This window comes from Pseudomonas sp. GV047, from assembly GCF_003058245.1.
GTDB lineage: Bacteria > Pseudomonadota > Gammaproteobacteria > Pseudomonadales > Pseudomonadaceae > Aquipseudomonas > Aquipseudomonas marginalis.
Genome location: NZ_QCWA01000008.1, coordinates 1 through 56491, shown reverse-complemented (window position 1 = coordinate 56491; position 56491 = coordinate 1). Strand labels below are relative to the sequence as shown.

Here is a 56491-nt window from a genome sequence, read left to right as displayed (position 1 = left end):
TGAGCAGCGACACCCAGCTGGGCTTGAACTTCGCCTACATGCTCACCAGCCATGTCGGTATCGAACTGCTGGCGGCCACGCCGTTCGAGCATGACGTGAAGATCAAGGGCACCGCCCTCGGCGCCGCCAACGGCAAGCTCGGTACGCTGAAACACCTGCCGCCGACCCTGAGCGTCGTGTACTACCCGCTGGACAATAAATCCCCATTCCAGCCGTATGTAGGCGCCGGTATCAACTACACCTGGATCTACGACGAACACGTCGGCAGCCGCGCCTCCGAAGCCGGCTTCAGCAACTTCAAGGCCGAGAACTCCTGGGGTTGGGCTGCGCAGATCGGCGCGGACTACATGATCAACGACAAGTGGATGATCAACGCCCAGGCCCGCTACATCGACATCAGCACCAAGGCCACCGTGGAAAACAACGCCGTGGCGCCTGGCACCCGGGCCAAGGTCAATGTGGACGTGGACCCGATGGTTTACATGGTGGGTATAGGCTACAAGTTCTAAGCAACACTGCATAACCAATGTGGGAGGGGGGTTGCTGTGGTGAGGGACAAGTCCCCATCACCACAGCACCCCCCCTCCCACATTTTGCTTTGTGTCGTGTCAGCTATGGCGGTAGAACCGGTCCAGCAACGCCGGTAACCCCGCTCGCCACGCCCGCGGCTTGATGCCGAAGGTGTGGAGGATTTTCTTGCAGGCCAGCACCGCATGCTGCGGTTCGTCTGCCGCATCCGGCCGTGCCGCGTGGGCCTGGGCGGTGGGCGCTTCAATGGCCAGCGCATGGTAGCTGCGCGCTTCGGTGAGGATCGCCTGGCCCAGCGCCAGCGGCGTGGTCGCCTCATGCCCGGCGTAGTGGTATGTGCCCCACAGTGGCGCCGCGCAATCGAGTTGCTTGAGCACCGAGATGATCACCCGCGCGGCATCGTCCACCGGCGTCGGGTTGCCGCGACGGTCGTCGGCCATCAGCAATTCATCCGGTTTCTCGGCCCGGGCCAGGAAGCGCCCGAGGGTGCCGTCGACGCTGTCATCCAGCAGCCAGCCAAAACGCAACAGCACATGTTGCGGACACGTCGCACGCACGCTCTGTTCGATCCGCCATAACGCCTGGCCACGCAGGCCCAGGGGCACCGGCTCGTCCTTTTCGCTGTAGGCGGTGGCACGGGAGCCATCGAACACGCGGTAGCTGGACGGTTGCAGCAGGGTAATGTTGTGGTGCTGGCACAGTTCGGCCAGGCGCTCGATGGCGAACTCCTGGGCGGCCAGGCGGGTTTCGCTGACGGCTTCGGCCTGGAACCAGTCGAAATAGTAGGCGAGGTTGATCAACGCATCGGGACGGGTGTCGTCGAGCAATTGGGTGAGGCTTGCGGCATCCCAGCCGTCTTGGGGCGGTTTGGGTGCGAGGAAACCAATGTCTTCCTCTGCACCGAGGCGAATCAGCGCCTGCCCGAGGGCATTCCCGCCGCCCAGTAACATAAGGCGCATTCGCATAGATTGAGCAGGCCCGGTCTGTTTGGAACGATGGTTATGGTCGGCAAGCCCGTGAGGCGTGCCGTAGGTTTATTCCAGAATCGTTGCATTTTGCGGGTTTGTAGCGCAACCGTCACGGATAAAGTGCGGGGTTGCAACTTGTTGGAGCGGGCCGCATAACTTAGGCATGAACCTTCCTGAATCAACCGACACGGTATTGAACGGCTTCCACCCCGCCGTCAGCACCTGGTTCCGCCACACCTTCCCTTCGGTGACCAGCGCCCAGGCCCAGGCGTGGCCGCTGATCCGCCAGCGCCGCTCGACGCTGATCGCAGCGCCCACCGGCTCCGGCAAGACGCTGACGGCGTTCCTCGCGGTGCTCGATGACCTGGTTCACCAGGGCCTGGCCAACGGCGGGCAACTGCCGGACGAGACGCTGGTGGTGTATGTGTCGCCGCTCAAGGCGCTGTCCAATGACATCCAGATCAACCTGCAAACCCCGCTGGCCGGGATCACCGAGCATTTGCAGCGCCTGGGCCTGCCGCCGCTGGTGATCCGCACCGCCGTGCGCACCGGCGACACCCCGCAGAAAGACCGCGCACAAATGCGCAAGCGCCCGCCGCATATCCTCGTGACCACACCGGAATCGCTCTACGTGCTGCTGGGCTCGGACTCCGGCCGGCAGATGCTGGCCAGCGCGCGCACGGTGATCGTCGATGAAATCCACGCCATCGCCGCCAGCAAACGCGGCAGCCACCTGGCCCTGAGCCTGGAGCGCCTGCAAGGCTTGTGCGCCGAGCCGCTGACCCGCATCGGTCTGTCGGCCACGCAAAAACCCATTGAAGCCGTGTCGCGCTTTCTGGTGGGCACTGAGCGAACGTGCGACATCGTCGACATCGGCCATGCCCGCCCCCGCGACCTGGATATCGAAGTTCCGCCGGTGCCGCTGTCGGCGGTGATGGCCAACGATGTCTGGGAGCTGGTCTACGACCGCCTCGCCGCCCTTGCCCGTGAGCACCGCACCACGCTGATCTTCGTCAACACCCGGCGCCTGGCCGAACGCCTGGCTCGGCACCTGAGCGAGCGCCTGGGCAAGAGCGCCGTGGCCGCCCACCACGGCAGCCTGGCCAAGGAAATGCGCCTGGATGCCGAGCAACGGCTCAAGGCCGGCGAGTTGCAAGTGCTGATCGCCACCGCGTCACTGGAGCTGGGGATTGATATCGGCGATGTCGATTTGGTGTGCCAGATCGGTTCGCCGGGCTCCATCAACGGCTTTCTGCAACGGGTGGGCCGCTCCGGGCATCAGGTCGGCGGCACGCCCAAGGGGCGCCTGTTCGCCACCACCCGCGACGATCTGATCGAATGCGCCGCCCTGCTCGATTGTGTGCGGCGGGGAGAACTGGACACCTTGCAGATCCCGGTGGCGCCCCTGGACGTGCTGGCCCAGCAGATCATCGCCGAGGTCAGTGCCCAGGAGTGGCCGGAGCAGGTCCTGCTCGACCTGATCCACCGCGCCGCGCCCTACGCCACCCTGGATGAACGCCACTACCAGGCGCTGTTGCAGATGCTCGCCGACGGCTACAACGGGCGCCAGGGTATCCGCAGCGCGTACCTGCACCGCGATGCCCTGACCCGCACCCTGCGCGGCCGCCGTGGCGCCAGGCTGACCGCCGTGACCAGCGGCGGCACCATCCCCGACAACGCCGACTACAGTGTGTTGCTCGAACCCCAGAGCCTGAACATCGGCAGCGTCAACGAAGACTTCGCGGTGGAAAGCATCGCCGGGGATATCTTCCAGCTCGGTAATACGTCCTACAGGATCTTGCGAGTCGAAGCCGGCAAAGTGCGGGTCGAAGACGCCCATGGCCAGCCGCCGACCATTCCGTTCTGGCTCGGCGAAGCGCCAGGGCGCAGCAATGAGTTATCCGCCGCGGTCGCGCGTTTGCAGGGGCAACTCGACACCCTGCTCAGCGCCAGCCCCGGCGACCTGCAACCGGCGCAAGAGTGGCTCACCGGCACCCTTGGCCTGAACCGCGCCAGCGCCGAACAGATCCTCGACTACCTGGCCCGCGCGCGCCTGGCCCTCGGCGCGTTGCCGTCCCGGGACACGTTGATCATGGAGCGGTTTTTCGACGAATCCGGCGGCACCCAGTTGATCATCCACACGCCGTTCGGCAGCCGCATCAACCGGGCCTGGGGCCTGGCCTTGCGCAAGCGTTTTTGCCGCACCTTCAATTTCGAATTGCAGGCGGCAGCCAGCGAAAATGCGATCGTGCTGTCGCTATCCACCAGCCACAGTTTCGAGCTGGATGAGGTGTGGCGTTACCTCAACAGCCACAGTGCTGAACACCTGCTGATCCAGGCGGTGCTGGATGCGCCGCTGTTCGGCGTGCGCTGGCGCTGGAACGCCGGCGTGGCCCTGGCGCTGCCGCGCTTTACCGGCGGACGCAAAGTGGCGCCGCAGCTGCAGCGTATGAAGAGCGAAGACCTGATCGCCAGTGTGTTCCCCGACCAGATCGCCTGCCTGGAAAACCTCGCCGGCGAACGCGAAGTGCCCGAGCACCCGCTGGTGGAACAAACCCTCGATGACTGCCTGCACGAAGCCATGGACAGCGACGCCTGGCTTGCCTTGCTGCGGCGCATGGAGCGCGGCGAAGTGCGCTTGATCAGCCGCGACCTGCCGGCGCCCTCGCCCATGGCCGCCGAAATCCTCAGCGCGCGCCCCTACACCTTTCTCGACGATGCACCGCTGGAAGAACGCCGCACCCAGGCCGTGCTCAACCGCCGTTGGAGCGACCCGCAGAGCACCGACGACCTCGGCGCACTGGATGCGGACGCCATCGCCGGCGTGCGCGAAGAGGCCTGGCCGGCGCCCCATGGCGTGGATGAAATGCATGAGGCGCTGATGAGCCTGGCGTGCATCGCCAGTCACGAAGTCACGGTGCCATGGGCCGAGTGGCTGAACGCCTTGGCCAAGGCTGGCCGCGCCTTTCAATTGTCCAATGGCCTGTGGGTCGCGGTGGAGCGCCTGGGGTGTTTGCAGGCGATCTACCCCAACAATTTGCCGTTGCTCCCCGGCTTCGATGAGCCCTGGACCTTTGACGACGCGCTGGTGGAACTGCTGCGTGCGCGCCTGGGTGGCTTCGGCCCGCAGAGCATTATCGAGATCGCCGCGCCACTGGCCCTGCCGCTGGCCGACGTTACCCGGGCGCTGGCCCGCCTGGAGCAGGAAGGCTACGTGCTGCGCGGTCGCTTCAGCCCCGGCGCACTCGAGGAACAATGGTGCGAACGGCATCTGCTCGCCCGCATTCATCGCTACACGGTCAAGCGCCTGCGCCGGGAAATCGAGCCGGTGGCGCTGCAGGATTTCATGCGCTTCCTGTTCGATTGGCAGCACCTATCCGACAGCACGCGGGGCCAGGGCAGCGCGATGCTGCCGCAGATTGTCGGCCAGTTCGAAGGCTACGCCGCCGCCACGTCGGCCTGGGACAGTGACCTGCTCAGTGCACGGCTCAAGGATTACTCATCGACCTGGCTCGACGAGCTGTGCCGCAGCGGCAGGCTGGTGTGGACGCGCTTGAGCAACAAGTCCGGCGCCATCGCCCTGCGCAGTACGCCGGTGGTGCTGTTGCCGCGCAGCCAGGTGGCATTGTGGAGCGGGCTCACCGAACCCACCGACAGCACGACGCTGTCGCCCAAGGCGCAGAAAGTCCACCTGGCCTTGCGCGAACACGGCGCGCTGTTTTTCGATGAGCTGGTGCACGAAGCCCATCTGCTGCGCAGCGAACTGGAAACCGCCTTGCAGGAACTGGTCGGCGCCGGCCTGGTGAATGCCGACAGCTTTGCCGGGTTGCGCGCACTGACCACCCCGGCCAGCAAGCGCCAGGCGCGCAGCAGTCGGCGCGGGCGTGGGGCGTTTATCGGCGGCATGGACGATGCCGGGCGCTGGGCGCTGATTCGCCGCCCCTCGACCGCCGCCGGCCCGCACTCGGCCGAAACCCTGGAACATGTGGCGATGACCTTGCTGCGCCGTTATGGCGTGGTGTTCTGGCGCTTGCTGGAGCGCGAGGCGGATTGGTTGCCGAGTTGGCGCGAACTGCTACGCACATTCCATCGGCTGGAAGCCCGGGGTGAGATTCGCGGTGGGCGGTTTGTCAGCGGGCTGGCGGGTGAGCAGTTTGCGTTGCCGGAGGCGATCCCGTTGCTGCGCGAGGTGCGGCGCCGCCCCCATGACGGGAGTTTGATCGCCGTGTGCGGGGCTGACCCGCTGAACCTGGTGGGCACATTGTTACCGGGCAGCAAGGTGCCGGCGGTGAGTGGGAATCGGGTTGTGTATCGGGATGGGTTGCCGGCGGCGGTGATGGTCGCCGGCAAGCAGCAGGTGTTGCTGGAGGTGGATCAGCAGGCGGTGCAGGAGAAGTTGATCAGGCATTGAAGTTGAGGGCCTCATTGAGGCCTGGGCTGCTCCGTCAACACCACCGACGCCGGCACCTCTTCATCCGGCTCATCCACCTGGGATGTACGCTTGGGCAACAAAACCTGCTGTGGATAAGTCTGCGCGAAGTGCACCGCATCACAGTTATCCACAAGCTTTTTCAAACGCTGGTTGAACGCACGGCTCACCGCGTATTGCCCACCCGACACAGTACGAAACTGCGCCGTGAGCACCACGCCATTGAGGTCCATCTTGTCGACGCCAAACACCTCCAGCGGCCCTTGCAGGTTGTACTTGAGGAACACATCGTCGCGGATAGACTGCCCGGCCTCGCGGATCAGCTCCACGGCCTTGTCCACATCGGTGTCGTAGGTGAACTGCACCGAGAAGAACGCATAGGCAAATTGCCGCGACTGGTTGGTGACCGCCTTGATCTGCCCGAACGGCACCGAATGCACGAACCCCTTGCCATCGCGCAGGCGCAGGGTGCGGATGGTCAGGCCTTCGACGGTGCCGGCGTGGCCGGAATCAAGCACCACCCAGTCGCCGATGGACAAGGTGTCTTCGATGATGATGAACAGGCCGGTGATCACGTCCTGCACCAATTGCTGGGAGCCGAAACCAATCGCCAGGCCGACCACACCGGCCCCCGCCAGCAACGGCGCGACGTTGATGCCGAGGTTGGCCATGGTGGTGATTGCGCAGATCACCACCAGGATGATTTTGATCGCATTGCGCAGCAGCGGCAGGATGGTCTTCACCCTTGTGCTGGGCTGGCGATTGGAGCGTTTGTTCACCGGCGGTTTCAGCGCTTCCTGGATCGCCGTGTCGAGTACGACCCAGAACAGCCAGGTCATCAACAGGATCAGGCCGATGCTGCTGAGGGAGTCGCTGATCGCACGGCCTACCGAGTTGCGCTGGGCAAATTCGAACAGCGATACGCCCCAGATGCGCCCGAGGATTTCGATAAAGGCGATGGCCATGACGATACGCAGGATCGCGTGCAAGAGGCTGAGAAAACGCTCCTTGTAGGCACTGCTGCGCTGGATCGCCACTTGGCTGCGGGACTTGAACAGGTGTTGCAGCACCGTGCTCAGGAATACCGTGCCGATCAACAGAATCGTGGTGAACAGCGCGCAGCGCAGGGCTTTCTGGTTGTCGTCGCCGGCGCCGATCAGGTTGATCGCCGAGACCAGCACCATCAACAGGATGGGCCAGTACCAAAGGCCGGAAAATACCCGCAGCGACTGCTGCAACGCCGGGTGTTTCAGGCGCTGGGCCAGCGGTCGATTACGGATCAGGTGGGCCACCGGGCGGCGCAGGCGCACCACCAGCACGCCAAAGATCACCGCCGCGAACAGGCCGGTAAACACCGCGATACTGCTGGTGATATTGCCGCCGAGCTGGCGGGCGATCTGTGGACTGGTCAGGGCGTCGCTGAGGGCCGCGAGGAAGCCGATCAGGAACAGCGGCTTGGGGCAGTAGTCGCGAATGATCTGCACCGCCGGCCGCTTATGGCCGACGTTGAACATCACAATCACGCACAGCAGCATCGACGTGGAGAAGATGCCGCTGCTGGTCGCATAGGCAAAGCACAGCGCCAGGGCGCGACCTATGGACGTGGGCAGGAAGTGACTGACATAGAGCGTCAGCGGCAGGCAGATCAACGCCGGGATCGTGTAGGGCACCACATAACCCAGTACGCCTTGCAGGCGCCCGCGGCGTTCGACGAACGGGCGCCGGTTCAAGCGCCGCACGATAAAGCGCCCCAGCAACGTCAACAGCGCGAAGGCGCCAATCCACACACTGGACAGCAGCAGGAAGTCGCCGGCCACGCTCCACGGCGAACGCTCCGACGTCTGGTCAACCAACCGGCCGACTTCATCCGCCGCGCGATCCGCGCGCAAGCGCCAGGCATCAACGAGGTTCTGATTGAGGTCGAGCTTGTTCTGCACATCATCGATGCTGGAACTGATGGCACCGAGCAATCCACCCTCCACCAGCAACTCCGGCTTTGCCGGCGCCTCGGGCTCCGGCGCGGTGGCCGCGGCGTACAGTGCGCCGCTGCCGCAGAACAGCAGCGCGCCGAGCAGTAATGCAGTCTTTAGATTCAGCAAAACACCGGGCTCCTTCAGAAGGGTCTGTAAGGAACTGACGGATTTGAGCACTGATCGTTCCCCTGCCTATTGCCGGACACCGATCCAAATGGGTTTATGCCGCCTGTAGGACGGCGGAAACTTTCGGCCAAAAATCGCAGTCAGCCATAAACGGGGGTCAGGCCCCTCACTCTTTCACAGGAGCAATCATGGCTGCGATCCCCGACTGGGTGCCCATCACCCCTAGCGTCGCCATCACTCGCTTCACGGTGCTGACGGTCAATATCCACAAGGGCTTCACCGCCTTGAATCGACGTTTCATCCTGCCCGAGCTGCGCGAAGCGGTGCGCAGTGTGGGCGCTGATATGGTGTTCCTGCAGGAAATCCACGGCACCCACGAGCGCCATCCCCAGCGCTACAGCGACTGGCCGAACATGCCGCAGTACGAGTTCCTCGCCGACAGCATCTGGCCGCAGTTCGCCTACGGGCGCAACGCGGTCTACCCCCATGGCGACCATGGCAATGCGTTGCTGTCGAAATTCCAGATCGTGCGCTACGACAACCTCGATATCTCCCAAAGCGGCCATGAAAACCGTGGCCTGTTGCATTGCGTGCTGCGCTTGCCTGGCACCGGACAGGAAGTGCATGCGATCTGCATCCACCTGGGCCTGCGCGAGGTGCATCGCCAGCAGCAATTGCGCTTGTTGGAGCAGCGTATCAGCGAGATCCCGGCGGATGCGCCGTTGGTGGTAGCCGGCGATTTCAATGACTGGCGCCAACGCGCCGACCTCAGCCGAAGCGGCCTGCAGGAAGTCTTCATGCAGGCCCACGGCAAACCCGCACGCACCTTTCCGGCGCGCCTGCCGCTGCTGGCGCTGGACCGCATCTATGTGCGCAATCTAAAGATTCATAACCCCAAGGTGCTGACCACCCGCCCCTGGTCCCATCTGTCAGACCACGTGCCCCTGTCGGTGGAGATTGAACTATGAACATTGCCGTTGAGCACATTGCTACCGACCAGCCGCCGGATGAAGCCAAGGCCCGCGACCTCGATTACGGCTGGCAGCCTGACAACCGGCTCGCGTTGCTGGAGAACGGCGAGGCGTACTTTCCCAAAGTGTTCGACGCCTTGCGCGGGGCGCAGCGGGAAATCCTGCTGGAGACCTTTATCCTCTTCGAAGACAAGGTCGGCCATGAGCTGCAACGCATCTTGATCGACGCGGCGCAGCGTGGGGTCAAGGTGGTGGTCAGCCTGGATGGCTTTGGCTGCGGCGAACTGAGCCGCGCTTTTCTCGGCGAATTGGCCCAGGCCGGGGTGGCCGTGCAGATGTTTGACCCGGCGTCCAAGACCCTGGGTATTCGCACCAACTGGTTTCGCCGCCTGCACCGCAAGATCGTGGTGGTGGATGCCGCCGTGGCGTTTATCGGCGGGATCAATTTTTCTGCCGATCACCTGGGGGATTTCGGCCCCGAGGCCAAGCAGGATTACGCGGTGCAGGTGATAGGCCCGGCGGTGGCCGACCTGCATCATTTCGCCCTCGCCCAAAGCGGTCGCCAGGTGCGCACGCGGCGCGGTTGGCGACGGCGCCAGCAACGGCCATCGCCTTGGCCGACCGATACAGGCGACGGCCTGGTGCGCCTGATTTACCGCGACAATCTGCAACACCGCGACGACATTGAAGAGGCCTACATCCATGCCTTGAGCAAAGCCCGGGAACGCGCGGTGATTGCCAATGCCTACTTCTTCCCCGGTTACCGCCTGCTGCGCGAGATCCGCAATGCGGCGCGCCGTGGCGTGAAGGTGCAATTGATCATGCAGGGCCAGCCCGATGTGCTGCTGGCCAAGCTGGCCGCGCGCATGCTCTACGACTACTTGCTCAAGGATGGCGTGGTGATTCATGAATATTGCCAGCGCCCGCTGCACGGCAAGGTGGCGCTGGTGGATGACGAGTGGAGCACCGTGGGTTCGAGCAACCTCGACCCGTTGAGCCTGTCGCTGAACCTGGAGGCCAACGTGCTGATTCGTGACCGGGCGTTCAATCAGCAACTGTACGAACGCCTGGACGCACTCGCCAAGGAGCATTGCCAGACCATGCCGGAAAACCGCAAGCCGCGCCTGTGGCTATGGCGACTGACCGTCGGTTTCCTGGTGTTCCATGTGATGCGCCACTTCCCCGCGCTGACCGGCTGGTTGCCGGCGCACAAGCCACGGTTGAAACCCTTCGAGGCTCGCACCCATGACATCTGAAGCCAGCGATTCACGCTTCAAGCGCTGGAAGAAACCGCTGACCGTGGCGTTCTTCCTGTTGCTGATCGTGCTGTTCACCCTGCTCGCAAGGCGTATCGACTGGAGCGAAGTGTTCCAGACCCTGGGCGATTTCAAGCTGCGCACCCTGCTGATCGCGGGCACGCTGACGTTGTGCAGCTTTATCGTCTACGCCTGCTTCGACTTGATCGGCCGCACCTACATTCGCCAACCGCTGCGCTGGAAGCAGATCCTGCCGGTCGGGATCATCAGCTATGCGTTCAATCTGAACCTGAGTGCCTGGGTCGGCGGAATCGCCATGCGCTATCGGCTGTATTCGCGGCTGGGGGTGAGCACCGGCAATATCGCCAAGATTCTCGGGCTGAGCCTGGCCACCAATTGGTTCGGCTATATGGCATTGGCCGGGGTGGTGTTCAGCAGCGGCCTGGTGACCATGCCGCCGGGCTGGAAGCTCAGCAGCGGCGCCCTGCAGGGCGTGGGTGTGCTGTTGGTGCTGGCCAGCCTGGGCTATCTGGCGGCGTGCCAATTCTCGACAAAGCGTGCATGGTCGATTCGCGGCATCGAGATCAACCTGCCGTCGCTGCGCATGGCGTGCCTGCAGTTGGCATTGGGCGCGTTGAACTGGTCGCTGATGGCCGCGGTGATTTTCACCTTGTTGCCCGCCAAGCTGGACTACCCGCTGGTGCTGGGCGTGCTGTTGATCAGCGCGATCGCCGGTGTCATCACCCATATCCCCGCCGGGCTCGGGGTACTGGAAGCGGTGTTTATCGCACTGCTGCAACATGAAGCGTCGCGCGGCAGTTTGCTGGCCGGGCTGATCGCCTATCGGGCCATCTACTTTATCCTGCCGCTGCTGATCGCCCTGGTGATGTACCTCGGTGTCGAGGCCAAAGCCAAGGCGCTACGGGTGAAGAAAACACCGGCATGACCGCGTTACTGGGACTGGATGATGCTCAACCGTTCCCCCACCACCATCTCGGTGATCCAGTCCACCAGGATCGAGGTATAGGCCTGTTGTGACACTGGATCGCTCAGGGAGTGGTCGGCACCATCGATGATGCGGTGCGTCAGGGAGTGCGTGTGCTGGCACGCCGCGCGGTAGCTCATGATGGTGGCGTGGGGCACATGGTCGTCGGTTTCCGATTCGACAATCAGCACATCACCGGTAAATTGCGCGCAGGCATGCAGCGCGCGGTTGGTTTCGGCGTGCACCAGGGTGCTGCGGTAATCCATCAGGTCGGCCTTATCGAGGTCACGCTTGGGCTTGAGCCATTCCTGGTCGCGGTACAGCGCCGGCACGCGCAGCGCCAGCCAGCGCACCGGGCGCAATGAGGTGAGAATCGCCGCCAGGTAGCCGCCATAGCTGGTGCCCACCACCGCCACCGCCGAGGTGTCGATGGCCGGGTGCGAGAGCAGTCGGTCGTAGGCCGCCAGCAGATCGCGCAGGTTGTCTTCACGGGTCACGCGGGACAACGGGATACCTGTGCCCGCGTGGCCACGCAGATCGAACGTCAGGCACACGCATCCCAGGCCGGCGATACCTTTGGCGCGCTCCAGGTCGCGCTCCTGGCTACCGCCCCAGCCGTGCACGAATAACACCCCCGGCACCTTCGATTTGGGGCTGAGGAACGTGCCGCTCATCTGTTCGTCGTCGATGTCGATCGCAATGCTTTCGCTTCTAGCCGTCATAAGATTTAACCGTCACGTACTTGAGAAGAAAGTCGCTGTTTTCCGCCGGGCCTCGGTACACCTCGATAGCATCTGCGGGCAGTGCCTGGTCCACGTAGGTTTCTACCGAAGACACCTGAATGGCCTTGAGGCCCGGGTGGTTGATAAAGCTCTGCAGCGCCGCGACTTCCGCGCTGCTGGCGCCACCCATGCGCCAGGATTGTTCAAGCACACCACTGCGCCGCTGGCCGTCGCTGTCCAGACCCTGGGCGATGTCGTAGTTGCGCCGGGACGCGTAGAAACCTGGGTAAGCTTCGTCAGCGGCCGCGTCGAAGACCTGGGCTTGCTCGATGGCTTGGCGCACGTCGCCGGGCAGCTCGAGCTTGAGCAAATCGTCATAACCGCCAGGCACCACCAGCAGGTTGGAGCCACCGTAGACCTCCTCGCCCTGTCCGTCCTGGGTCAGGTATTGCTCGCCGCAGTAGCTGATGACGTGATCGCCGATAAAACTCTGGCCCACACTATGGGTGACCACATCGTGCAGGTCTTGTTCCAGCACGACGCCTTCGCTGAACATCCGGGCCGCTTCGGGGCGCGCCAGCACGGCCTCGAACTCATCCAGGCTGTGGATAACCTCTTGGCCGCGCCCGGCGCAGGCATGCACCGGCTTCAGGCGGATCGGCCCGCTGTAGAGCAGGCGTTTGGCGGCTTCCCGTGCATCGTTGAGCGCAAATACGCTCAGGCCGTCCAGCACAACGTCGCGCACGCGCTCGCAGAACAAGGGCGACCAGCCTTCGGGAGCTGCGGCGTCCGGGCCCAGCAGGCCGTGACTGATGGCTTTGGTGCCGATGAAATCATGCTCCACATAACCGCCCCACAGGTCTTCGGGACCCTTGATATCAAGGGCCAGCACCTGTGCAGGGCCAATCAGTGTTTGCGTGGGAAGCAGGTAGCGTTCACGGCCGGCGTGTTTGCGTGGATCGTAATCACCGCCGTACTTGAGCCCAAGGATTTGCGCCAGCCACCGCGCAAGGGCTCGGTTGGTTTCGACTTCATGCCGGGGAGCGCCCTCTCGCGTGGAGTGAGCAACTACCCATTTCTTGCGTTGAGTCGGGGTCATGCATCCCCCTTGGCCATCCCGCCATGTGTGTGGGTGGAAGGTTGCAGGGATCAGGCCAACGCAGGTTCAAAAGTGATGGCTTTGAAATCAATCGCTTGCGCAAAAAGCGATAGCAGTTGGCCTGTATTATTCTGCACGACACCACCCTGACCGTGGGGCGTTCTGCACGATTCACACGCCAAAACGGCTGCGGTAATCACTGGGTGCCAAACCGGTGATCTTCTTGAAGGTGGCGCGAAACGCACCAGGGTCCTGATACCCCACGGTCCAGGCGATGTGGTCGATGGTGGCGGTGGTGAACTCCAGCATTTGCCGCGCTTTGCCGACGCGCAAATGCTGGCAGTATTCGGTGGGTTTCAATCCCGTGGCACTGCGAAAACGCCGTAGGAACGTGCGCTCTTCCAGCCCCGCCTCTTGCGCCATGGCGGCCACGGACACATCCACCGCGCCACTGGCTTGCAACCAATGCTGGACCTTGAGGATGGCCACATCGCCATGGCTGAGGATCGGCGCAAAGTTGCTGCCGCACTGGCTGGCACTGTCGCTGTGCTCGATCACCAGGAAACGCGCGGTAGCGGCGGCGACGCTGGGGCCCATCAGGCGGTCGACCAGGCGCAGGCCCAGCTCGGACCAGGCCATCAGCCCGGCGGTGGTGATCAGGTCGCCGTCATCGACGATCGGTTTATCCGCCTCAAGGCGTACGGCCGGATAACGGGTCGCGAAGGATTTGGCTGAGGACCAATGGGTGGTGGCGCTGCGCCCGTCCAACAGACCGCTGCGCGCCAGCAGGATCGAACCGATGCACACGCCACCGAGCACGGTGCCCGCAGCGTGTTGCTGGCGAATCCACTCGAGCAGTGCAGGCGGCGCCTGGTCTTCGGTGAACTCGCCGATTGAAGGCGGCACCAGCACCGCCATCATCGGTTGCTCAGGCCCTGGGTGGCTGTCGAATACCCGCGTGGGTATACCATCGCCATCCACCAGCCAGTGGCTCACGCGCAGCAACGGCAGCTGTGCGGATTGATGCTCGGCGGCGATCCGGTTGGCGACACCAAACAGATCGGTCAGCCCATGCACCGCTGCCAACTGCGCACCGTGGTAGATCAACACGCCCAGCTCAACAACCGCCATTGTCAGTTTTCCCCCTGTTATTGTCGGTGCAGCCAATCCCCCGCCCCGGCGCCAGCTAACATACTGGCCCCATCAACCCATCACGAGGCAATACCCATGGCCAAACAAGCGCTCATCCTAATCGATATCCAGAACGACTACTTCCCTCAAGGCAAGTGGCCGCTCGATGGCGTGGAAGCCGCCGCGGACAAGGCTGCGCAGGTGCTCCAGGCGTTTCGCCAGAACGGGGAGGCAGTGATTCATGTGCGCCATGAGTTCACGTCCGAGGATGCACCGTTTTTCACGCCGAACTCTGAGGGCGCCTATTTGCACCCCAAGGTGCTGAACGAGGGCAGCGAGCCGGTGGTGCTTAAACATTTCGTGAATGCGTTCCGCGAAACCCCTCTACGCGCCCTTCTGGAACAGCGCAGCATCACCGAACTGGTGGTGGTCGGCAGCATGAGCCATATGTGCATCGATGCGGTGGTGCGGGCCGCAGCGGACCTGGGCTACAAGGTCACGGTGATTCATGACGCGTGCGCCACCCGCGACCTGGAATTCAACGGGCAGGTGATTCCGGCGGCGCAGGTGCATGGCGCGTATATGGCGTCGTTGGCATTTGGCTACGCGGGCGTAGTGTCGGCGGATGAGTATTTGAAGGCGCAAGCAGCAGCGGCGTAAGCGCTGCTTGCTTCTGTGCCGTCAGCGGGTCGCGATAATAAACAGGCGCGGGAAAGGCAGTAATACGGTGCCATCGCCTAGCGCTGGATAAGCCTGTGTAATCCGCGCCTGGTATTCCTGTAGGAAAGCGGCTTTTTCGCTATCGGTCAGTGGCGCGAGAAAGGGTCGCAAGCCCGAGCCCTTGAACCACTCCACCACCGCCGCGTGATCCGCCAACGGGTGCTGGTAAGTGGTGCGCCATACGTCCACGGTGCTGCAGTGTTTGCTCAGCAACTCGTAGTAGTAGCTCGCCGAGTGGCGCTCATTGTGTTGGAACGCGCCGATCTTTGCCGCCCATGGGCCATCTGCCGCCACTTCGCGCGCCAGCCGGTGGGCGGGTTCATTGAGGTTGTCCGGGGTTTGTACGGCGAGCGTGCCGCCAGGCGTCAACTGGTCGACCAGATGCGGATAGAGCGTGGCGTGGTTTGGCAGCCATTGCAGCGAGGCGTTGGCAAGGATCACGTCGAATGGCTGCGACGGACTCCAGGCACCGATGTCCGCCAGCTCAAAGTTCAGCGCGGGCAGGCGCTTGCGGGCGTCGACCAGCATATCCTCGGAACTGTCCAGGCCCGTCACCTGCGCCTGCGGGAAACGCTCGGCCAATACCTGGGTGGAGTTGCCGGGGCCGCAACCCAGGTCCACCGCTGTGTGCACCGCGGTATTCGGAATGGCCGCGACCAGGTCACGGACCGGACGAGTGCGTTGTTGTTCAAACATCGTGTATTGCTTGGCAGACCAGGTCATCGCGGCTCTCCTTGTTCTGTGGAAGTGGGTTACAGCCTAAATCGAGTGGCCCCTGAGGACAAATGTTGGGGCCGGCGATCGTCCATCCCATGATTTAATCCGTTGCGGGTGCAGCTTCATGCATCACGAAATTACAAAAAAGCCCCGAGAGCAGGGCTCACGGGGCTTTTTGGGAAAGCTATACGGATTGCGCCGAGCGATATCCTAGAACGGAATATCGTCATCAAAGCTGTCGAAATCCGGAGCTGGCTGCGGAGCGGCCTGTTGCGGCGCTGGACGCGACTCACGCTGTGGCTGCTGGCTTGGCTGCGGACGCGACTGCTGTGGACGCGGTGCCGAGTTGGACATGCCACCCTGGCCCTGTTGGTCGCCCTGTGGACGACCGCCCAGCAGTTGCATGGTGCCTTGCATGTCGACCACGATTTCAGTGGTGTAACGCTTGATGCCGTCTTTTTCCCACTCGCGGGTTTGCAGCTTGCCTTCGATGTAGACCTGCGAACCTTTGCGCAGGTATTCACCGGCGATCTCTGCGACCTTGCCGAACATCGACACACGGTGCCATTCGGTTTTCTCGACCTTCTGGCCGGTCTGCTTGTCGGTCCACTGTTCGCTGGTCGCCAGACTCAGGTTGGTCACGGCGTTACCGTTAGGCAAGTAGCGAACTTCGGGATCCTGGCCGCATGTACCGACCAATATGACTTTGTTAACCCCACGGGCCATAACGTTCTCCTATGCTGGGCGCGCTGTCGGCACTGGGTTGACCAGTTGCTCGAGCGTCGCGCGATCCAATAATTCGGTGTCCAATTTGATGTAAATGGCCGCCTCTTCCGCGACCACGACAGCATCCGTTACCCCTACGACAGCCTTCAGGCGCTCTACCAGACCGCTTTCACGGATCGCCTCAGGCGATAGCGGCAAACGCAGGCTTGTGACGTAGGGAGGTTCGCGCATGGTAACAGCAAAGGCCAACCAAAGTGCAGCCAGCCCGGCGCATCCAAGGAACACAACCGACAAACCGCCATGCTGGAACATCCAGCCGCCCATGATGCCGCCCAACGCCGAACCCAGGAACTGGCTGGTGGAATACACCCCCATCGCCGTGCCCTTGCCGCCGGCCGGTGAAACTTTACTGATCAGCGAAGGCAACGAAGCCTCCAGCAGGTTGAACGCGGTGAAGAACACCACCGTACCGATAACCAGCGCCCGTAGGCTGTCGCCGAACTGCCAGAAGAATAGTTCAGTGAGCATCAATGTCGCGACGGCGCCGAGCAAAACTCGTTTCATTTTGCGTTTCTTCTCGCCATAGATAATGAACGGGATCATGGCGAAGAACGAAATCAGCAGTGCCGTGAGGTAGACCCACCAGTGCTGTTCCTTGGGCAGCCCGGCTTTTTCCACCAGCGCCAGGGGCAAGGCGACGAAGCTGCACATCAGCATTGCGTGTAATACGAAGATACCTAAATCCAGGCGCAACAGATCGGGGTGCTTGAGCGTCGGCAACAGGGCCTTGCGTGCGACGCCCGACTCACGGTGCTGCAACGTGCCAGTGGAGCGCGGCACCATGAAGGCCACGATCACGATCCCGAACAACGCCATGCCGCCGGTGGCAAGGAACAAGCCATGCAAGCCAAAGGCACGCGTCAGCAACGGGCCCACGACCATGGCCACGGCGAACGACAGACCGATGGTCATGCCGATCATGGCCATGGCCTTGGTGCGGTGTTGCTCACGCGTCAGGTCGGACAGCAGCGCCATGACGGCAGCAGAAATCGCCCCGGCACCTTGCAGGATGCGTCCGGCGATCACGCCCCAGATCGAATCGGATTGTGCCGCGAGCACGCTGCCGAGGGCGAAGACAATCAGCCCGAGGTAAATCACCGGACGCCGGCCAATCCGGTCGGAAATGATTCCGAACGGAATCTGAAAAATCGCCTGGGTCAGGCCATAGGCGCCAATCGCCAGGCCGATCAGCGCGGGGGTCGCGCCTGCCAGATCCATTCCATAGGTCGCCAGCACCGGCAACACCATGAACATGCCAAGCATACGGAACGCGAACACCAGGGCCAGACCGCTTGCTGCTCGGGTCTCGCCGCTACTCATGCGTTCGCTGTGGGGATCGTGCATGGAAAAACCTCGTGTGAACCGGCGGCGATTCTACCAGTCCCATCGATTGAGAGGGTATATGCGGCGCTTTGCCGCGCAGCTTTCATGTAAGGCTGCACCCGGCACTTTGACAGTGTATATTCATCCAGTCTTTAGCCGTATACTCCTGCATTATTTACGCCCGCCGTGCGAGGCCATCTTGGACAAGATCCTGATTCGTGGGGCTAGAACCCACAACCTGAAGAACATCGACCTGACCCTGCCCCGGGACAAACTGATCGTCATCACCGGCTTGTCCGGCTCCGGCAAATCGTCCCTGGCGTTCGACACGCTGTATGCCGAAGGTCAGCGTCGCTATGTGGAATCGCTGTCGGCCTATGCCCGGCAGTTCCTGTCGATGATGGAAAAGCCGGACGTCGACACCATTGAAGGCCTGTCGCCGGCGATTTCCATTGAGCAGAAGTCGACCTCCCACAACCCGCGTTCCACCGTGGGCACCATCACCGAAATCTACGACTACCTGCGCCTGCTGTACGCGCGGGTAGGCATCCCGCGCTGCCCGGACCACGACATTCCGCTGGAGGCCCAGACCGTCAGCCAGATGGTCGACCTGGTGCTGGCCCAACCGGAAGGTGCCAAGCTGATGCTGCTGGCGCCGGTGATTCGCGAGCGCAAGGGCGAACACCTCTCTGTATTCGAAGAGCTGCGTGCTCAAGGTTTCGTACGTGCGCGTATCAACGGCAAGCTGTATGAGCTGGACGAAGCGCCGAAACTCGACAAGCAGAAGAAGCACTCGATTGATGTCGTGGTCGATCGCTTCAAGGTGCGGTCCGACCTGCAGCAGCGTCTGGCGGAATCGTTCGAGACCGCGTTGAAGCTGGCGGATGGCATTGCCCTGGTGGCGCCGATGGATGACGAGCCGGGTGAAGAGATCATCTTCTCCGCGCGCTTTGCCTGCCCGATCTGTGGCCACGCCATCAGCGAGCTGGAGCCCAAGCTGTTCTCCTTCAACAACCCGGCCGGTGCCTGCCCGACCTGCGATGGCCTGGGCGTGAAGCAATTCTTCGACATCAAGCGCCTGGTCAACGGCGACCTGACATTGGCGGAGGGCGCGATACGCGGCTGGGACAGGCGTAACGTCTACTACTTCCAGATGCTCGGGTCGTTGGCGGCCCATTACAAGTTCAGCCTTGAAGTACCTTTCAACCAACTGCCAGCAGACCAGCAGAAAGTCATCCTTAATGGCAGCGGCTCGCAGAACGTCGACTTCAAGTACTTGAACGACCGTGGCGACATCGTCAAGCGCTCCCACCCGTTCGAAGGCATCGTGCCGAACCTGGAGCGGCGCTACCGCGAGACTGAATCGGCGAGTGTGCGCGAGGAGCTGGCAAAATTCCTCAGCACCCAACCTTGCCCGGATTGCCGGGGCACTCGCCTGCGCCGTGAGGCGCGGCATGTATGGGTGGGTGAGAAGACGTTGCCGGCGGTGACCAACCTGCCGATCGGCGATGCCTGTGAATACTTTGGTGTACTGAAGCTCACCGGACGCCGTGGGGAAATTGCCGACAAGATCCTCAAGGAGATCCGCGAGCGCTTGCAGTTCCTGGTTAACGTTGGCCTGGACTATCTGTCGCTGGATCGCAGCGCGGATACGTTGTCCGGTGGTGAAGCGCAGCGAATTCGCCTGGCCAGCCAGATTGGTGCCGGCCTGGTGGGGGTGTTGTACATCCTCGATGAGCCTTCGATTGGCCTGCACCAGCGGGATAACGATCGCCTGCTGGGCACGCTGAAGCACCTGCGGGATATCGGCAATACGGTGATCGTGGTCGAGCACGATGAAGACGCGATTCGCCTGGCGGACTATGTGGTGGATATTGGCCCAGGCGCCGGCGTGCATGGAGGACATATTGTCGCCGAGGGCACGCCTGCGGAGGTAATGGCACATCCCGACTCGTTGACCGGCAAGTACCTGTCCGGCCGCGTGAAGATCGCAGTGCCAGCCAAGCGTACACCGCGCAACAAGAAGATGGCATTGCACCTCAAGGGCGCGCGTGGCAACAACTTGCGCAATGTTGACCTGGAAATACCACTGGGCCTGCTGACCTGCGTGACCGGTGTTTCCGGCTCAGGCAAGTCGACGCTGATCAACAACACGCTGTTCCCCTTGAGTGCCACCGCCTTGAACGGCGCCACCACCCTGGAAGCCGCCGCGCACGACAGCATCAAGGGCCTGGAACACCTGGACAAGGTGGTCGATATCGACCAAAGCCCGATTGGCCGCACACCGCGCTCCAACCCGGCGACCTACACCGGGCTGTTCACGCCTATTCGTGAGCTGTTTGCTGGCGTGCCGGAATCCCGTTCACGGGGCTACGGGCCAGGCCGGTTCTCTTTCAACGTCAAGGGCGGTCGCTGTGAAGCGTGCCAGGGCGATGGCCTGATCAAGGTGGAGATGCATTTCCTCCCGGACATCTACGTGCCGTGCGATGTGTGCAAGAGCAAGCGTTACAACCGCGAAACCCTGGAAATCAAGTACAAGGGCAAGAGCATCCACGAAACCCTGGAGATGACCATCGAAGAAGCGCGGGTGTTCTTTGATGCGGTTCCGGCGCTTGCGCGCAAGCTGCAGACGCTGATGGATGTGGGCCTGTCGTATATCAAGCTGGGGCAGTCGGCGACCACACTGTCCGGTGGTGAAGCGCAGCGGGTGAAGCTGTCTCGCGAGCTGTCCAAACGCGATACGGGCAAGACCTTGTATATCCTGGACGAACCGACAACCGGCCTGCACTTTGCTGATATTCAGCAATTGCTGGATGTGTTGCACCGCTTGCGTGATCACGGCAACACCGTGGTGGTGATTGAGCACAACCTGGATGTGATCAAGACGGCCGACTGGCTGGTGGATCTAGGGCCGGAAGGCGGATCCAAGGGCGGCCAGATCATTGCGGTGGGTACGCCGGAGCAGGTCTCCGAGATGCCACAATCGCATACGGGTTACTACTTGAAACCATTGCTGGCGCGCGACCGGGCCTGATTTATCAGGCTCAATAAAAAGCCCCTGTCACTGCTGAGGTGACAGGGGCTTTTTTGTAGGAAATCAGAACTGCGATTGCAGGTAGTTTTCCAGGCCAATCAGCTTGATCAAGCCCAACTGCTTTTCCAGCCAGTAGGTGTGATCTTCTTCGGTATCGTTCAACTGCACGCGCAGGATTTCCCGCGTGACGAAGTCGCTGTGCTGTTCGCAGAGCTCGATGCCCTTGCAGAGAGCGGCACGCACCTTGTATTCAAGACGAAGATCGGCTGCAAGCATGTCAGGTACGCTGGTACCCACATCCAGATCGTCGGGACGCATACGTGGCGTACCTTCGAGCATCAGGATACGACGCATCAGTGCATCGGCGTGCTGTGCCTCTTCTTCCATTTCGTGGTTGATACGCTCGTAGAGTTCGGTAAAACCCCAGTCTTCGTACATGCGCGAGTGGATGAAATATTGATCACGAGCTGCCAGTTCGCCCGTCAGCAACGTGTTGAGGTAATCGATTACGTCGGGGTGACCTTGCATCGCCCTACATCTCCCTGCTTGAAAGTCTGTAGTTTGAACCATGCTGACTCGGAGGTCACGGGACTAACGGCAGAAAAGTGAAGATTTCCGCAGAAAAGTAGCTGAAATAACGCAAAAACCGCCCAAATGAGGGCGGTTCTGCTTATCGTTTAGAGTCAGTTAAGCGATACACCCAGTGCCTTTGCGATTGCGTCTCCATAAGCAGGATCTGCCTTATAGAAGTGCTGCAGTTGACGCTGGACCACATCACTGGAGACACCGCTCATTGCGCCGGCGATGTTATTGGTGAGCAGTGCTTTCTGCTCATCATTCATCAGGCGGAACAGCGCACCTGCGTGGCTGTAGTAGTCGGTATCTTCACGGTGATCGTAACGATCAGCCGCACCGCTCAAGGGCAATGCAGGCTCGGCGTACTGTGGCGCTTGCTTCGGAGCTTCGGCGTAGCTGTTCGGTTCGTAGTTCGGAGTCGCACCACCATTGCTGCCAAATGCCATCGAGCCATCACGCTGGTAGCTGTTGACCGGGCTGCGCGGAGCATTCACCGGCAATTGCTGGTGGTTGGTACCCACACGGTAGCGGTGAGCATCTGCGTAAGCGAAAACCCGACCTTGGAGCATACGGTCTGGCGACAGGCCAACGCCTGGAACCATGTTGCTTGGGCCAAATGCAGCCTGCTCTACTTCAGCGAAGTAGTTCTGCGGATTGCGGTTAAGTTCCAGCTCAGCCACTTCAATCAACGGGAATTCTTTCTGCGACCAGGTTTTGGTCACATCAAACGGATTCTCGTAATGGGCGTTCGCCTGGGCCTCGGTCATGATCTGGATGCAGACCCGCCATTTCGGGAAGTCACCGCGCTCGATCGCACCAAACAGATCACGCTGGGCGTAATCAGGATCAGTACCGGCCAGGCGGGCCGCCTCAGCCGGCGCCAGGTTCTTGATGCCTTGCTTGGTTTTGTAGTGCCACTTCACCCAGTGCCGCTCACCGCGGGCGTTAATCAAGCTGTAGGTGTGGCTGCCAAAGCCGTGCATATGACGGTAGCCATCGGGAATACCACGATCCGAAAACAGAATGGTGACCTGGTGCAGCGCCTCTGGAGAGTGCGACCAGAAGTCCCACATCATTTGCGCGCTTTTCAGGTTGCTTTGCGGTAACCGCTTCTGAGTGTGGATGAAATCGGGGAATTTCAGCGGATCGCGTATGAAGAACACCGGTGTGTTGTTACCCACGATGTCCCAATTACCTTCTTCGGTGTAGAACTTCAAGGCAAAACCACGGGGATCGCGCTCGGTGTCTGCGGAACCACGCTCACCGCCCACAGTAGAGAAACGCAGGAACGTTGGAGTTTGCTTACCAACGGACTCGAACAATTTGGCGCTGGTGTACTGGGTGATGTCCCGGGTGACCGTAAAAGTACCGTAGGCACCCGACCCTTTGGCGTGTACACGACGCTCAGGGATGTTTTCACGGTTGAAATGGGCAAGTTTCTCGATCAGGTGAAAATCGTCAAGAAGCAGCGGGCCGCGGGGGCCGGCTGAACGGGAATTCTGGTTATCCGCAACGGGAGCGCCGCTGGCGGTGGTAAGGATTTTATTCTGGCTCATGCTCAATTTTCCTCAGGTCGGACTTGGAACTGCCGGATAATCGGCTTGGAGGGAGTATTGACCATCAACATGACACCTACAAATTCATTAAATCGTAAGCTTCAATAGAGAATAACTAACAATACCCCCGCGCACATAGTGCTGAGCGCTGTCTGAGGAAGCTTGTACACATCGCGCTTTTGTTACGCGCACAAAAAACCGGGCACTAGGCCCGGTTCTTCGTTACAGCTTGTCGTCTTACTCGGCGCTTACAGCTTCGCCGGCAGTAGCACGATCAACCAACTCGACGTACGCCATAGGCGCGTTGTCGCCAGCGCGGAAACCGCACTTGAGGATGCGCAGGTAGCCACCCTCACGGGTAGCGTAACGCTTGCCCAGGTCGTTGAAGAGCTTACCAACGATAGCTTTCGAACGAGTACGGTCGAAAGCCAGACGGCGGTTAGCCAGGCTGTCTGTCTTGGCCAAAGTGATCAGCGGCTCAGCAACGCGACGCAGTTCTTTAGCTTTCGGCAGTGTAGTTTTGATCAGCTCGTGCTCGAACAGCGACACCGCCATGTTTTGAAACATGGCCTTGCGGTGCGAGCTGGTACGGCTCAGGTGACGACCACTTTTACGATGACGCATGGTTCATTCCTTACCAAACTCACGTTCGGTGATTACGACGATCAGGCAGTCGCCTTGTCGTCCTTCTTAAGACTTGCAGGCGGCCAGTTGTCGAGGCGCATGCCGAGGGACAGACCGCGGGAGGCCAGAACGTCCTTGATTTCAGTCAAGGATTTCTTGCCCAGGTTCGGAGTCTTCAACAGTTCTACTTCGGTACGCTGAATCAGGTCGCCGATGTAGTAAATGTTTTCCGCCTTAAGGCAGTTAGCCGAACGTACAGTCAGTTCCAGATCGTCAACCGGGCGAAGCAGGATCGGATCGATCTCGTCTTCCTGCTCGATTACCACTGGTTCGCTGTCACCTTTGAGGTCGACGAACGCAGCCAACTGCTGTTGCAGAATGGTTGCAGCGCGGCGGATAGCCTCTTCAGGATCCAGAGTACCGTTGGTTTCCAGATCAATAACCAGCTTGTCCAGGTTAGTACGCTGCTCGACACGGGCGTTTTCCACCACGTATGCGATACGGCGAACCGGGCTGAACGAAGAGTCAAGCTGCAAGCGACCAATGCTGCGGCTTTCGTCTTCATCGCTCTGACGCGAGTCGGCCGGTTCATAACCACGACCACGAGCTACGGTGAGCTTCATGTTCAGGGCGCCGTTAGACGCCAGGTTAGCGATTACGTGATCGGGGTTAACGATCTCGACATCATGATCCAGCTGAATATCGGCAGCGGTAACCACCCCCGAACCCTTCTTCGACAAGGTCAGCGTAACTTCGTCACGGCCGTGCAGCTTGATAGCCAGACCTTTAAGGTTCAACAGGATTTCAATTACGTCTTCCTGTACACCTTCGATGGCGCTGTACTCGTGGAGCACACCGTCAATCTCGGCCTCGACTACTGCACAGCCGGGCATTGAGGACAACAGGATGCGTCGCAGCGCGTTGCCCAGGGTGTGGCCAAAACCACGCTCGAGAGGCTCGAGAGTGATCTTGGCGCGGGTTGGACTGACAACCTGCACATCAATGTGGCGGGGTGTCAGGAACTCATTTACCGAAATCTGCATGGATGCACCTATTTTCTAGCCCTTACTTGGAGTAGAGCTCGACAATCAGGCTTTCGTTGATGTCGGCGGACAGATCACTGCGAGCAGGAACGTTCTTGAAAACGCCCGACTTCTTCTCAGTGTCTACTTCTACCCATTCTACGCGGCCACGTTGGGCACACAGATCGAGAGCTTGGACAATGCGAAGTTGGTTTTTTGCTTTCTCGCGAACTGCGACCACGTCACCAGCACGAACCTGGTAGGACGGAACGTTTACGGTCTGACCGTTAACGCTGATCGACTTGTGCGATACCAGCTGACGGGATTCGGCACGAGTCGAACCAAAGCCCATACGGTATACAACGTTGTCCAGACGGCATTCGAGCAGTTGCAGCAGGTTTTCACCGGTTGCACCTTTCTTGCCAGCAGCTTCTTTGTAGTAGCCGCTGAACTGACGCTCGAGAACGCCGTAGATACGACGGACCTTCTGCTTTTCACGCAGTTGGGTGCCGTAATCGGACTGGCGACCGCGGCGTTGGCCGTGGATACCAGGTGCTGCTTCAATGTTGCACTTCGATTCGATCGCGCGCACGCCGCTCTTCAGGAAGAGATCGGTGCCTTCGCGACGAGCGAGTTTGCATTTTGGACCAATGTAACGAGCCATTCTTTACAATCTCCTGGATTACACGCGGCGCTTCTTCGGCGGACGGCACCCGTTGTGCGGGATTGGCGTCACGTCGGTGATGCTGGCGATCTTATAGCCACAGCCGTTCAAAGCACGGACAGCAGACTCACGACCTGGACCTGGACCCTTGACGTTAACGTCGAGGTTTTTCAGGCCATATTCCAGCGCAGCTTGACCAGCACGTTCAGCAGCTACTTGAGCAGCAAACGGCGTGGACTTGCGGGAACCGCGGAAACCCGAACCACCGGAGGTAGCCCAAGAAAGCGCGTTACCTTGACGGTCGGTGATGGTCACGATGGTGTTGTTAAAAGATGCATGGATGTGGGCGATGCCATCAACCACTGTCTTTTTAACTTTTTTACGAGGACGAGCAGCAGGTTTTGCCATGATAATTTTCCTGTCGATTCGCTGGGGCGATTACTTGCGGATCGGCTTACGCGGACCTTTACGGGTACGCGCGTTAGTCTTGGTACGCTGACCGCGCACTGGAAGACCACGACGATGACGCAGACCGCGATAGCAACCGAGGTCCATCAAACGCTTGATTTTCATGTTGATTTCGCGACGCAGGTCACCTTCAGTGGTGAACTTCGCCACTTCGCCACGCAGCAATTCAATCTGCTCGTCGCTCAGATCCTTGATCTTAGCGGCTGGGTTTACCCCAGCAACCGCGCAAATTTTCTGCGCAGTAGTGCGACCAACACCATAGATGTAGGTCAGCGAGATAACAGTGTGCTTGTTATCTGGAATGTTAACGCCTGCAATACGGGCCATTCAGTGGGACTCCAATTGACAGCTACCTACGCCCCGGAAGCCAAGAAATAGGGCGCGAGATAATATCGCTGTAATAACAAATAATCAACCCGGCAGCGCACTAGCTGCCGGGCTTCAAGCGGATCACACTCAGCCTTGGCGCTGTTTGTGACGCGGTTCCGCGCTGCAAATTACTCGAACAACACCTTCGCGGCGAATAATCTTGCAGTTACGGCACAGCTTTTTCACCGATGCACGAACTTTCATCACCAACTCCTCGAACCTTATGGGTACTCAGCGCAACATGCCGCTGCCGTAACCCTTCAGGTTGGCTTTCTTCATCAGGGATTCGTACTGGTGCGAAACGAGGTGCGATTGTACTTGGGACATGAAGTCCATCACAACCACGACCACGATCAGCAACGAGGTCCCGCCAAGGTAGAACGGAACGTTTGCTGCAACCACCAGGAACTGGGGCAACAAGCACACGGCCGTCATATATAGAGCACCGAACAGGGTCAAACGAGTCAGAACGCCATCAATGTAGCGTGCCGACTGCTCACCTGGACGAATACCCGGAATAAAGGCACCGGACTTCTTCAGGTTTTCCGCTACGTCTTTCGGATTGAACATCAACGCCGTATAGAAGAAGCAGAAGAAAATAATCCCTGCACTAAACAGCAGAATATTCAACGGCTGACCAGGAGCGATCGACTGAGAGAGGTCCTGCAGCCAGCCCATATTTTCAGACTGACCAAACCAGGTACCCAACGAAGCCGGAAACAGCAAAATGCTGCTCGCGAAAATTGCCGGAATAACACCGGCCATATTCACTTTCAGCGGCAAGTGGCTGGTCTGCGCAGCAAAAACCTTACGGCCCTGCTGACGCTTGGCGTAGTGAACAGCAATACGACGCTGGCCACGCTCAATGAACACCACAAAACCGATAATCGCTACTGCCAGCAAACCGATGGCAACCAGGGCGAAGATATTGATATCACCCTGACGTGCAGACTCGAAAGACTGCCCGATTGCTCTCGGAAGACCGGCGACGATACCTGCGAAAATCAACATCGAGATACCGTTACCAACACCACGCTCAGTAATCTGCTCACCCAGCCACATCATGAACATCGCACCAGCCACAAACGTGGATACCGCGACGAAATGGAAGCCAAAGTCACCAGTGAACGCAACACCCTGCCCAGCCAGGCCAACGGACATGCCGATAGCTTGGACCAGGGCGAGGATGACAGTGCCGTAGCGGGTGTACTGGCTAATCTTGCGACGGCCAGCTTCACCTTCCTTCTTCAACTGCTCCAGCTGCGGGCTGACGGCGGTCATCAGTTGCATGATGATCGATGCCGAGATGTACGGCATGATCCCCAGTGCAAAAATGCTCATCCGTTCCAGCGCACCGCCAGAAAACATGTTGAACAAGCTAAGAATGGTCCCCTCATTCTGTCGAAACAGGTCTGCGAGTCGGTCCGGGTTGATACCTGGAACCGGGATGTGTGCGCCTATTCGGTAGACGATAATCGCCAGGAACAGAAAACGCAGACGAGCCCAAAGTTCAGACATACCGCCTTTGCCGAGCGCTGAGAGAGCACCTTGCTTAGCCATTTATTCCTCGAACTTGCCGCCAGCTGCTTCGATAGCCGAACGCGCACCTTTGGTGGCGCCGATTCCCTTGCCGATAGTGACAGCGCGAGTCACTTCACCGGACAGCATGATTTTCACACGCTGTACGTTGACGTTGATCACGTTGGCATCTTTCAGGGTCTGCACAGTAACGATGTCGCCTTCCACTTTAGCCAGCTCGGACAGACGCACTTCTGCGCGGTCCATGGCCTTCAGGGAAACGAAGCCGAACTTAGGCAGGCGACGATGCAGCGGCTGTTGACCGCCTTCAAAGCCTGGAGCAATGGTGCCACCGGAGCGGGAGGTTTGACCTTTGTGGCCACGGCCACCAGTCTTACCCAAACCGCTACCGATACCACGGCCCGGACGATGCTTTTCGCGACGGGAACCCGGCGCTGGACTCAGATCATTGAGTTTCATCGATTAACCCTCGACACGCAGCATGTAGTAAGCCTTGTTGATCATCCCGCGATTCTCGGGAGTATCCTGGACTTCTACAGTGTGACCGATGCGACGCAGACCCAAACCCTTAACGCACAATTTGTGGTTAGGGATGCGGCCGGTCATGCTTTTGATCAGCGTTACTTTAACGGTAGCCATGATCAGAAGATCTCCTTGACGCTTTTGCCACGCTTGGCGGCAATGGATTCAGGAGATTGCATAGCTTTCAAACCCTTGAAAGTGGCGTGAACCACGTTTACCGGGTTAGTCGAGCCATAGCACTTGGCCAGAACGTTCTGAACGCCAGCAACCTCGAGGACAGCACGCATAGCGCCGCCAGCGATGATACCGGTACCTTCAGAAGCAGGCTGCATGTACACCTTCGAAGCGCCGTGAGCGGACTTCATTGCGTACTGCAGCGTGGTGCCGTTCAGATCAACTTGGATCATGTTGCGACGAGCAGCTTCCATTGCCTTCTGGATCGCAGCAGGCACTTCACGTGACTTGCCACGGCCGAAGCCAACGCGCCCTTTACCATCACCCACCACGGTCAACGCGGTGAAAGTGAAGATACGGCCGCCTTTAACGGTTTTGGCTACGCGGTTAACTTGAACCAGCTTCTCAATGTAGCCTTCGTCGCGCTTTTGGTCGTTATTTGACATAACTTAGAACTCCAGCCCAGCTTCACGAGCAGCATCAGCCAGCGCTTTAACGCGGCCGTGGTACTTGAAGCCAGAGCGGTCGAAAGCCACTTGCGAGACGCCAGCGGCCTTAGCACGCGTAGCGACCAGCTGGCCAACCTTTGTGGCCGCGTCGATGTTGCCAGTGGCACCATCACGCAGTTCTTTATCCAAAGTCGAGGCGCTGGCCAGGACTTTGTTGCCGTCGGCCGAGATGACCTGGGCGTAGATGTGCTGCGACGAGCGGAACACGCAGAGACGCACGACTTCGAGTTCGTGCATTTTCAGGCGTGCTTTGCGAGCGCGACGCAGTCGAGTAACTTTTTTGTCGGTCATTTGCTATGCCCTACTTCTTCTTGGCTTCTTTACGACGGACGACTTCGTCCGCGTAGCGCACACCTTTGCCTTTGTACGGCTCTGGTGGACGGAAGTCGCGGATCTCAGCAGCCACTTGACCTACCAGTTGCTTATCGATGCCCTTGATCAGGATATCGGTCTGGCTAGGAGTCTCAGCGGTGATGCCTTCCGGCAGTTCGTAATCCACTGGGTGCGAGAAGCCAAGGGCCAGGTTCAAAACCGTGCCTTTTGCTTGCGCTTTGTAACCAACACCGACCAGCTGGAGCTTACGCTCGAAGCCTTGGCTTACGCCTTGGACCATGTTGTTTACCAACGCACGCGTGGTACCAGCCATTGCGCGAGTTTGTTGATCGCCATTGCGAGCAGCGAAACGCAGCTCACCAGCTTCTTCAACGATCTCAACGGACGAATGGATATTCAGTTCAAGAGTGCCCTTGGCACCCTTCACCGAAAGCTGTTGGCCTGCGAATTTGACTTCGACACCGGCTGGCAGCTTAACGGGGTTCTTAGCGACGCGAGACATGCTTATCCCCCCTTAGAACACAGTGCAAAGAACTTCGCCGCCGACACCGGCAGCGCGCGCAGCACGATCCGTCATCACACCTTTGTTGGTGGAGACGATAGACACGCCCAGACCGCCACGAACTTTCGGCAGATCTTCAGCGGACTTGTACTGACGCAGGCCTGGACGGCTAACGCGCTTCACTTCCTCGATGACCGAACGGCCTTCGAAGTACTTCAGCTCGATGGACAGCAGTGGTTTGATTTCGCTGCTGATCTGATAACCCGCAATGTAGCCTTCGTCTTTCAGGACTTTGGCAACAGCAACCTTCAACTTGGAAGACGGCATGCTTACGACGGACTTTTCAGCCATCTGGGCATTACGGATACGAGTTAGCATGTCCGCTAACGGGTCCTGCATACTCATGGGCTAGACGCTCCTAATACAAAAAAATTAGCCTTGCGGCTACATATGTCGCTGAGAACTTCCGGGTAAAAAACACGGGCTCAGGCGAGCCGCGTATTTTAGACACACTCCGGAAATGAAACAAGCCCCAAAAGGGGCTTGTTCCAGATTCAAGGTCACCGGCGGTCAGTATCTTTCGATTCAGACCACCTGGACGCTGAAAGTACTTACCAGCTGGCTTTAACCAGACCTGGTACGTCACCACGCATTGCCGCTTCACGCAGTTTGTTACGGCCGAGGCCGAACTTGCGGTAAACGCCGTGTGGACGACCGGTCAGGCGGCAGCGGTTACGCATGCGCGAAGCGCTTGCGTCACGTGGCTGCTTCTGCAGGGCAACTGTAGCTTCCCAACGCGCTTCTGGACTTGCGTTCAGATCAACGATGATTGCTTTCAGTGCTGCACGCTTCTTGGCGTACTTGGCAACCGTGAGCTGACGCTTCAGCTCGCGGTTTTTCATGCTCATCTTGGCCATGGTCCTACTCCAATCAGTTGCGGAACGGGAATTTGAAAGCACGCAACAGGGCGCGACCTTCATCATCGTTCTTGGCAGTGGTGGTCAGGGTGATGTCCAGACCGCGGAGAGCATCGATCTTGTCGTAGTCGATTTCCGGGAAGATGATCTGCTCTTTCACGCCCATGCTGTAGTTACCACGACCATCGAAGGACTTGGCATTCAGGCCGCGGAAGTCGCGAACCCGAGGCAGGGAGATCGACAGCAGACGATCCAGGAATTCGTACATACGCTCACGGCGCAGAGTCACTTTGACGCCGATCGGCCAACCTTCACGGACTTTAAAGCCAGCGATGGATTTGCGAGCGTAGGTCACAACGACTTTCTGGCCGGTGATCTTTTCCAGGTCAGCAACAGCGTGCTCGATGACTTTTTTGTCACCGATCGCTTCGCCCAGACCCATGTTCAGGGTGATTTTGGTAACGCGCGGAACTTCCATCACGTTCCCAAGCTTAAGTTCTTCCTTAAGCTTAGGGGCGATTTCCTTCCGGTAAATCTCTTGTAGTCGTGCCATGGTCTAATCTACCTAGCAGTGTTCAAGCATCAACCGCTTTTTGGGTCGACTTGAAGACACGAATTTTCTTACCGTCTTCTACTTTGAAACCAACGCGGTCAGCCTTGTTGGTTTCGCCGTTGAAGATGGCGACGTTAGAAGCGTCCAGCGGAGCTTCTTTCTCGACGATACCGCCCTGCACGCCCGACATCGGGTTAGGCTTGGTATGACGCTTGACCAGGTTCAGACCACCGATAACCAGACGGTTATTAGCGAGAACCTTAAGCACCTTACCGCGCTTACCTTTGTCTTTGCCGGCGATCACGATGATCTCGTCGTCACGACGAATCTTTTGCATGTCGGATCTCCTTACAGCACTTCTGGGGCGAGCGAGACGATCTTCATGAACTTCTCAGTACGAAGTTCACGGGTCACTGGCCCAAAGATACGGGTGCCGATCGGCTCTTGCTTGTTGTTCAGAAGAACAGCAGCGTTGCCATCAAAGCGGATAATGGAGCCATCTGCACGACGTACGCCGTGACGAGTGCGGACTACAACAGCAGTCATCACTTGGCCTTTTTTCACTTTACCGCGAGGAATTGCTTCCTTGACGGTAACCTTGATGATGTCACCGATACCAGCGTAACGACGATGGGAGCCACCCAGCACCTTGATGCACATAACACGGCGAGCGCCGCTGTTATCGGCCACATCGAGCATGGATTGAGTCTGAATCATATAATTTCTCCGACCCCTAGTCCTTAGACTTCCACAGCGCGTTCGAGAACATCAACCAATGCCCAAGACTTGGTCTTGGCCAGCGGACGAGTTTCACGAATAGTGACTTTGTCGCCGATGTGGCACTGATTGGTTTCGTCGTGCGCGTGCAGCTTAGTCGAACGCTTAACATATTTACCGTAGATCGGGTGCTTAACGCGACGCTCGATCAAAACGGTGATGGTTTTGTCCATCTTGTCGCTGACAACACGGCCAGTCAGCGTACGGACAGTCTTTTCGGCTTCAGCCATGATCACTTACCTGCCTGCTGGTTGAGCACAGTCTTCACGCGAGCGATGTCACGCTTAACTTGCGAGAGCAGATGAGACTGCCCCAACTGGCCAGTTGCTTTCTGCATACGCAGATTGAACTGGTCGCGCAGCAGGCCGAGCAGTTGCTCGTTCAGCTGCTGTGCGGATTTTTCACGAAGTTCATTCGCTTTCATCACATCACCGTCCGTTTAACAAAGGCGGTGGCGAGCGGCAGCTTTGCAGCAGCCAGGGCAAAAGCCTCACGCGCCAGCTCTTCAGTTACACCCTCGATTTCATACAGGACTTTGCCTGGCTGAATCTGGGCTACCCAGTATTCCACGTTACCCTTACCTTTACCCATCCGAACCTCGAGAGGCTTTTTGGAGATCGGCTTGTCCGGGAATACACGGATCCAGATCTTGCCGCCACGTTTAACGTGACGGGTCAGTGCACGACGCGCTGACTCGATCTGACGAGCGGTGAGACGACCACGAGCTACAGACTTCAGCGCGAACTCGCCGAAGCTGACTTTGCTACCGCGCTGAGCCAGACCACGGTTGTGGCCTGTCATCTGCTTGCGGAACTTCGTACGCTTTGGTTGCAACATTTGGCGTACCCCTTACTTAGCAGCTTTTTTACGAGGCGCTGGTGCTTGTGGTTTCAGTTCTTCTTGGCGACCACCAATTACTTCGCCTTTGAAGATCCAAACCTTTACACCGATCACACCGTAAGTGGTGTGAGCTTCGTAGTTGGCATAGTCGATGTCGGCACGCAGGGTGTGCAGTGGCACACGACCTTCGCGATACCATTCAGTACGTGCGATTTCAGCACCGCCGAGACGACCGCTCACTTGGATTTTGATGCCTTTGGCACCAATGCGCATGGCGTTCTGTACGGCGCGCTTCATAGCGCGACGGAACATTACGCGACGCTCCAGCTGCTGAGCTACGCTCTGCGCAACCAGCATACCGTCGAGCTCCGGCTTGCGGATCTCTTCGATATTGATGTGCACAGGCACACCCATTTGCTTGGTCAGGTCCTGACGCAGTTTCTCAACATCTTCACCTTTCTTCCCGATAACGATACCTGGACGAGCGGTGTGGATGGTGATACGTGCAGTTTGCGCCGGACGATGGATATCGATACGGCTTACGGACGCGCTTTTTAGTTTGTCTTGGAGATACTCACGCACCTTCAGATCAGCGAACAAATAGTCCGCATAAGTCCGACCGTCTGCGTACCAGACGGAGGTGTGCTCCTTGACGATTCCCAGGCGAATGCCAATGGGATGTACTTTCTGACCCATCTCTTCGACTCCGTTACTTGTCAGCAACCTTGACAGTGATATGGCAAGACCGCTTGACGATGCGATCAGCACGGCCTTTGGCACGCGGCATGATGCGCTTCAGCGAACGCCCTTCGTTGACGAAAACGGTGCTGACCTTCAGGTCATCAACGTCTGCGCCTTCGTTATGCTCGGCGTTGGCTACGGCCGACTCCAGCACTTTCTTCATGATCTCGGCGGCTTTCTTACTGCTGAAAGCCAACAGGTTGAGCGCTTCGCCCACCTTCTTCCCGCGGATCTGGTCGGCGACCAAGCGGGCTTTCTGGGCGGAGATTCGAGCGCCCGACAACTTAGCGGCTACTTCCATTTCCTTACCCCTTAACGCTTGGCTTTCTTGTCTGCCACGTGCCCACGATAAGTGCGGGTACCGGCAAACTCGCCTAGTTTGTGGCCGACCATGTCTTCGTTAACGAGAACTGGGACGTGCAGACGACCGTTGTGTACAGCGATGGTCAGACCGACCATTTGTGGCAGGATCATCGAACGACGCGACCAGGTCTTAACTGGTTTGCGATCGTTCTTTTCCGCCGCCACTTCGATCTTCTTCAGTAGGTGAAGATCAATAAAAGGACCTTTTTTCAGAGAACGTGGCACTGTCGTATCCCTCTATTTACTTGCGACGACGGACGATCATTTTGTCGGTACGCTTATTACCACGAGTCTTCGCGCCCTTAGTCGGGAAGCCCCATGGCGATACCGGATGACGACCACCAGAGGTACGACCTTCACCACCACCGTGTGGGTGGTCAACCGGGTTCATGGCAACACCACGAACGGTTGGGCGAACGCCACGCCAGCGTTTGGCACCAGCTTTACCCAGCGAACGCAGGCTGTGCTCGGAGTTCGAGACTTCACCCAGGGTCGCGCGGCATTCAGCCAGCACTTTACGCATCTCACCAGAACGCAGACGCAGGGTCACGTAGACACCTTCACGAGCGATCAGCTGAGCCGAAGCACCAGCGGAACGAGCGATTTGCGCGCCTTTACCTGGCTTCAATTCGATGCCGTGTACGGTGCTACCAACTGGAATATTACGCAGTTGCAGAGCGTTGCCCGGCTTGATCGGTGCCAAGGCACCTGCGATCAGCTGGTCGCCAGCACTCACACCTTTAGGCGCGATGATGTAGCGACGCTCGCCATCTGCGTACAGCAGCAGAGCGATGTGAGCAGTACGGTTTGGATCGTATTCGATACGCTCGACAGTGGCAGCGATGCCATCTTTGTCGTTGCGACGGAAATCGACCAGACGATAATGCTGCTTATGGCCACCACCAATGTGACGAGTGGTAATACGACCATTGTTGTTACGACCACCAGTCTTCGATTTCTTCTCGAGCAGCGGTGCGTGAGGAGCGCCTTTATGCAGCTCCTGGTTGACCACCTTGACCACAAAACGGCGGCCAGGGGAAGTCGGTTTGCATTTAACGATTGCCATGATGCACCCCTTCCTTACTCAGCACTGCTGCTGAAATCGAGATCTTGGCCTGGCTGAAGGGAGATAACTGCCTTCTTCCAGTCATTACGCTTGCCCAGACCGCGAGCAGTGCGCTTGCTCTTACCCAGAACATTCAGGGTAGTAACACGCTCAACTTTCACGCTGAACAGGCTTTCGACGGCCTTCTTGATTTCCAGCTTGGTTGCGTCAGTTGCAACCTTGAAAACGAACTGGCCTTTCTTGTCAGCCAGAACCGTAGCCTTTTCGGAAACGTGCGGGCCAAGCAGAACTTTAAATACGCGTTCCTGGTTCATCCCAGCAGCTCCTCGAATTTCTTCACGGCCGACACGGTGATCAACACCTTGTCGTATGCGATCAGACTAACTGGATCGGAACCTTGCACGTCACGCACATCAACGTGTGGCAGGTTACGAGCAGCCAGGTACAGGTTCTGATCAACAGCTTCAGACACGATCAAAACGTCGGTCAGGCTCATGTTGTTCAGTTTGCCCAGCAGATCTTTGGTTTTTGGACTTTCAACAGCGAAGTCCTGAACCACGACCAGGCGATCAGTACGCACGAGTTCAGCAAGGATGGAGCGCAGTGCTGCGCGATACATCTTCTTGTTGAGCTTCTGAGAGTGATCCTGCGGACGAGCTGCGAAAGTGGTACCGCCGCCACGCCAGATTGGGCTACGGATAGTACCGGCACGAGCACGGCCAGTACCTTTCTGACGCCAAGGGCGCTTACCGCCACCACGAACGTCGGAACGGGTCTTTTGCTGCTTGCTACCTTGACGGCCGCCGGCCATGTAGGCCACGACTGCTTGGTGAACCAGCGTCTCGTTGAATTCGCCGCCAAATGTCAGTTCGGAAACTTCGATCGCTTGAGCGTCATTTACATTTAATTGCATGTCAGCTTCCCCTTAACCGCGAGCCTTGGCCGCTGGACGTACAACCAGGTTGCCGCCAGTAGCGCCAGGAACAGCACCCTTGACCAACAACAGATTGCGTTCAGCGTCGACGCGCACTACTTCGAGGGACTGCACGGTCACGCGCTCAGCGCCCATATGACCGGACATTTTTTTGCCCTTGAATACACGACCAGGAGTCTGGCACTGGCCAATAGAGCCCGGGACGCGGTGGGAAACGGAGTTACCGTGAGTGTTGTCTTGACCACGGAAATTCCAACGCTTGATCGTACCCTGGAAGCCTTTACCCTTGGACTGACCGGTTACATCAACCAGTTGACCAGCGGCGAAGATTTCAGCGTTGATCAGATCGCCAGCCTGGTAGTCGCCTTCTTCAAGACGGAACTCCATGACAGTACGACCAGCTGCAACGTTTGCTTTAGCGAAGTGACCTGCTTGAGCAGCAGTCACACGCGAAGCGCGACGCTCGCCGACAGTGACTTGCACTGCACGATAGCCATCGGTTTCTTCAGTTTTGAACTGGGTGACGCGATTCGGCTCGATCTCAATGACCGTAACCGGAATGGAGACACCTTCTTCGGTGAAAATACGGGTCATACCGCATTTACGACCGACTACACCAATAGTCATGTTGTAAACCTCATGAGTGTACGGGGCTTTCACCCGCTATGGCCGCCCATTTCAGAGCGTTACACGACTAAGACCCAAGTCTTAGCCGAGGCTGATCTGTACTTCCACACCGGCCGCCAGATCGAGCTTCATAAGAGCATCAACGGTTTTATCCGTTGGCTGGACGATGTCCAGTACGCGCTTATGAGTACGGATCTCGTACTGGTCACGCGCGTCTTTGTTGACGTGCGGGGAGACCAGAACGGTGAACCGCTCTTTACGGGTAGGCAGTGGAATTGGACCACGCACTTGAGCACCAGTACGTTTCGCGGTTTCCACGATTTCCTGGGTGGATTGGTCGATCAGGCGATGGTCAAAAGCCTTCAACCTGATACGGATTTGCTGATTTTGCATTGGATTTCAGACTCCGGCTGCTATTCCCAGCGAGCGCAATACGCCCGTTAAAAGGAGGCGCAATTCTATAGACGCCCTAGATAGGTGTCAACCCAATAAAAAAGCCCCCGCTGAGCGGGGGCTTTTCAAAGCATCGAAACTATCTCAGAAGAGACGCTTACTCGATGATTTTAGCTACAACACCAGCACCAACGGTACGGCCGCCTTCACGGATAGCGAAGCGCAGACCGTCTTCCATTGCGATGGTCTTGATCAGGGTAACTTCCATTTGGATGTTATCGCCTGGCATTACCATTTCAACGCCTTCTGGCAGCTGGCAGTTACCAGTCACGTCAGTAGTACGGAAGTAGAACTGTGGACGGTAGCCTTTGAAGAACGGAGTGTGACGACCGCCTTCTTCCTTGCTCAGAACGTAAACTTCTGCGGTGAACTTGGTGTGCGGCTTAACCGAACCTGGCTTAACCAGAACCTGGCCACGCTCAACGTCGTCACGCTTGGTACCACGCAGCAGAACGCCGCAGTTCTCGCCAGCACGACCTTCGTCGAGCAGCTTGCGGAACATTTCAACACCAGTGCAGACAGTGTTGGTAGTGTCACGCAGACCAACGATTTCCAGCGCATCTTGAACGCGAACGATACCGCGCTCGATACGACCAGTCACAACAGTACCACGACCGGAGATCGAGAATACGTCTTCGATTGGCATCAGGAACGGCTTGTCGGTCAGACGAACTGGTTCTGGGATGTAGCTGTCCAGGGTTTCAACCAGTTTACGAACGGCAGTGGTGCCCATTTCGTTATCGTCTTTGCCTTCCAGCGCCATACGAGCAGAACCGATGATGATCGGAGTGTCGTCGCCTGGGAAGTCGTAAGTGCTCAGCAGATCGCGCACTTCCATCTCAACCAGTTCCAGCAGCTCAGCGTCGTCTACCAGGTCAGCCTTGTTCAGGAAAACCACGATGTACGGAACGCCTACCTGACGGGACAGCAGGATGTGCTCACGGGTTTGTGGCATCGGACCATCAGCGGCCGAGCAAACCAGGATCGCGCCGTCCATCTGGGCAGCACCAGTGATCATGTTCTTCACATAGTCAGCGTGACCTGGGCAGTCAACGTGAGCGTAGTGACGGATCTTCGAGTTGTACTCGACGTGCGCGGTGTTGATGGTGATACCACGAGCTTTTTCTTCTGGAGCGCTGTCGATTTTATCGAAATCAACGACTGCAGAACCGAAAACCTCGGAGCAGACGCGAGTCAGAGCTGCGGTCAGAGTGGTTTTACCGTGGTCAACGTGACCGATAGTGCCAACGTTGACGTGCGGTAGGGAACGATCAAATTTTTCTTTAGCCACGACAATTAACTCCTTGCCTAAAGGACTGAATCAGCCTTGTTTTTTGGATACAGTTTCAGCGATGTGCGCCGGAGCTGTGTTGTATTTTTTGAATTCCATAGAGTAGCTTGCGCGACCCTGGGACATGGAGCGAACGTCGGTCGCATAACCGAACATCTCACCCAACGGAACCTCGGCGCGAATCACTTTGCCGGAAACCGTGTCTTCCATACCCAAGATCATGCCGCGACGACGGTTAAGGTCGCCCATGACATCACCCATATAGTCTTCAGGTGTAACAACTTCTACCGCCATGATTGGCTCAAGCAACTCACCACCGCCCTTCTGGGCCAGTTGCTTGGTTGCCATGGAAGCAGCCACCTTAAACGCCATCTCGTTGGAGTCGACGTCGTGGTAAGAACCGTCAAAAACGGTTGCTTTCAGGCCGATCAGCGGATAGCCGGCAACAACACCGTTCTTCATCTGCTCTTCGATACCCTTCTGGATAGCAGGGATGTATTCCTTAGGAACAACACCACCCACTACTTCGTTCACGAATTGCAGACCTTCCTGACCTTCGTCAGCAGGAGCAAAACGGATCCAGCAGTGACCGAACTGACCACGACCGCCGGACTGACGAACGAACTTGCCTTCGATTTCACAGTTTTTCGTGATGCGCTCACGATAGGAAACCTGAGGCTTACCGATGTTGGCTTCGACGTTGAACTCACGGCGCATCCGGTCAACCAGGATGTCCAGGTGCAACTCGCCCATGCCAGAGATGATCGTTTGACCAGTCTCTTCATCAGTTTTGACGCGGAAAGATGGATCTTCCTGAGCAAGCTTGCCCAGAGCGATACCCATTTTTTCCTGGTCATCCTTGGTCTTAGGCTCTACGGCAACCGAAATAACCGGCTCCGGGAAGTCCATGCGAACCAGGATGATTGGCTTGGCAGCGTCGCACAAAGTCTCACCAGTGGTGACGTCCTTCATGCCGATCAAGGCCGCGATGTCACCAGCGCGCACTTCCTTGATCTCTTCACGGGCGTTTGCGTGCATTTGCACCATACGACCCACACGCTCTTTCTTGCCTTTGACCGAGTTGATCACGCCGTCGCCGGAGGCCAACACGCCCGAGTAAACGCGGACGAAGGTCAGAGTACCCACGAATGGGTCGGTAGCGATCTTGAACGCCAGAGCCGAGAACGGCTCGCTGTCGTCAGCATGACGCTCCATCTCTTCTTCCTCATTATCAGGGTTGGTACCCTTGATAGCAGGAATGTCGGTAGGAGCAGGCAGGTAGTCGATCACGGCGTCGAGAACCAGGGGAACACCCTTGTTCTTGAAGGAAGAACCGCAAACAGCCAAGACGATCTCACCAGCGATAGTACGCTGACGCAGAGCGGCCTTGATTTCCACGTTGGTGAGTTCTTCACCTTCGAGGTACTTGTTCATCAGCTCTTCGCTGGCTTCGGCGGCAGCCTCAACCATGTTGTTGCGCCACTCGTCAGCCAGTTCCTGCAATTCTGCAGGGATAGGCTTGCGAACAGGAACCATACCCTTGTCAGCGTCATTCCAGTAGACCGCTTCCATGTTGATCAGATCGATCTGACCCTGGAAGTTGTCTTCGGAACCGATAGCCAATTGGATTGGCACCGGAGTGTGACCCAGACGCTGCTTGATCTGACCGATCACGCGCAGGAAGTTGGCACCAGCACGGTCCATCTTGTTTACATAAACAAGACGTGGAACGCCGTATTTGTTGGCTTGACGCCATACGGTTTCCGACTGAGGCTCGACACCCGAGGTACCGCAGAACACAACGACAGCGCCGTCGAGTACGCGCAGGGAACGTTCAACTTCAATAGTGAAGTCTACGTGGCCTGGGGTATCGATAACGTTGAAGCGGTGCTCATCTTTGTACTGCTTCTCGGAACCTTTCCAGAAGGCGGTAATAGCAGCAGAAGTAATGGTAATACCACGCTCCTGCTCCTGAACCATCCAGTCTGTGGTCGCGGCGCCATCATGCACCTCGCCCATTTTGTGACTTTTGCCGGTGTAAAACAGTACGCGCTCGGTGGTGGTGGTTTTACCAGCATCCACGTGAGCAACGATACCGATGTTACGGTAGCGGCTAATCGGAGTAGTACGAGCCATAAAGCCCTCGCAAAATTAGTGAAGCTAAGATTAGAAGCGGTAGTGCGAGAAAGCTTTGTTAGCTTCAGCCATACGGTGCACGTCTTCACGCTTCTTAACAGCAGCACCTTTACCTTCAGCAGCGTCCAACAGTTCGCCGGCCAAACGCAGAGCCATAGACTTCTCGCCGCGCTTACGGGCGAAGTCTACCAACCAGCGCATTGCCAGAGCGTTACGACGGGACGGACGAACTTCGACCGGAACCTGGTAAGTAGCACCGCCTACACGGCGCGACTTCACTTCGACCAGCGGAGCGATGGCGTCGAGAGCTTTCTCGAAGATTTCCAGGGGGTCGCTGTTCTTGCGTTCTTTAACCTTTTCCAGCGCGCCATAAACGATACGCTCGGCAACGGCTTTCTTGCCGCTTTCCATCACGTGGTTCATGAACTTGGCCAGAATTTGGCTTCCGTATTTTGGATCGTCAAGCACTTCGCGCTTGGCTGCTACGCGTCTTCTTGGCATGGATAAGCCCTCAAACGGTCTTCAGGTTCGCTCGGAATCGGTGCCCTTTCGGGACGCCTCCGACCTTACTCTTATCGACTCAGAAAATAAGATGATTCAGTTTTACAAAAAGCCGCTACTACTTAGGCTTCTTGGTACCGTACTTCGAACGACCCTGGTTACGACCTTTAACGCCGGAAGTATCCAAGGAGCCGCGTACGGTGTGATAACGAACACCTGGCAAGTCTTTTACACGACCGCCGCGGATCAGTACCACGCTGTGCTCTTGCAGGTTGTGGCCTTCACCGCCGATGTACGAGGAAACCTCGAAACCGTTGGTCAGGCGCACACGGCATACTTTACGCAGTGCCGAGTTAGGTTTTTTCGGCGTGGTGGTATACACACGGGTGCATACGCCACGACGTTGCGGGCAGTTCTGCAGCGCAGGCACGTCGGATTTCTCGACGATACGCTTACGCGGCTGACGTACCAGCTGGTTGATAGTTGCCATCTACTAGCTCCACTGTTGTCTTGCGACGCTATTGTCTTGCAAGAAAAGCAAAATGGCAGGAACGAATTCCCGCCAAATTTAGGGGTACAAGAGTCTAAAGAGGATCTTGCCCCCAGTCAAGGCAAGGCCCCGACCTCCCCTCCCGTCGAACCCGGGCAAAACTGCCTTGATCCGACGAATGGGGCTGCCAGGGCCCAGACTTATTTACCGCAGAACTCAGTTACCGCTTGAGTTCAGTGCTTCGGTCAGTGCAGCTTCCACTTCACTGGCGCTTACGCGCAACGGCTTGTCAGCATCACGGCGACGCTTACGCTCGCTGTGGTAAGCCAAACCGGTACCAGCCGGGATCAGACGACCCACGACCACGTTCTCTTTCAGGCCGCGCAGGTAATCGCGCTTGCCGGTTACCGCTGCTTCGGTCAGTACGCGAGTGGTCTCCTGGAAGGAGGCCGCCGAGATGAACGACTCAGTGGACAACGACGCCTTGGTGATACCCAGCAGTACGCGAGTGAACTTGGAAACGAATTTCTCGTCGCCAGCCAGACGCTCGTTTTCCACCAGCACGTGAGTCAGTTCCATCTGGTCGCCCTTGATGAAACTGGAATCGCCGGATTCAGCGATCTCAACTTTACGCAGCATCTGACGCAGGATGGTCTCGATGTGTTTATCGTTGATCTTCACGCCTTGCAGGCGGTAAACGTCCTGGATCTCGTTGACGATGTACTTGGCCAGCGCACTCACACCCAGCAGACGCAGGATGTCGTGTGGATCGCTCGGGCCGTCGGAGATCACTTCGCCGCGGTTTACCTGTTCGCCTTCGAAAACGTTCAGGTGACGCCACTTTGGAATCAGCTCTTCGTACGGATCGGTACCGTCGTTCGGGGTAATGACCAGACGGCGCTTGCCCTTGGTTTCTTTACCGAACGCGATGGTGCCGCTGACTTCAGCCAGGATCGACGCTTCTTTCGGACGACGAGCTTCGAACAAGTCGGCAACACGCGGCAAACCACCGGTGATGTCACGGGTCTTCGAAGTTTCTTGCGGGATACGCGCGATAACATCACCGATCGCGATCTTCGCACCATCCGCTACACCGACCAGGGCGTTGGCTGGCAGGAAGTACTGAGCGATTACGTCAGTGCCTGGCAGCAACAGATCCTTGCCGTTGTCGTCGACCATCTTCACAGCAGGACGGATGTCCTTACCGGCAGCTGGACGATCTTTCGCGTCGAGTACTTCAATGTTGGTCATACCGGTCAATTCGTCAGTCTGACGCTTGATCGTGATGCCTTCTTCCATGCCCACGTAGGTCACGGTACCTTTCATTTCGGTAACGATTGGGTGAGTGTGCGGATCCCACTTGGCCACGATTGCGCCAGCGTCGACCTTGTCACCCTCTTTAACCGAAATCACAGCACCGTACGGCAGCTTGTAGCGCTCACGCTCACGACCGTAGTCATCAGCGATTGCCAGCTCACCGGAACGGGACACAGCAACCAGGTGACCATCCACTCGCTCAACGTGCTTCAGGTTGTGCAGGCGAACAGTACCGCCATTCTTCACCTGAACGCTGTCGGCTGCGGAGGTCCGGCTTGCCGCACCACCGATGTGGAACGTACGCATGGTCAGCTGGGTACCCGGCTCACCGATGGACTGGGCGGCAATAACGCCGACCGCTTCACCGATGTTCACCTGGTGGCCACGAGCCAAGTCACGACCGTAGCACTTGGCGCAAATGCCGTAGCGGGTTTCGCAGCTGATCGGCGAGCGAACGATCACTTCGTCGATGCTGTTGAGTTCGATGAACTCGACCCACTTCTCGTCAACCAGAGTGCCGGCAGGAACGATAACTTCCTCGGTACCTGGCTTGAATACGTCACGGGCAATAACACGACCCAGTACGCGCTCACCCAGCGGCTCTACAACGTCACCGCCTTCAATGTGCGGAGTCATCAGCAGGCCGTGCTCGGTGCCGCAGTCGATCTCGGTGACAACCAGATCTTGCGCAACGTCTACCAGACGACGCGTCAGGTAACCGGAGTTAGCGGTTTTCAACGCGGTATCCGCCAGACCTTTCCGAGCACCGTGAGTAGAGATGAAGTACTGGAGTACGCTCAAACCTTCACGGAAGTTCGCAGTAATCGGCGTTTCGATGATGGAGCCGTCCGGCTTGGCCATCAGGCCACGCATACCGGCGAGCTGACGGATCTGCGCAGCAGAACCCCGTGCGCCCGAGTCGGCCATCATGTACATCGAGTTGAAGGACTCTTGGTCAACTTCTTCGCCGTGACGGTCGATGACCTTCTCTTTCGAGAGGTTGGCCATCATCGCCTTGGACACTTCGTCGTTGGCCTTGGACCAAAGGTCGATCACTTTGTTGTACTTCTCGCCCTGTGTTACCAGGCCCGAGGCGTACTGGCTTTCGATCTCTTTCACTTCATCAGTAGCTGCACTGATGATGCGGGCTTTTTCATCAGGGATAACGAAGTCGTTAACACCGATGGAAACGCCGGAAATGGTCGAATAGGCAAAACCGGTGTACATCAACTGGTCAGCGAAGATGACGGTCTCTTTCAGACCAACCACGCGATAGCATTGGTTGATCAGCTTGGAGATCGCCTTTTTCTTCATCGGCAGGTTGACGACGTCGTACGACAGGCCTTTTGGCACAACCTGGTACAACAGCGCACGGCCTACGGTGGTGTCGACAATACGGGTGCCGCTCACGCTGCCGCCATCACGGTCGTTGACCGTTTCGTTGATGCGCACCTTGACCTTGGCGTGCAGTGCGGCTTCGCCGGCACGGAACACACGGTCAACTTCCTGCAGGTCAGCGAACACACGACCTTCGCCTTTGGCGTTGATCGCCTCACGGGTCATGTAGTACAGACCCAATACAACGTCCTGCGACGGAACGATGATTGGCTCACCGTTGGCTGGCGACAGAATGTTGTTGGTCGACATCATCAACGCACGCGCTTCCAACTGGGCTTCCAGTGTCAGCGGTACGTGCACGGCCATTTGGTCGCCGTCGAAGTCGGCGTTGTACGCAGCACAGACCAGAGGGTGCAGCTGGATAGCCTTACCTTCGATCAGTACCGGTTCAAACGCCTGGATACCCAGACGGTGAAGGGTCGGTGCACGGTTGAGGAGAACCGGGTGTTCGCGAATCACTTCAGCGAGAACGTCCCAAACCTCTGGCAGCTCGCGCTCGACCATTTTCTTGGCCGCTTTGATGGTGGTCGCGAGACCGCGCATTTCCAGCTTGCCGAAGATGAATGGCTTGAACAGTTCAAGTGCCATCTTCTTAGGCAGACCGCACTGGTGCAGACGCAGGGTCGGGCCTACGGTAATTACCGAACGACCAGAGTAGTCAACACGCTTACCGAGCAAGTTCTGACGGAAACGACCTTGCTTACCCTTGATCATGTCAGCCAAGGATTTCAGAGGACGCTTGTTGGAACCGGTGATAGCGCGGCCACGACGACCGTTGTCGAGCAGGGCATCGACAGCTTCCTGCAACATACGCTTTTCGTTGCGCACGATGATGTCCGGAGCGGACAGATCGAGCAAGCGCTTCAAGCGGTTGTTACGGTTGATCACACGGCGGTACAGGTCGTTGAGGTCGGAAGTCGCGAAACGACCACCATCCAACGGCACCAGCGGACGCAGATCTGGCGGCAGAACCGGCAAAACGGTCAGCACCATCCACTCTGGCAGGTTGCCGGAACCCTGGAAGGCTTCCATCAACTTCAGACGCTTGGACAGCTTCTTGATCTTGGTTTCGGAGTTGGTTTGCGGAATTTCTTCGCGCAGACGACCAATCTCGTGCTCCAGGTCGATAGCGTGCAGCAGTTCGCGGACAGCTTCGGCACCCATGCGGGCATCGAAATCATCACCGAACTCTTCCAACGCCTCGAAGTACTGCTCGTCGTTCAGCAGCTGACCTTTTTCAAGGGTAGTCATGCCTGGATCGATAACGACATAGCTCTCGAAGTAGAGAACGCGTTCGATATCACGCAGGGTCATGTCCATCAGCAAGCCGATACGGGACGGCAGCGATTTCAGGAACCAGATATGGGCAACCGGCGAAGCCAGCTCGATGTGCGCCATGCGCTCACGACGAACCTTGGCCAGCGCAACTTCAACGCCACACTTCTCGCAGATCACACCACGGTGCTTCAAGCGCTTGTACTTACCGCACAGGCACTCGTAATCCTTTACCGGGCCAAAGATCTTGGCGCAGAACAGGCCGTCACGCTCAGGTTTGAACGTACGGTAGTTGATGGTTTCCGGCTTTTTAACTTCACCGAACGACCACGAACGGATCATCTCAGGCGATGCCAATCCAATACGGATGGCGTCGAACTCTTCGACTTGACCCTGGTTTTTCAGCAAATTCAGTAGGTCTTTCAAGGCCTTTCCTCCTGGCGGAGCAGAGAGCGGGCTAAACAGCCCCGCTCTCGATTCGCGTCACGTGTTATTCGGTTTCCAGATCGATATCGATGCCGAGGGAACGAATTTCTTTGATCAACACGTTGAAGGACTCGGGCATGCCCGGCTCCATACGGTGATCGCCATCCACGATGTTTTTGTACATCTTGGTACGACCGTTCACATCGTCCGACTTCACTGTGAGCATTTCTTGCAGAGTGTAAGCAGCACCGTATGCTTCCAGTGCCCAGACCTCCATCTCCCCGAAACGCTGACCACCGAACTGAGCCTTACCACCCAGCGGCTGCTGGGTAACCAGGCTGTACGAACCGGTAGAACGAGCGTGCATCTTGTCGTCTACCAAGTGGTTCAGCTTCAGCATGTACATGTAGCCAACAGTAACCGGGCGCTCGAACTTGTTGCCGGTACGGCCGTCGAACAGCTGCATCTGGCCGCTTTCTGGCAGGTCTGCCAGTTTCAGCATGGCCTTGATTTCGCTTTCCTTGGCACCGTCGAACACCGGGGTAGCCATTGGAACGCCACCGCGCAGGTTCTTCGCCAGATCCAGGATTTCCTGGTCGGAGAAGGTATCCAGCTCTTCCTTACGACCGCCGATCTCGTTGTAGATCTCGTGCAGGAACTTACGCAGGTCAGCAACCTTGCGCTGCTCTTCGATCATACGATTGATCTTCTCGCCCAGACCTTTGGCCGCGAGGCCAAGGTGGGTTTCAAGGATCTGACCAACGTTCATACGCGAAGGTACGCCCAACGGGTTGAGGACGACGTCGACCGGGGTGCCATTGGCATCGTGCGGCATGTCTTCAACCGGCATGATCACGGAGACCACACCTTTGTTACCGTGACGACCGGCCATCTTGTCGCCCGGCTGGATGCGGCGACGGATTGCCAGGTAAACCTTGACGATTTTCAGCACGCCTGGAGCCAGGTCATCGCCCTGCTGCAGTTTGCGCTTCTTGTCTTCGAACTTGTCGTCCAGCAGACGGCGACGATCAACGATATAGGCCTGGGCCTTCTCGAGCTGCTCATTAAGAGCATCTTCAGCCATGCGCAGTTTGAACCACTGGCCGTGCTCAAGACCGTCGAGGATTTCGTCGGTGATGTCCTGACCTTTCTTCAGACCTGCGCCGCCTTCAGCCTTGTGGCCTACCAGGGCGGAACGCAGACGTTCGAAGGTCGCGCCTTCAACGATACGGAACTCTTCGTTGAGGTCCTTGCGGATCTCGTCGAGCTGGGTCTTCTCGATGGACAGTGCACGAGCATCACGCTCGACGCCGTCACGGGTGAAGACCTGTACGTCGATGACAGTACCCTTGGTACCGGTAGGTACACGCAGGGAGGTGTCTTTAACGTCGCTGGCTTTTTCACCGAAGATGGCACGCAGCAGCTTCTCTTCCGGAGTCAGTTGGGTCTCGCCTTTCGGAGTGACCTTACCAACCAGGATGTCGCCCGCACCCACCTCAGCACCTACGTAAACGATACCGGCTTCGTCCAGCTTGTTCAGTGCAGCTTCACCCACGTTCGGGATGTCTGCAGTGATTTCCTCTGGCCCAAGCTTGGTGTCACGCGCCACACAGGTCAGTTCCTGAATGTGGATCGTGGTGAAGCGATCTTCTTGAACCACACGCTCGGACAGGCAGATGGAGTCTTCGAAGTTGAAGCCGTTCCATGCCATGAACGCGATGCGCATGTTCTGACCCAGAGCCAATTCACCCATATCGGTGGACGGACCGTCAGCCATGATGTCGCTACGCTGAACGCGATCACCCTTGCGCACCAGCGGACGCTGGTTGATGCAAGTGTTCTGGTTCGAGCGGGTGTATTTGGTCAGGTTGTAGATGTCGACACCGGCTTCACCGGTTTCAACTTCGTCATCAGCAACACGAACCACGATACGGCTGGCATCAACGGAATCGATCACGCCGCCACGACGAGCCACGACGCAAACGCCGGAGTCACGGGCTACGTTACGCTCCATGCCGGTACCTACCAGCGGCTTGTCGGCACGCAGGGTCGGTACAGCTTGACGCTGCATGTTGGAACCCATCAACGCACGGTTGGCGTCATCGTGTTCCAGGAACGGGATCAGCGACGCTGCGACCGAAACTACCTGCTTCGGCGATACGTCCATCAAGGTGACGTCTTCCGGCGCCTTGACGGTGAACTCGTTCAGGTGACGAACAGCTACCAGCTCGTCGATCAGGACCTTCTTGTCGTTCATCGTGGCCGAAGCCTGAGCGATCACGTGATCAGCTTCTTCGATGGCGGACAGGAACACGATCTCGTCGGTAACCAGGGCGTCTTTCACCACACGGTACGGGCTCTCAAGGAAGCCGTACTGGTTGGTGCGCGCATAGGCGGCCAGGGAGTTGATCAGACCGATGTTCGGGCCTTCCGGCGTTTCGATTGGGCATACACGACCGTAGTGAGTCGGGTGTACGTCACGCACTTCAAAGCCAGCACGCTCACGGGTCAGACCGCCCGGGCCCAGTGCGGAAACACGGCGCTTGTGGGTGATCTCGGAAAGCGGGTTGTTCTGGTCCATGAACTGCGAGAGCTGGCTGGAACCGAAGAACTCTTTCACCGCCGCAGCCACTGGCTTGGCGTTGATCAGGTCTTGCGGCATCAGGCCTTCGCTTTCAGCCATCGACAGACGCTCTTTGACCGCACGCTCAACACGCACAAGGCCAACGCGGAACTGGTTCTCGGCCATTTCGCCTACGCAGCGAACACGACGGTTACCCAGGTGGTCGATGTCATCGACGATGCCTTTGCCGTTACGGATGTCGACCAGAGTCTTCAGGACCGCAACGATGTCTTCCTTGCACAGCACACCCGAACCTTCGATCTCGGTGCGACCGATACGACGGTTGAACTTCATCCGGCCGACCGCAGACAGGTCGTAGCGCTCAGGGCTGAAGAACAGGTTGTTGAACAGGGTTTCTGCAGCGTCTTTGGTTGGTGGCTCGCCAGGACGCATCATGCGATAGATTTCTACCAGCGCTTCCAATTGGTTGCTGGTGGAGTCGATCTTCAGGGTGTCGGAGACGAACGGACCGCAGTCGATATCGTTGGTGTACAGGGTCTCGATGCGAACAACCTGCGCCTTGGCGATTTTGGCCAGGATCTCGGTGTTCAGCTCGGTGTTGCACTCAGCCAGGATTTCGCCTGTAGCCGGGTGAACGATGACCTTCGCGGTAGTACGGCCCAGGACATAGTCCAGGGGAACTTCCAGCTCTTTGATACCCGCTTTTTCGATCTGGTTGATGTGGCGCGCAGTGATACGACGGCCAGCCTCAACGATGACCTTGCCCTTTTCATCCTGAATGTCCAGGACAGCAATTTCACCACGCAGACGCGAAGCGATCAGCTCCAGCTTGAGGGTTTCATCCTTCAGGCTGAATACGTTGGTGGTGTAGAACGCATCCAGGACTTGCTCAGTGGTGTAGCCGAGCGCGCGCAGCAGTACCGAGGCCGGCAGCTTGCGACGACGGTCGATACGCACGAACACGCAGTCTTTCGGATCGAACTCGAAGTCCAACCACGAACCGCGGTACGGAATGATCCGCGCGGAGTACAGGAGCTTGCCGGAGCTGTGCGTCTTGCCGCGGTCGTGGTCGAAGAACACGCCCGGGGAACGGTGCAGCTGGGAAACGATAACGCGCTCGGTACCGTTGATAACGAAGGTACCGTTCTCAGTCATCAATGGGATTTCGCCCATGTAGACTTCTTGCTCTTTGATGTCCTTGATCGCTTTGTTCGACGACTCTTTGTCGAAAATGATCAGACGGACTTTTACCCGCAAAGGTACGGCGTACGTAACACCGCGCAACACGCATTCTTTGACATCAAATGCCGGTTCGCCCAGGCGATAACCGACGTACTCCAGCGCAGCATTGCCGGAGTAGCTGATGATCGGGAAAACGGATTTGAAGGCCGCATGCAGGCCCACGTCGCGGAACTGATCTTTGGTCGCTCCCGCCTGCAAGAATTCACGATACGAATCCAGCTGGATAGCCAGAAGGTACGGGACATCCATGACGTCCGGCAACTTGCTAAAGTCCTTGCGGATACGTTTTTTCTCAGTATATGAGTAAGCCATCAGCGTTCCCCAGCTTGGTCACCTGCTTGTTTGGCCCTCCCGACGGGAGCAGCCAGAAAATCTTGCAAACCCCATGGTTTGCACCACCGCATCGGGTGGCTACAGCGCGTTAATGGCGGCGACCGAGTCGACAGCCAAGAACGGAAAAAGGCCGGTGGCAAGAGCCACCAGCCATCAGCCTTCAGCTTAACGCTTGGGCTGGAGACGCAAGGTCGATGCTTACTTCAGCTCGACTTTAGCGCCTGCTTCTTCCAGAGTAGCTTTGGCTTTGTCAGCTGCTTCTTTGGCAACAGCTTCCAGAACCATGGCAGGAGCGCCGTCAACTACAGCCTTGGCTTCTTTCAGGCCCAGACCGGTCAGTTCACGTACTGCCTTGATCACGTTTACTTTCTTCTCGCCAGCTTCGGTCAGCATGACGTTGAATTCGGTTTGCTCTTCAACAACGGCAGCAGCAGCAGCTGGGCCAGCGGAAGCAGCGGCAGCGGAAACGCCGAATTTTTCTTCGAAAGCTTTGATCAGCTCAACAACCTGCAGAACCGACATTTCAGCTACGGCGTTGAGGATATCGTCTTGGGAGATAGACATTGCTGTATTTCCTGAATTGGGGGACGGCCTACGCGGCCATCGAAATAAACAAAAATACGCGAGAGAAGTTGCTCAGCCTTAGGCTGCGGCAGCTTCTTTTTGCTCGCGAACTGCAGCCAGAGTACGAGCCAGCTTGCTGGTAGCGCCTTGAATCACGCTCATCAGCTGCGAAATGGCTTCGTTGCGGGTCGGCAGTGTTGCCAGTACGTCGATTTGGTTAGCTGCGAGGAACTTGCCCTCGAACGCAGCTGCCTTGATCTCGAACTTATCCTGACTCTTAGCGAACTCTTTGAACAAACGGGCAGCAGCGCCTGGATGATCCTTGGAGAAGGCAATCAGAGTCGGGCCAGTGAACACGTCGTTGAGGACACTGTATTCAGTGTCAGCAACGGCGCGCTTGAGCAGGGTGTTACGTACAACACGTACGTATACGCCAGCTTCACGAGCCTCTTTACGGAGTCCGGTCATAGCGCCTACTGTCACACCACGGGCATCAGCCACGACAGCGGACAGAGCAGCTTTGGCAGCCTCGTTGACTTCAGCGACGATGGCCTTCTTGTCTTCGAGATTAATTGCCACGGGTTTAACTCCTGCTTGTTACCGTTTCATCTGGCCGGAGCCGGATGTCGTTTTGGTGTCTGATTCGGTAAGGAACCGGGAGCACCATCTGCGTAGGCTTGTTGGTTTAAGACTTGCGTCGCCTACGGTCTTGGATAGCCCCCGCCAGGCAGGGACCCCAATCTTTCAATTGGCGCAATCGCTTGCGCCAACTTGTGTCTTATACGTCCAGCGAGCCTTGGTCGATGACCAGGCCTGGGCCCATGGTGGTGCTCAGGGTAACGCGCTTGACGTAGATACCTTTCGAGGAAGCTGGCTTGATACGCTTCAGATCGGCGATCAGGGCTTCAACGTTTTCCTTCAGCTTGACGGCGTCGAAGCCGACCTTGCCAACGGAGGTGTGAATGATGCCGTTTTTGTCGGTACGATAACGAACCTGACCAGCCTTGGCGTTTTTAACCGCGGTAGCTACGTCTGGCGTTACGGTGCCGACCTTAGGGTTAGGCATCAGGCCACGTGGACCCAGGATCTGACCCAACTGGCCCACAACACGCATTGCGTCCGGGGAAGCAATAACTACGTCGTAGTTCAGGTCGCCGCCTTTCATTTCGGCAGCCAGGTCGTCCATACCAACGCGGTCAGCGCCGGCGGCCAGAGCAGCTTCAGCTGCAGGGCCTTGGGTGAAGACAGCTACACGAACAGTCTTACCAGTACCGTGTGGCAGCACAGTAGCGCTACGAACGACCTGGTCAGATTTACGTGGGTCAACACCCAGGTTTACAGCAACGTCAACGGACTCGCTGAACTTGACAGTCGACAGCTCGGTCAGCAGAGCAGCAGCGTCTACAAAATTGTAGGACTTGCCCGCTTCGATTTTGCCGGCGATAGCCTTTTGGCGCTTGGTCAGCTTAGCCATTACACACCCTCCACGTTAAGGCCCATGCTACGAGCAGAACCGGCGATGGTACGCACGGCTGCATCCATATCAGCTGCAGTCAGATCCGCGTTTTTGGTTTTCGCGATTTCTTCCAGCTGAGCACGAGTTACGGTGCCAACCTTAACGGTGTTAGGACGAGCGGAACCGCTAGTCAGACCAGCAGCCTTCTTCAGCAGAACCGAAGCCGGGGTCGACTTGGTTTCGAAAGTGAAGCTACGGTCGCTGTATACAGTGATGATCACTGGAGTCGGCAGACCTGGCTCAAGACCCTGAGTACGGGCGTTGAAAGCCTTGCAGAATTCCATGATGTTCACGCCGTGCTGACCCAGGGCTGGACCAACAGGTGGGCTTGGGTTGGCCTGAGCGGCCTTCACTTGCAGCTTGATGTAAGCGGTAATCTTCTTGGCCATGAGGCACTCCAATTACGGGTTCAAGCGCCTCGAAAGGCTCCCCGGTTACTTGCGCGTTTATCCCAGTGACGACAAAACCCCACAGCCTAAGGCTGCGGGGTTGGGATGCTTACTCAGCTAGACCTTCTCGACCTGGCTGAATTCCAACTCTACCGGAGTAGAGCGACCGAAAATGAGCACCGCGACCTGGATCCGGCTCTTTTCGTAGTTAACCTCTTCGACGGTCCCGTTGAAATCAGCAAACGGACCATCTGTGACACGAACAACCTCACCCGGCTCGAACAACGTCTTCGGCTTGGGCTTGTCGCTACCGTCGGCGACACGACGCAGAATTGCTTCTGCCTCTTTGTCAGTGATCGGAGCAGGCTTATCAGCCGTACCGCCGATAAAACCCATAACACGAGGAGTGTCCTTGACCAAGTGCCAAGTACCTTCGTTCATGTCCATCTGTACCAGCACGTAGCCAGGAAAGAACTTGCGCTCACTCTTGCGCTTCTGACCATTCCGCATTTCAACCACTTCTTCAGTGGGAACCAGAATTTCGCCGAAGCCATCTTCCATGCCTGCCAGCTTTACGCGCTCCAGCAAAGAGCGCATAACATGCTTCTCGTAACCCGAGTAAGCATGCACAACGTACCAACGCTTAGCCACGGGACACCCTTAGCCAACAATCAAGGAAACAAGCCAGCCGAGCAGGGAATCAAGCCCCCACAACAGCAACGCCATAACCAGAACAACAGCCACAACAATCAACGTGGTCTGCGTGGTTTCTTGGCGAGTTGGCCAAACGACTTTACGAATTTCGGTGCGAGCTTCCTTCACCAGGACCGCGAAAGACTTGCCTTTGGCAGTCTGCAGGCCTACAAAGGCAGCTACAGCAGCAAGGGCGAGCAAAACGAGAACGCGGTACAGGATCGGCGAAGCAGAATAGTACTGGTTGCCAACAACGCCCACGACCACCAAAGCGACTACAGCGAGCCACTTGACGAGATCGAAACGAGAGCTTTGAGCTTCAGCCTTAGGAGTCATCTATGAAGATCCTGTGAAAAGAAAGCCAGACACACCACGTGAATCTGGCAGGTCAGGAGGGAATCGAACCCCCAACCTACGGTTTTGGAGACCGTCGCTCTGCCAATTGAGCTACTGACCTAAAACAAAATCAGGCCGACCATTATGCAGACCCGAAAAAGACTTTACAACAACCAACCCCCAAAGACTTGAAATCACTCAACAACAAGCGATCTGAACACCATCAAGCCGAGCCAGCCGTTAAAACAAAGGCAGATATTTTCATATCTGCCTTGTTATATGGAGCTCTTGAGCGGATTTGAACCGCTGACCTCACCCTTACCAAGGGTGTGCTCTACCAACTGAGCTACAAGAGCGAAACACCGTGCACAACCTGCAAACTTGGAGCGGGTAGCGGGAATCGAACCCGCATCATCAGCTTGGAAGGCTGAGGTTCTACCACTAAACTATACCCGCGGAGCTTGCAGCTCACGCTAAAATGGTGGAGGGGGAAGGATTCGAACCTTCGAAGTCGTAGACGTCAGATTTACAGTCTGATCCCTTTGGCCGCTCGGGAACCCCTCCTAAGCGAGCCGGCATTCTACATCACGCCGGCCTTCTGTCAAGCATTTTCTCATTAAAAATATGAGGTTAGCTGCATTGACCTTCGCTTCGCACCTTAGACCTTAAAGGTCTTCACTGCGAAGCGGGCGCCATTCTATGCAAACTATTCGAGAGTTGCAATGCCTTCGCACAGCATTATTTTATGTTTTAACTCATTGAATTCCTTAGCAAGGTTTTCAAAGGGCAGGTCGTCAGCCAGGCGTCGGCTTTCCGGGGCAACTCGAAGCCAGTAACCTTGCGCATCAGGAGCACTCAGCAGCTGCACCTTAACCTTTATATCCAGGCTAGTGAGGCGCTGCTCAAGGAATTGCGCCTGTCGCTGGTCGGCAAAGCCTCCTATGTATAAGCAAGTATTTTGCGCATCAGATGCCTTAGCCCGATCCTTGCGCACCACAGCGTCGGAAGACTCGCTCAGCAGGCGAATATCCTGCTGCGTATTCCGATAGAGGCTCAGAGGGGTCACGTCTTTAGTACGCAACGGCGCCTCTTGCTGATGCCATATGTAGTAAAAGGCGTTCAGGATCAATAAAAGCAAAAACAGCCAACGCATAAACACCTCAAGATAAAGGGCACGCCATTGCCAGACCTACGAAAATCAAATCAGGAACGAGTCGAGCCTGAGGCACGGCATCCCTCACCAAATCAGCATCGCCCCCCGTCAGGAACACAGTGAAGTTATCACCCCAATAACTTCGGGCCAGCTCAAGCTGGGTCAGCACAAACCCTCTGAGCATCAACGTACAGCCACGCTCTACAGCCTCTACGGTCGTATGCCCTGGCGATAGATGCTCCAAGGCTCTTTCAGCAGCTGCATCGTCGTAACGTATCTTGCGCGTATGCGTGCGCAGCTGATTACGCATGAGGGGCATACCTGGACAGATGAAGCCACCTAAATGCTCACCATCGCCAGCAACAAAATCTGCAGTAGCAGCCGTACCGAAATCAAGCACCAAGCATGCGCCCGACGCCAATTTGAAGCCGCCCAGCATTGCTAACCAGCGATCAAGACCAAGACGCTCGAAATCTTCGTAACCGTTGCGCACCCCAGCCATTTCTCGCGCAGAAACAGCGCAGGAAACCGCAACGCCAAAGGCCTCCACCAGCGCCTCAACCAGATTTTTTGTTTCGTCCAGAGCACGAACACTCACCAACCGGCAATGTGTCAATAACACACCAGGCAGCACTGACAGACTTTCAATCAATGCAACATCCGAACTAGCGACACCTTCTGCAGATGCCGTCGCCCGATCCGAATCAAGTACGCGCCACTTGATGAAGCTATTCCCACAGTCGAGCTCAAGAATCATCACGCAACCTCAGGCTTAACTCACCACCACTGTATGTTTTTTCAACACCACCGACACTTAAACGTAATGCCCCCTGACCGTCGATACCCAGCACCACCCCATCGACACGGCTGGCACCCGCTATGAGTGACACTGCCTTTCCCTGCCAGGCATGACCTTTTTCCCACTCATCCCGAAGCGATGAAAATCCTTGCGCCCTGTGTCGATCCAAGTAGCTTTGCAACTGCAAGCACAGGCGCGCCACCAGAGAGTTACGATCAACTGGAGACCCCGTCTCCAACTGCACTGACGTCCATTGCTGATCAACCTCTTCAGCCTTCTGCATATTCACGTTAATACCGATGCCGAGGACAACGTGGCAAATATCCGCGGGATCCCCTACGAGCTCCAGCAAAATCCCGGCAATCTTCTTCTGCCCCACCAGGACGTCGTTTGGCCACTTCAGAGCCGCACCCCGCACTCCAGACTCACGCAACGCCTGCATTACCGCCAAGCCAACCACAAGGCTCAGGCCTTCCAGCTGTCGCGGACCATTCTCGATACGCAATAAGAGGCTGTAATACACATTCTGAGCGAACGGGCTGACCCACTTTCGACCACGTCGCCCTCTTCCCGCCGTTTGCTGCTCCGCAAGCACCAGGTACGGCGTCGCACGCTCAACCTCAACAAGGCGCAGAGCCTCGGCATTTGTCGAGTCGATGGAGTCGTAGATATGGATAGGCCACGCGAGGGAAGACGTATGCAGTGCAATCTGCTCGGGACTCAAGAAAACCAGCGGCGAAGCTAATTGATATCCCCTCCCACGAACCTTGTGGACCGGCAGATTCAATTCGGCCTCAAGATGCTGGAGCTGCTTCCAGACTGCACTGCGACTAACGCCCAGGGCTGCACCAAGTGCTTCTCCGGAATGGAATCGGCCATCTTTTAGAAGTTCTAACAACGTCAGCATGCAAGTATCGCCTCACAATGAGGCACGCATGATAGCCATGCGCAGGGTCATTGCATAGAAAGGCCGGACTTTAGCACTGAAGACCCAGCCGAGGCGCCTCTTCGCACTTTCCGACCGCCCAAAACAAAACCCCATCTGCTTTCGCAAATGGGGTTTCGGAATTTAATCTTGACGATGACCTACTCTCACATGGGGAAACCCCACACTACCATCGGCGATGCATCGTTTCACTGCTGAGTTCGGG

Annotated in this window: 60 protein-coding genes and 4 tRNA genes (1 of these 64 cut by a window edge); 7 read left to right on the top strand and 57 right to left on the bottom strand. The window is 57.7% G+C overall.

Features of this window, described 5'->3' with window-relative positions; all coding sequences use genetic code 11:
* Positions 1–509: the 3' portion of an OmpW family protein gene (locus C8K58_RS20920; protein ID WP_027605181.1), read on the top strand. 190 nt of this gene lie to the left of the window's left edge; only the last 509 of its 699 coding nucleotides appear in the window; its start codon lies beyond the left edge, outside the window; the stop codon is at positions 507–509.
* Between the two features lie 99 nt (positions 510–608).
* On the opposite strand, the gene C8K58_RS20915 is transcribed toward C8K58_RS20920, so the two are convergent.
* Positions 609–1493, bottom strand: a complete 885-nt coding sequence (locus C8K58_RS20915) for a sugar nucleotide-binding protein (RefSeq protein WP_027605180.1) — start codon at positions 1491–1493, stop codon at positions 609–611.
* A 166-nt stretch (positions 1494–1659) separates the two neighbouring features.
* On the opposite strand from C8K58_RS20915, the gene C8K58_RS20910 reads away from it, so the two are divergent.
* Positions 1660–5907, top strand: coding sequence for a DEAD/DEAH box helicase (locus tag C8K58_RS20910; RefSeq protein ID WP_108574236.1), 4248 nt, complete (start codon positions 1660–1662; stop codon positions 5905–5907).
* 11 nt (positions 5908–5918) lie between these two features.
* Here the strand turns inward: C8K58_RS20910 and C8K58_RS20905 are convergent, their stop codons facing one another.
* Positions 5919–8024, bottom strand: a complete 2106-nt coding sequence (locus C8K58_RS20905; protein ID WP_027605178.1) for a mechanosensitive ion channel family protein — start codon at positions 8022–8024, stop codon at positions 5919–5921.
* Between the two features lie 188 nt (positions 8025–8212).
* Here C8K58_RS20905 and C8K58_RS20900 point away from each other — a divergent pair, with 188 nt between their 5' ends.
* From C8K58_RS20900 to C8K58_RS20890, 3 genes are read left to right on the top strand one after another with little or no spacing between them, the layout of a single operon-like run.
* Positions 8213–8992, top strand: coding sequence for an endonuclease/exonuclease/phosphatase family protein (locus C8K58_RS20900; protein ID WP_092358190.1), 780 nt, complete (start codon positions 8213–8215; stop codon positions 8990–8992).
* Positions 8989–10251 carry a cardiolipin synthase ClsB gene (gene clsB / locus C8K58_RS20895; protein ID WP_108574235.1) on the top strand — a complete coding sequence of 421 codons (1263 nt, stop codon included), beginning with the start codon at positions 8989–8991 and terminating at the stop codon, positions 10249–10251. The genes C8K58_RS20900 and clsB overlap by 4 nt, the downstream gene beginning before the upstream one ends.
* Complete coding sequence (locus C8K58_RS20890) at positions 10241–11197, top strand: lysylphosphatidylglycerol synthase domain-containing protein (RefSeq protein ID WP_027605174.1); 957 nt, start codon at positions 10241–10243, stop codon at positions 11195–11197. The genes clsB and C8K58_RS20890 overlap by 11 nt, the downstream gene beginning before the upstream one ends.
* A 5-nt stretch (positions 11198–11202) precedes the next feature.
* On the opposite strand, the gene C8K58_RS20885 is transcribed toward C8K58_RS20890, so the two are convergent.
* The 3 genes from C8K58_RS20885 to C8K58_RS20875 all read right to left on the bottom strand — a co-directional run bounded on the left by C8K58_RS20885 (position 11203) and on the right by C8K58_RS20875 (position 14188).
* Positions 11203–11958, bottom strand: a complete 756-nt coding sequence (locus C8K58_RS20885; protein WP_092490068.1) for a S9 family peptidase — start codon at positions 11956–11958, stop codon at positions 11203–11205.
* On the bottom strand, positions 11948–13057 hold the full coding sequence (locus tag C8K58_RS20880) for a DUF3182 family protein (RefSeq protein WP_108574234.1): 1110 nt from the start codon (positions 13055–13057) through the stop codon (positions 11948–11950). The genes C8K58_RS20885 and C8K58_RS20880 overlap by 11 nt, the downstream gene beginning before the upstream one ends.
* Positions 13058–13228: 171 nt before the next feature.
* Entirely contained in the window at positions 13229–14188 is a 960-nt protein-coding gene (locus tag C8K58_RS20875; protein WP_108574233.1) for a GlxA family transcriptional regulator, read from the bottom strand.
* Between the two features lie 96 nt (positions 14189–14284).
* Between C8K58_RS20875 and C8K58_RS20870 the strand changes: the two genes are divergently transcribed.
* Positions 14285–14848, top strand: coding sequence for a cysteine hydrolase family protein (locus tag C8K58_RS20870; RefSeq protein ID WP_027605170.1), 564 nt, complete (start codon positions 14285–14287; stop codon positions 14846–14848).
* Positions 14849–14869: 21 nt separating this feature from the next.
* On the opposite strand, the gene tam is transcribed toward C8K58_RS20870, so the two are convergent.
* The 3 genes from tam to C8K58_RS20855 form a co-directional block, all read right to left on the bottom strand.
* Positions 14870–15631: a trans-aconitate 2-methyltransferase gene (tam, locus tag C8K58_RS20865; RefSeq protein ID WP_108574232.1), complete on the bottom strand. Its 762-nt coding sequence runs from the start codon at positions 15629–15631 to the stop codon at positions 14870–14872.
* 204 nt (positions 15632–15835) lie between these two features.
* On the bottom strand, positions 15836–16351 hold the full coding sequence (locus tag C8K58_RS20860; protein WP_003232445.1) for a single-stranded DNA-binding protein: 516 nt from the start codon (positions 16349–16351) through the stop codon (positions 15836–15838).
* 9 nt (positions 16352–16360) lie between these two features.
* Positions 16361–17755, bottom strand: coding sequence for an MFS transporter (locus C8K58_RS20855; RefSeq protein ID WP_015886131.1), 1395 nt, complete (start codon positions 17753–17755; stop codon positions 16361–16363).
* Between the two features lie 178 nt (positions 17756–17933).
* Between C8K58_RS20855 and uvrA the strand changes: the two genes are divergently transcribed.
* Positions 17934–20768: an excinuclease ABC subunit UvrA gene (gene uvrA, locus C8K58_RS20850; RefSeq protein ID WP_092358183.1), complete on the top strand. Its 2835-nt coding sequence runs from the start codon at positions 17934–17936 to the stop codon at positions 20766–20768.
* 63 nt (positions 20769–20831) lie between these two features.
* Here uvrA and bfr read toward each other — a convergent pair whose 3' ends face one another.
* From bfr to birA, 49 genes are all read right to left on the bottom strand, one after another.
* A complete protein-coding gene (gene bfr / locus C8K58_RS20845; protein WP_017525959.1) occupies positions 20832–21296 on the bottom strand; it encodes a bacterioferritin in 465 nt (154 codons plus the stop codon).
* Positions 21297–21451: 155 nt separating this feature from the next.
* On the bottom strand, positions 21452–22900 hold the full coding sequence (locus tag C8K58_RS20840) for a catalase (protein WP_108574231.1): 1449 nt from the start codon (positions 22898–22900) through the stop codon (positions 21452–21454).
* 237 nt (positions 22901–23137) lie between these two features.
* Positions 23138–23524, bottom strand: coding sequence for a 50S ribosomal protein L17 (gene rplQ / locus C8K58_RS20835; RefSeq protein ID WP_003176402.1), 387 nt, complete (start codon positions 23522–23524; stop codon positions 23138–23140).
* A 41-nt stretch (positions 23525–23565) separates the two neighbouring features.
* Entirely contained in the window at positions 23566–24567 is a 1002-nt protein-coding gene (rpoA, locus tag C8K58_RS20830; protein ID WP_003176403.1) for a DNA-directed RNA polymerase subunit alpha, read from the bottom strand.
* 22 nt (positions 24568–24589) lie between these two features.
* Positions 24590–25210, bottom strand: coding sequence for a 30S ribosomal protein S4 (gene rpsD, locus C8K58_RS20825; RefSeq protein ID WP_003176404.1), 621 nt, complete (start codon positions 25208–25210; stop codon positions 24590–24592).
* Positions 25211–25228: 18 nt separating this feature from the next.
* Positions 25229–25618: a 30S ribosomal protein S11 gene (rpsK, locus tag C8K58_RS20820; RefSeq protein WP_002555466.1), complete on the bottom strand. Its 390-nt coding sequence runs from the start codon at positions 25616–25618 to the stop codon at positions 25229–25231.
* Positions 25619–25648: 30 nt separating this feature from the next.
* Positions 25649–26005: a 30S ribosomal protein S13 gene (gene rpsM / locus C8K58_RS20815; RefSeq protein ID WP_024077676.1), complete on the bottom strand. Its 357-nt coding sequence runs from the start codon at positions 26003–26005 to the stop codon at positions 25649–25651.
* Between the two features lie 129 nt (positions 26006–26134).
* Positions 26135–26251 carry a 50S ribosomal protein L36 gene (rpmJ, locus tag C8K58_RS20810; protein ID WP_002555468.1) on the bottom strand — a complete coding sequence of 39 codons (117 nt, stop codon included), beginning with the start codon at positions 26249–26251 and terminating at the stop codon, positions 26135–26137.
* A gap of 27 nt (positions 26252–26278) precedes the next feature.
* Entirely contained in the window at positions 26279–27607 is a 1329-nt protein-coding gene (gene secY, locus C8K58_RS20805) for a preprotein translocase subunit SecY (protein WP_003176406.1), read from the bottom strand.
* Positions 27608–28045 (bottom strand): 50S ribosomal protein L15, encoded by a 438-nt coding sequence (gene rplO, locus C8K58_RS20800; protein WP_003176407.1) that lies wholly within the window; start codon positions 28043–28045, stop codon positions 27608–27610. It lies immediately after the preceding gene.
* 3 nt (positions 28046–28048) lie between these two features.
* Positions 28049–28225 carry a 50S ribosomal protein L30 gene (gene rpmD, locus C8K58_RS20795; RefSeq protein ID WP_003176408.1) on the bottom strand — a complete coding sequence of 59 codons (177 nt, stop codon included), beginning with the start codon at positions 28223–28225 and terminating at the stop codon, positions 28049–28051.
* Positions 28226–28227: 2 nt separating this feature from the next.
* Positions 28228–28728 (bottom strand): 30S ribosomal protein S5, encoded by a 501-nt coding sequence (gene rpsE / locus C8K58_RS20790; RefSeq protein WP_003186035.1) that lies wholly within the window; start codon positions 28726–28728, stop codon positions 28228–28230.
* A 3-nt stretch (positions 28729–28731) separates the two neighbouring features.
* Complete coding sequence (gene rplR, locus C8K58_RS20785; protein WP_003186037.1) at positions 28732–29082, bottom strand: 50S ribosomal protein L18; 351 nt, start codon at positions 29080–29082, stop codon at positions 28732–28734.
* Positions 29083–29092: 10 nt separating this feature from the next.
* Positions 29093–29626, bottom strand: a complete 534-nt coding sequence (rplF, locus tag C8K58_RS20780) for a 50S ribosomal protein L6 (protein WP_003176412.1) — start codon at positions 29624–29626, stop codon at positions 29093–29095.
* A gap of 12 nt (positions 29627–29638) precedes the next feature.
* The gene (rpsH, locus tag C8K58_RS20775) at positions 29639–30031 is read right to left on the bottom strand and encodes a 30S ribosomal protein S8 (protein ID WP_003176413.1); all 393 of its coding nucleotides are present in this window, start codon (positions 30029–30031) and stop codon (positions 29639–29641) included.
* Positions 30032–30237: 206 nt separating this feature from the next.
* Positions 30238–30543 (bottom strand): 30S ribosomal protein S14, encoded by a 306-nt coding sequence (gene rpsN / locus C8K58_RS20770; protein WP_003176414.1) that lies wholly within the window; start codon positions 30541–30543, stop codon positions 30238–30240.
* 13 nt (positions 30544–30556) lie between these two features.
* The gene (gene rplE, locus C8K58_RS20765; RefSeq protein ID WP_003194642.1) at positions 30557–31096 is read right to left on the bottom strand and encodes a 50S ribosomal protein L5; all 540 of its coding nucleotides are present in this window, start codon (positions 31094–31096) and stop codon (positions 30557–30559) included.
* 22 nt (positions 31097–31118) lie between these two features.
* On the bottom strand, positions 31119–31433 hold the full coding sequence (gene rplX / locus C8K58_RS20760; protein WP_003176416.1) for a 50S ribosomal protein L24: 315 nt from the start codon (positions 31431–31433) through the stop codon (positions 31119–31121).
* Between the two features lie 11 nt (positions 31434–31444).
* Positions 31445–31813 (bottom strand): 50S ribosomal protein L14, encoded by a 369-nt coding sequence (gene rplN, locus C8K58_RS20755; protein ID WP_002555479.1) that lies wholly within the window; start codon positions 31811–31813, stop codon positions 31445–31447.
* A gap of 23 nt (positions 31814–31836) precedes the next feature.
* Positions 31837–32103 carry a 30S ribosomal protein S17 gene (rpsQ, locus tag C8K58_RS20750; RefSeq protein ID WP_003176419.1) on the bottom strand — a complete coding sequence of 89 codons (267 nt, stop codon included), beginning with the start codon at positions 32101–32103 and terminating at the stop codon, positions 31837–31839.
* Positions 32104–32105: 2 nt separating this feature from the next.
* On the bottom strand, positions 32106–32297 hold the full coding sequence (rpmC, locus tag C8K58_RS20745) for a 50S ribosomal protein L29 (protein WP_002555481.1): 192 nt from the start codon (positions 32295–32297) through the stop codon (positions 32106–32108).
* Complete coding sequence (gene rplP, locus C8K58_RS20740; RefSeq protein ID WP_003232424.1) at positions 32297–32710, bottom strand: 50S ribosomal protein L16; 414 nt, start codon at positions 32708–32710, stop codon at positions 32297–32299. Before rplP ends, rpmC begins: the two co-directional genes overlap by 1 nt.
* A gap of 12 nt (positions 32711–32722) precedes the next feature.
* On the bottom strand, positions 32723–33409 hold the full coding sequence (rpsC, locus tag C8K58_RS20735) for a 30S ribosomal protein S3 (RefSeq protein WP_003176422.1): 687 nt from the start codon (positions 33407–33409) through the stop codon (positions 32723–32725).
* 13 nt (positions 33410–33422) lie between these two features.
* Positions 33423–33755 (bottom strand): 50S ribosomal protein L22, encoded by a 333-nt coding sequence (gene rplV, locus C8K58_RS20730; RefSeq protein ID WP_003103908.1) that lies wholly within the window; start codon positions 33753–33755, stop codon positions 33423–33425.
* 11 nt (positions 33756–33766) lie between these two features.
* On the bottom strand, positions 33767–34042 hold the full coding sequence (rpsS, locus tag C8K58_RS20725) for a 30S ribosomal protein S19 (protein WP_003232420.1): 276 nt from the start codon (positions 34040–34042) through the stop codon (positions 33767–33769).
* A gap of 16 nt (positions 34043–34058) precedes the next feature.
* Complete coding sequence (gene rplB, locus C8K58_RS20720) at positions 34059–34883, bottom strand: 50S ribosomal protein L2 (RefSeq protein ID WP_003210080.1); 825 nt, start codon at positions 34881–34883, stop codon at positions 34059–34061.
* 14 nt (positions 34884–34897) lie between these two features.
* On the bottom strand, positions 34898–35197 hold the full coding sequence (rplW, locus tag C8K58_RS20715; protein ID WP_002555488.1) for a 50S ribosomal protein L23: 300 nt from the start codon (positions 35195–35197) through the stop codon (positions 34898–34900).
* The gene (rplD, locus tag C8K58_RS20710; protein ID WP_003176424.1) at positions 35194–35796 is read right to left on the bottom strand and encodes a 50S ribosomal protein L4; all 603 of its coding nucleotides are present in this window, start codon (positions 35794–35796) and stop codon (positions 35194–35196) included. The genes rplW and rplD overlap by 4 nt, the downstream gene beginning before the upstream one ends.
* 12 nt (positions 35797–35808) lie before the next feature.
* Positions 35809–36444, bottom strand: a complete 636-nt coding sequence (gene rplC, locus C8K58_RS20705; RefSeq protein WP_007253310.1) for a 50S ribosomal protein L3 — start codon at positions 36442–36444, stop codon at positions 35809–35811.
* A gap of 81 nt (positions 36445–36525) precedes the next feature.
* Positions 36526–36837: a 30S ribosomal protein S10 gene (gene rpsJ, locus C8K58_RS20700; protein WP_003186070.1), complete on the bottom strand. Its 312-nt coding sequence runs from the start codon at positions 36835–36837 to the stop codon at positions 36526–36528.
* Between the two features lie 157 nt (positions 36838–36994).
* Entirely contained in the window at positions 36995–38188 is a 1194-nt protein-coding gene (gene tuf / locus C8K58_RS20695; protein WP_027605166.1) for an elongation factor Tu, read from the bottom strand.
* A gap of 30 nt (positions 38189–38218) precedes the next feature.
* Positions 38219–40324 carry an elongation factor G gene (gene fusA, locus C8K58_RS20690; RefSeq protein WP_003210087.1) on the bottom strand — a complete coding sequence of 702 codons (2106 nt, stop codon included), beginning with the start codon at positions 40322–40324 and terminating at the stop codon, positions 38219–38221.
* Positions 40325–40354: 30 nt separating this feature from the next.
* Complete coding sequence (gene rpsG / locus C8K58_RS20685; protein ID WP_002555493.1) at positions 40355–40825, bottom strand: 30S ribosomal protein S7; 471 nt, start codon at positions 40823–40825, stop codon at positions 40355–40357.
* Positions 40826–40943: 118 nt separating this feature from the next.
* A complete protein-coding gene (gene rpsL / locus C8K58_RS20680) occupies positions 40944–41315 on the bottom strand; it encodes a 30S ribosomal protein S12 (protein WP_002555494.1) in 372 nt (123 codons plus the stop codon).
* 216 nt (positions 41316–41531) lie between these two features.
* Complete coding sequence (gene rpoC, locus C8K58_RS20675; protein ID WP_027605165.1) at positions 41532–45731, bottom strand: DNA-directed RNA polymerase subunit beta'; 4200 nt, start codon at positions 45729–45731, stop codon at positions 41532–41534.
* Positions 45732–45795: 64 nt separating this feature from the next.
* Positions 45796–49869 (bottom strand): DNA-directed RNA polymerase subunit beta, encoded by a 4074-nt coding sequence (gene rpoB, locus C8K58_RS20670; RefSeq protein WP_027605164.1) that lies wholly within the window; start codon positions 49867–49869, stop codon positions 45796–45798.
* 219 nt (positions 49870–50088) lie between these two features.
* Positions 50089–50454, bottom strand: a complete 366-nt coding sequence (rplL, locus tag C8K58_RS20665; protein ID WP_027605163.1) for a 50S ribosomal protein L7/L12 — start codon at positions 50452–50454, stop codon at positions 50089–50091.
* A 78-nt stretch (positions 50455–50532) separates the two neighbouring features.
* Positions 50533–51033: a 50S ribosomal protein L10 gene (gene rplJ / locus C8K58_RS20660; protein WP_003176433.1), complete on the bottom strand. Its 501-nt coding sequence runs from the start codon at positions 51031–51033 to the stop codon at positions 50533–50535.
* 199 nt (positions 51034–51232) lie between these two features.
* Positions 51233–51928, bottom strand: a complete 696-nt coding sequence (gene rplA, locus C8K58_RS20655; RefSeq protein ID WP_003176434.1) for a 50S ribosomal protein L1 — start codon at positions 51926–51928, stop codon at positions 51233–51235.
* On the bottom strand, positions 51928–52359 hold the full coding sequence (gene rplK, locus C8K58_RS20650; protein WP_003176435.1) for a 50S ribosomal protein L11: 432 nt from the start codon (positions 52357–52359) through the stop codon (positions 51928–51930). The genes rplA and rplK overlap by 1 nt, the downstream gene beginning before the upstream one ends.
* 117 nt (positions 52360–52476) lie before the next feature.
* The gene (gene nusG / locus C8K58_RS20645; RefSeq protein ID WP_003176436.1) at positions 52477–53010 is read right to left on the bottom strand and encodes a transcription termination/antitermination protein NusG; all 534 of its coding nucleotides are present in this window, start codon (positions 53008–53010) and stop codon (positions 52477–52479) included.
* Between the two features lie 9 nt (positions 53011–53019).
* On the bottom strand, positions 53020–53388 hold the full coding sequence (gene secE, locus C8K58_RS20640) for a preprotein translocase subunit SecE (protein WP_027605162.1): 369 nt from the start codon (positions 53386–53388) through the stop codon (positions 53020–53022).
* 45 nt (positions 53389–53433) lie between these two features.
* Positions 53434–53509 (bottom strand) — tRNA-Trp (locus C8K58_RS20635).
* A gap of 159 nt (positions 53510–53668) precedes the next feature.
* Positions 53669–53744, bottom strand: a tRNA-Thr gene (locus tag C8K58_RS20630).
* A 26-nt stretch (positions 53745–53770) separates the two neighbouring features.
* A tRNA-Gly gene (locus tag C8K58_RS20625) sits at positions 53771–53844 on the bottom strand.
* Between the two features lie 23 nt (positions 53845–53867).
* Positions 53868–53952: transfer RNA gene (locus tag C8K58_RS20620), tRNA-Tyr, on the bottom strand.
* 142 nt (positions 53953–54094) lie between these two features.
* A complete protein-coding gene (locus C8K58_RS20615; RefSeq protein WP_108574230.1) occupies positions 54095–54541 on the bottom strand; it encodes a hypothetical protein in 447 nt (148 codons plus the stop codon).
* Between the two features lie 7 nt (positions 54542–54548).
* Positions 54549–55298, bottom strand: coding sequence for a pantothenate kinase (locus C8K58_RS20610; protein WP_098480841.1), 750 nt, complete (start codon positions 55296–55298; stop codon positions 54549–54551).
* Positions 55288–56247, bottom strand: coding sequence for a bifunctional biotin--[acetyl-CoA-carboxylase] ligase/biotin operon repressor BirA (gene birA / locus C8K58_RS20605; protein WP_108574229.1), 960 nt, complete (start codon positions 56245–56247; stop codon positions 55288–55290). Before birA ends, C8K58_RS20610 begins: the two co-directional genes overlap by 11 nt.
* Positions 56248–56491: the final 244 nt, after the last annotated feature.

Bases quoted from the DNA above. Each gene is read 5' to 3' on its own strand.
- C8K58_RS20915 (WP_027605180.1), bottom strand. From the start codon at position 1,493: ATGCGAATGCGCCTTATGTTACTGGGCGGCGGGAATGCCCTCGGGCAG.
- C8K58_RS20910 (WP_108574236.1), top strand. From the start codon at position 1,660: ATGAACCTTCCTGAATCAACCGACACGGTATTGAACGGCTTCCACCCC.
- C8K58_RS20900 (WP_092358190.1), top strand. From the start codon at position 8,213: ATGGCTGCGATCCCCGACTGGGTGCCCATCACCCCTAGCGTCGCCATC.
- clsB (WP_108574235.1), top strand. From the start codon at position 8,989: ATGAACATTGCCGTTGAGCACATTGCTACCGACCAGCCGCCGGATGAA.
- C8K58_RS20890 (WP_027605174.1), top strand. From the start codon at position 10,241: ATGACATCTGAAGCCAGCGATTCACGCTTCAAGCGCTGGAAGAAACCG.
- C8K58_RS20885 (WP_092490068.1), bottom strand. From the start codon at position 11,958: ATGACGGCTAGAAGCGAAAGCATTGCGATCGACATCGACGACGAACAG.
- C8K58_RS20880 (WP_108574234.1), bottom strand. From the start codon at position 13,057: ATGACCCCGACTCAACGCAAGAAATGGGTAGTTGCTCACTCCACGCGA.
- C8K58_RS20875 (WP_108574233.1), bottom strand. From the start codon at position 14,188: ATGGCGGTTGTTGAGCTGGGCGTGTTGATCTACCACGGTGCGCAGTTG.
- C8K58_RS20870 (WP_027605170.1), top strand. From the start codon at position 14,285: ATGGCCAAACAAGCGCTCATCCTAATCGATATCCAGAACGACTACTTC.
- tam (WP_108574232.1), bottom strand. From the start codon at position 15,631: ATGACCTGGTCTGCCAAGCAATACACGATGTTTGAACAACAACGCACT.
- C8K58_RS20860 (WP_003232445.1), bottom strand. From the start codon at position 16,351: ATGGCCCGTGGGGTTAACAAAGTCATATTGGTCGGTACATGCGGCCAG.
- C8K58_RS20855 (WP_015886131.1), bottom strand. From the start codon at position 17,755: ATGCACGATCCCCACAGCGAACGCATGAGTAGCGGCGAGACCCGAGCA.
- bfr (WP_017525959.1), bottom strand. From the start codon at position 21,296: ATGCAAGGTCACCCCGACGTAATCGATTACCTCAACACGTTGCTGACG.
- C8K58_RS20840 (WP_108574231.1), bottom strand. From the start codon at position 22,900: ATGAGCCAGAATAAAATCCTTACCACCGCCAGCGGCGCTCCCGTTGCG.
- rplQ (WP_003176402.1), bottom strand. From the start codon at position 23,524: ATGCGTCATCGTAAAAGTGGTCGTCACCTGAGCCGTACCAGCTCGCAC.
- rpoA (WP_003176403.1), bottom strand. From the start codon at position 24,567: ATGCAGATTTCGGTAAATGAGTTCCTGACACCCCGCCACATTGATGTG.
- rpsD (WP_003176404.1), bottom strand. From the start codon at position 25,210: ATGGCTCGTTACATTGGTCCAAAATGCAAACTCGCTCGTCGCGAAGGC.
- rpsK (WP_002555466.1), bottom strand. From the start codon at position 25,618: ATGGCAAAACCTGCTGCTCGTCCTCGTAAAAAAGTTAAAAAGACAGTG.
- rpsM (WP_024077676.1), bottom strand. From the start codon at position 26,005: ATGGCCCGTATTGCAGGCGTTAACATTCCAGATAACAAGCACACTGTT.
- rpmJ (WP_002555468.1), bottom strand. From the start codon at position 26,251: ATGAAAGTTCGTGCATCGGTGAAAAAGCTGTGCCGTAACTGCAAGATT.
- secY (WP_003176406.1), bottom strand. From the start codon at position 27,607: ATGGCTAAGCAAGGTGCTCTCTCAGCGCTCGGCAAAGGCGGTATGTCT.
- rplO (WP_003176407.1), bottom strand. From the start codon at position 28,045: ATGAAACTCAATGATCTGAGTCCAGCGCCGGGTTCCCGTCGCGAAAAG.
- rpmD (WP_003176408.1), bottom strand. From the start codon at position 28,225: ATGGCTACCGTTAAAGTAACGCTGATCAAAAGCATGACCGGCCGCATC.
- rpsE (WP_003186035.1), bottom strand. From the start codon at position 28,728: ATGTCAAATAACGACCAAAAGCGCGACGAAGGCTACATTGAGAAGCTG.
- rplR (WP_003186037.1), bottom strand. From the start codon at position 29,082: ATGACCGACAAAAAAGTTACTCGACTGCGTCGCGCTCGCAAAGCACGC.
- rplF (WP_003176412.1), bottom strand. From the start codon at position 29,626: ATGTCTCGCGTCGCTAAGAACCCCGTTAAGCTGCCAGCCGGTGTCGAA.
- rpsH (WP_003176413.1), bottom strand. From the start codon at position 30,031: ATGAGTATGCAGGACCCGTTAGCGGACATGCTAACTCGTATCCGTAAT.
- rpsN (WP_003176414.1), bottom strand. From the start codon at position 30,543: ATGGCCAAGATGAGCATGAAAAACCGCGAGCTGAAGCGTCAGCTCACG.
- rplE (WP_003194642.1), bottom strand. From the start codon at position 31,096: ATGGCACGACTACAAGAGATTTACCGGAAGGAAATCGCCCCTAAGCTT.
- rplX (WP_003176416.1), bottom strand. From the start codon at position 31,433: ATGCAAAAGATTCGTCGTGACGACGAGATCATCGTGATCGCCGGCAAA.
- rplN (WP_002555479.1), bottom strand. From the start codon at position 31,813: ATGATTCAGACTCAATCCATGCTCGATGTGGCCGATAACAGCGGCGCT.
- rpsQ (WP_003176419.1), bottom strand. From the start codon at position 32,103: ATGGCTGAAGCCGAAAAGACTGTCCGTACGCTGACTGGCCGTGTTGTC.
- rpmC (WP_002555481.1), bottom strand. From the start codon at position 32,297: ATGAAAGCGAATGAACTTCGTGAAAAATCCGCACAGCAGCTGAACGAG.
- rplP (WP_003232424.1), bottom strand. From the start codon at position 32,710: ATGTTGCAACCAAAGCGTACGAAGTTCCGCAAGCAGATGACAGGCCAC.
- rpsC (WP_003176422.1), bottom strand. From the start codon at position 33,409: ATGGGTCAGAAAGTACATCCCATTGGCATTCGCCTGGGAATCGTCAAG.
- rplV (WP_003103908.1), bottom strand. From the start codon at position 33,755: ATGGAAGTAGCCGCTAAGTTGTCGGGCGCTCGAATCTCCGCCCAGAAA.
- rplB (WP_003210080.1), bottom strand. From the start codon at position 34,883: ATGGCAATCGTTAAATGCAAACCGACTTCCCCTGGCCGCCGTTTTGTG.
- rplW (WP_002555488.1), bottom strand. From the start codon at position 35,197: ATGAACCAGGAACGCGTATTTAAAGTTCTGCTTGGCCCGCACGTTTCC.
- rplD (WP_003176424.1), bottom strand. From the start codon at position 35,796: ATGCAATTAAATGTAAATGACGCTCAAGCGATCGAAGTTTCCGAACTG.
- rplC (WP_007253310.1), bottom strand. From the start codon at position 36,444: ATGACTATTGGTGTAGTCGGTCGTAAATGCGGTATGACCCGTATTTTC.
- rpsJ (WP_003186070.1), bottom strand. From the start codon at position 36,837: ATGCAAAATCAGCAAATCCGTATCAGGTTGAAGGCTTTTGACCATCGC.
- fusA (WP_003210087.1), bottom strand. From the start codon at position 40,324: ATGGCTCGTACTACTCCGATTAGCCGCTACCGTAACATCGGTATCGTT.
- rpsG (WP_002555493.1), bottom strand. From the start codon at position 40,825: ATGCCAAGAAGACGCGTAGCAGCCAAGCGCGAAGTGCTTGACGATCCA.
- rpsL (WP_002555494.1), bottom strand. From the start codon at position 41,315: ATGGCAACTATCAACCAGCTGGTACGTCAGCCGCGTAAGCGTATCGTC.
- rpoB (WP_027605164.1), bottom strand. From the start codon at position 49,869: ATGGCTTACTCATATACTGAGAAAAAACGTATCCGCAAGGACTTTAGC.
- rplL (WP_027605163.1), bottom strand. From the start codon at position 50,454: ATGTCTATCTCCCAAGACGATATCCTCAACGCCGTAGCTGAAATGTCG.
- rplA (WP_003176434.1), bottom strand. From the start codon at position 51,928: ATGGCTAAGCTGACCAAGCGCCAAAAGGCTATCGCCGGCAAAATCGAA.
- rplK (WP_003176435.1), bottom strand. From the start codon at position 52,359: ATGGCCAAGAAGATTACCGCTTACATCAAGCTGCAAGTGAAGGCCGCT.
- secE (WP_027605162.1), bottom strand. From the start codon at position 53,388: ATGACTCCTAAGGCTGAAGCTCAAAGCTCTCGTTTCGATCTCGTCAAG.
- C8K58_RS20615 (WP_108574230.1), bottom strand. From the start codon at position 54,541: ATGCGTTGGCTGTTTTTGCTTTTATTGATCCTGAACGCCTTTTACTAC.
- C8K58_RS20610 (WP_098480841.1), bottom strand. From the start codon at position 55,298: ATGATTCTTGAGCTCGACTGTGGGAATAGCTTCATCAAGTGGCGCGTA.
- birA (WP_108574229.1), bottom strand. From the start codon at position 56,247: ATGCTGACGTTGTTAGAACTTCTAAAAGATGGCCGATTCCATTCCGGA.